The sequence below is a fragment of the Methylomonas sp. genome (assembly GCF_023228165.1).
Classification (GTDB): Bacteria; Pseudomonadota; Gammaproteobacteria; order Methylococcales; family Methylomonadaceae; genus Methylomonas.
In genome coordinates this window covers 57,672-115,342 of sequence record NZ_JALOBS010000008.1, presented here as the reverse complement: position 1 = coordinate 115,342, position 57,671 = coordinate 57,672, and the positions used below count along the sequence as shown (strand labels likewise).

The window sequence follows — 57,671 nt, the reverse complement described above, 5'->3', positions numbered from 1 at the left end:
TCGTCCGCGCCCATTTCCAGTCCCACCACCCGATCTACTTCGTCGCCGCGCGCTGAGACGATAATTACCGGCGGTCCGTGCTGTTCGCGCAGCCAGCGCAGTAACGTCAGGCCGTCTTCTCCCGGTAGCATCAGGTCCATTACCACCAAGTCCACGCTGTGTTCGTTTAAAACGGCGCGCATGGCTTGGCCGTCGCCGGCTGCATGGACCAAAAAACCGCTCATGCCCAGGTAATCCGTTACCAATTCCCGTAGAGCGTTATCGTCGTCCACGATGAGTATGCGTTGTTTGTCTACAGGTTTGTTCATTGACTTGTAATTTTTGGAATTATTGTGGGCGGCGGGGCAAACCGGGCGGACTGTAACAATTTGAAACGAATTGTTACAGCTTGGAAAACAGCTGGAAACATTCTCTTGCTAGTATATTATTGTAATCTAATATATTGGGCTTAATTATGAAAAACAGCATCTTACCGGGATTGTTCGTCCAACCGCAAAAATCCGCGCTGGCGGGCTTGACCTTTGCGTTAGCCCTGGCTGGCGTAAATGGAGCCGCATGGGCGGAGTCGGCCGACGGGCGGCAGGTTATCGAATTGACCGCGGCTCAGCGGGCGCACGTGTTAGGTGAGATGCGAGCATTATTGTCCGGCACGCAAGCCATACTTGCAGCGTTAGCCGTGGACGATATGGCGGCGGTCGCCGGCCAGGCGAGTGCTTTGGGCATGAACATGGGGCATAAGGCCGAAAATCATCTTCACGATGTATTGCCGCCGGCCTTTATGCAACTGGGTATGGCCATTCATCTGGATTTCGACCGCATCGCCGCCGATGCGGAGACCCGGAAAGACAGCAAGCATAGCTTGCAGCAACTCAGTACTGCTCTGAACACCTGTGCGGTCTGTCACGAGGCATATCAGATTCAGGTTTTAAAACACAGCAAAAAATAATCAATGACGCCAGTCATTTGTTAATTATATGAGGAAAAGGGTCATGAAAAAGTCATTAGTGAGTTTGGTTTTTATCTTGCTGGCAGCCGTGGCGCTGAATACCCAAGCCAAAGGTATGGGAGGCGGCGGTCGCATGCAAGGTCAGGGCATGGGTGGAGGTCAGGGTATGGGCATGGGGCAAAGTGGTGTCGGCGATACGGATCGCGAGCGGACCCGTCTTCGCCAACATCAGCAAACGCCGGGTCAATATCAGGACGGTAGTCAACAGCAGTTCCGTGAAATGAATCAGGAGCGGAATCGAATTCGGCAAACCAGCCCCAGTCAATATCAGGAGGGAGGCCAACAGCAATTTCGGGAAATGAACCAACAGCAGAAGCAAATGCAGCCGGGGCAATAGATATATTCGCCATACAGCAGTCGGGATTACGACTGCTGTATGGCGGGATGGCACCATGATTTTTCACTTGAAGAGGTAAACAAATATGAAAATGGCCATGAAACTAATCGGTCTTGTATTGGCCTTGTCCTGCGCCTTTCCTGTCATGGCGGGCGGCAAGCCCGCCATGACAAGACAGTCGTCGGCCACTCTCTTAACTGAAGCGGAAGAAGCCACTTTGCTTTGGATGCGGGAAGAGGAAAAACTCGCTCGCGATGTTTACCTGACCCTGTATAAGCTATGGAACAAGCCTGTATTCGCGGAAATTGCCGAATCGGAACAAGCGCATATGGATGCGCTGCTGAAGAAAATTGAGTTGTTTGGGTTGATTGACCCTGTCTTACCGGAAGTGGGGAGTTTCTCTAATCCCGATTTACAATCGCTGTATGATGAACTGATTGCGCGTGGGCAATTGTCTTATGTCGAGGCGCTGGCCGTGGGTGCAGCCATTGAGGATATGGATATTCGGGATATTGGCAACGCTATTGCGGAAACGGCTAATTTATCGCTGAAAACCACCTATGAGAGTTTACTGGAAGGTTCAAAAAACCATTTACGCGCTTTTGTTGATTTACTGGATCAACAAGGTGTTGAATATAGTCCGCAATTTATAGATCAAGCAGTGTTCGACGCCATTTTAGCGGTTTAATAGCCTGGTTTGGATGGGCTGCTTGCCTCGGCGGGCGATTGGTAGTCAGTTTGCAACATATCCGTGAGATAGTTTTCGGCGTATTTCTAAGGTGAGATTTGTAATGAGCATGAACCGGACCGTTGTAAACATCATTATCGACTTGATCGCCACAGTGCTATTTTTGGGCATGTTGGCTACCGGCTATTTGCTGCGGTTTCCGTTGCCGCCGGGCTCCAACAAAAGCCGGGTGTTGTGGGGGTTGAGCCGCCATGAATGGGGTGATGTGCATTTTTGGATCAGCGTTGGGCTTATGGTGGTGCTGGTTGTGCATCTGGCGCTGCATTGGAACTGGGTGGTGACGGTGATCGGCAAACGTTGCGGTTTGGTGAAAAGCCCTCATCCTTCGCTGATTCGCAGCGCGATTTGGGTGGTCGGTGTTTTCGCGGCGATGTGTATCGGTTTCGGCTGGCTGGCGGAACGGGATGTCATGCAAGTCGAGCGGCCCAGGCGAGGTTACCAGGCCGGCCGGCAAACTATCGAACAGCGGCAGCCGCCCCTGTCCAAAGCAACCGAAACCCCAACCGGCCATTTACTCTGGGACGATGTCTATCCGATTTTTCAGCAGCACTGTGTTGCCTGCCATGGTCCCGACAAGCAATGGGCGGAGTTTCGGGCCGACCAACGGCAGGATTTTTTCAAATCCGCGGCGCCTTTGATTTTGCCCGGGCAGAGCAGCAAAAGCCCACTGATGGCCATCATCTCGGGTACCCGAGATGACATGCCGATGGCGGAAAGTCATCGACTCGCGGATGCGGATGCGGCCGTTATCAAAGCCTGGATCGAGCAAGGCGCGCAATGAGCCTCTCCCTGCATTTACGCTAACCGACGCGGCATTAATGTTCGTGGCGTTGAGTGCCTTTTAGCCTCGGCAAAATGCTTTTGATGAAAGCGTCATTTTCCTTGTCCCCCAGATCGGCAAAATCGGTCGCTTGATAGTCGTCTGACTTGGGTCGTACCCAAGGGGCGTTAGCGAACGGATAAACGGCGATGAGGCGAGTCGTCACGATATCAGCATGTTGTTGGCGGCGCAGCAGTGCCGGTAATTGTTCCCGTTCCAACCAAGCCAATTCAGTGAAAGTGTCTTGGTTATTATCGGTGTAATAAATCACGGGGCGATCCACTAGCGTGTCCGTGTGTTGCGGTACGAAATTTTGCAGGTTATCCGTATCGATCAGCGTGGCCAGCCTAAGCCAGTTCGGCTGGCTGTCGATGGCTTTCAAATCGCCCGGCAGATAGTCGATCAGTTGTTTTTGGGTATGAAACAGCCTTTGATAACCGATGTTGCCGTCGGCTAGTTGAACCCAGCTTTCTCCGCTGTGGTCCGCCAAGCGATGAGTTTCTATCCGCTTGGCGGAACGATAAAAACGCCATCGATAGTATTGCGGTTCCTGGTCGCCAGTGTGCCTGTTCAAGCGCTCGATGCGGGTTTCGAATTCGGCGGCAATGTCGGGTAAGGGCAGGTCGATGCGTAAGGGTTTTAACGGTTGTGTCCCGCAGGCGCTCAAGCACAGCAACAGCGCTAGACCCGACCAGGTGGAATAATTTGTCACGCGGAATAGGGAAGAGAATTATCGGTAATCAGACAGCCTGGAACATTATTGGCCGGGTCTAAACTTAAGTGCTTTAGCCATGACTTGGTAAATGTAGCTTTGTTCTTGGATACCATGGAACAAATGGGCTTTGGGGCCTTGGGCAAAAATAGCCACGTCTTCGGCTGCATGGGTTTCGTCGTGCAACGGTATGGCCGCTTCTTGCAGAAAGTCCGGATGGGCAGTGTCGATGCCGGTTAAATCCGGGCGCGGGTTCGGGCCGCGGTAACCGGGTCCGTTAGTGTATCCCAGGGTAGTAAAAGGTAGGCCGTTGCTGTCTTCGGCATAGTCGGTGGCACCGGGATGTTTGACCAGACCCAGAATAGGATTACCGCGTTGCGGATAACCGGCAATGGTAAAAGTATGGCTGTGATCGGCGGTGACCACGATCAGGGTGTCTTTGGAATTGGTTTTTTCCACCGCTTTGCGTACCGCATTGGATAATTCCACTGTTTCAGTCAAGGCCCGAAAGGCATTCCCGGCGTGGTGGGCATGGTCGATGCGGCCCGCTTCCACCATTAATACATAGCCTTTTCTGTTTTTGGACAAAATCTCGATGGCTTTCGCTGTCATTTCGCTCAATGACGGTTCACCGCCGCTATCGCCGGGACGATCGTATTCGTATTCCATATGCGAGCGTTCGAATAAACCCAGCAAATGGTCGGTGTATTTGGGATCGACTGCATCGAAGCCGTTTTTATCGTACACGTATGCCGATTTTGCCGATTGGCCCAGCCACTGCCGGGTTAAATCCAGCCCATCCTTCCGGTTGCCGAATTTGCCGGCGTCTTCCGGGTCGGGCGTGGTATTGGGCAGAAACATGCCACGGCCACCACCCATGACGACCTCCAGACCATTGCCGTAAGGAAACTCCAGTAATTGTCTGGCAATATCATGCACCGTGGCGTCGGTCGGCAGATTGGCGTCGGACTCCCAATCGCGTTCGGAGGTATGTGCGTAACAAGCTGCCGGGGTGGCATGGGTGATACGGGCAGTGGTGACGATGCCGGTAGACAGCCCCTTTTCTTCAGCCTGTTCCAGTAAGGTTTTTACTTTATGGGCGTTAACGACGAAAGCATCTTTTTCCTGGCGGGCTACCTCTTTGCCTACAGACAGTTCGCCGTCATTGGTTTTAACACCGCTGATTATCGCGGTCATGGTAGGTGCCGAATCGGGTGTTTGTTGATTGACGCTATAGGTTTTGGACAGGGCCAGATAAGGAAATTGCTCGAAACTAAGCGAATTTTCTTCGCCGCCCCGGTTGTCCGGTTTGGTTTGGCCTTCCAGAATACGGGCGGCGGTGATGGTGGAAATACCCATGCCGTCGCCGACAAACAAAATCACGTTTTTGGCATAGCGCTGATTGCGATTGAGGTGTTCGGCGGCTTTCAGGTGTTCGGCGCCGCTTTCCAGCCAGAACGCGGGGGTTTCCGAAATGGTGTTGGCTTTGGTGTCGGTTGCCGCCAGTAGCATGGCGGCTAATATCACAGCACTGGAAGTCAATTTGAAATCATCGGAATACATAACAAGGTCCTCTATATGTCTATCGTGATCGCCGGCAAAAGTGCGATGCAGTACACAAATAGTAAAAAACTAATGTTTCAGTTGTGTGACAACTGATTCGCCGATTTCATATTACTGTCATATTTCTCGATTAGGCTTGAATCACCCGTTCTCGGTCGGGAACCAAGCAATTAATTGACCGCAAGGCAAAATACCGCCATAACTGCTTATTTTTCTGGTGGGACTCACGGCATGAAAAAAGATAAGAGCAAGAAGCATAAGCTGTTGTTGCGGCACTTAACGGCCGAGGACTACCCGCAAATCGCCGAGATCATGGATAGGGTCTATAACAATCTGGGTGGGGCATGGAAGCTGGAACAATATCTCGCGCAAGTCACCCGCTTTTCGGAAGGCCAGATAGGCATCGAAGACAACGGTGTGCTGGTGGCGGCGGCCTTGAGCATGATTGTCGATTACGCGCAGTTCGGCGACAACCACACCTACGCCCAAATTACCGGCGGCGGTTATTTAACCCACCATACCCTGGAAGGCGACACCCTGTACGGGGTGGATATTTTCGTTGATCCTAGATTCAGGGGGCTGAGGTTAGGCAGGCGTTTATATGACGCCCGCAAGGAATTATGCCGCAATTTTAATTTGCGCCGCTTCATTGCCGGCGGGCGTATTCCGGGTTATGCCAAATATGCCGATAGTCTCACGCCGGTGCGGTACATAGAACAGGTCAAAAGCCGGGAGATTTTCGATCCGGTACTGTCGTTTCAAATGGCCAATGGTTTCCACGTGCGCAAGCTGTTGACCGGCTATTTGCCTGTCGACGGCGATTCGCATGGTTATGCCACCTTGCTGGAATGGATCAATCTCGATTATGTGGATAAAACCCCTGAACTGGGCGATTTAAAAAGCCTGATCCGGCTGGGCGTGGTGCAATGGCAAATGCGACCCTTGGCCAGCGTGGAAGTGTTGCTGAAACACGCCGAATTTTTTATCGATGCGGTGGCCGGCTACAACGCCGACTTTGTGTTGTTTCCGGAATACATCAGCGCGCCGTTGATGGGCTTGTTCAACGATAAAAACCCGGCGGATGCGATCCGGGCCCTGGCCGGTTTCAGCCGGGATATTCGGGAAGGCTTGCTGGAAATGGCCATGTCCTACAATATCAATATCATCGCCGGCAGCATGCCGGAGTACAGTAATAAAGAACTCTACAACGTGTCCTGGCTATTGCGGCGGGACGGTACTTTCGAGGCGCAATATAAAATTCACATCAGTGTCGATGAAGTGGCGTATTGGGGGGTGCAAGGCGGCGATGCGCTAAAAGTGTTCGATACCGATTGCGGCAAAATCGCCATCTTGATCAGTTACGATGCGGAATTTCCGGAACTGGCCAGATTGGCCGCGCTGCAAGGCGCGCAGATGTTGTTTGTGCCGTTCTGGACCGACACCAAAAACGCTTATCAGCGGGTGCGGTATTGCTCCCAGGCCCGCGCCATCGAAAATGAATGTTTTGTCGCCATTGGCGGCAGTGTCGGTAATTTACCGCATGCTGAAAACATGGATATCCAATATTCGCAGGCGGCCATTTTCAGCCCCAGCGACTTTGCTTTTCCGCATGACGCCATTCTGGCCGAGGCTACCCCGAATACGGAAATGACTTTGCTTGCGGATGTCAACCTAGAACTGTTAAAGCAAGCCCGTACCCGGGGCGCTTCACAAAATCTGTCCAAACGCCGTGTCGATCTGTATCGCTTGGAGTGGCATTAGCTGCCCAGTATAACCATGCATCCGTTCAATATGGGCAATATGAAAATCATCGATAAACCGGCCCACCGCTTACCGGCCGCCGATACCGACTTAGCGCATTTACGCAGTCTGTTGATGGATATGCTGCAGCGGACAACACATCGGTTGCAAACAGCCGTGCAGGCACTCGAGCAGGCCGATATGGATTTGGCCCAAACCGCTAACCGCTTGGACGGCGATATTTCGCAGCATGAAATCGATCTGGAAGCCGTGACGTTTCTGGCCCGTTACAGTCCGGTGGCCGACGACTTGCGCACTGTTATCGCCAGTTAAAAATAGCGGCTGAACTGCAAAATATAGAAAACGAAATCGGCGGTTTTGCCCGGCTGGTGGCACAAGTGTTCGATCCCAGAACCAGCGATCCAAATCGCAAAATTTTGGCGGAACTGATCAATATGGGCTGCTTGGTGCGATTCATGTTATGTCAGATGGTCACCAGCCTGCAAAACCATAATACCCGGCCCTTATATGCGCTGCTGGCATCGGAGCCCGCATGCGAGGCGGCATTACAAGCAGGGATCACGCATCAATTGACCGTTGTGGTTCACGATACCCGGAACATGAAGAGCACCCTGGCCTTGCTGATCATGATGAAAGGCTTGGAACAATGTAGCGAGCGCTGTAAAAATCTGGCCGAATATCTGGTATGTGGTGTATATGCTGGATGGTGTCGAGATTCGGCAGGCAAGCGATGAAGCGGTAGCCGTCGACAGCCTGCCGGCAACGACATTGACAGGCTTAATCGATTAACCAGCGGTTTCGCAATTTATCTGCGTGTTCCACCAAATTATCCAGCGCCTTGGTGCAGTCTTCATGTTGCGGGTGTCGGCGGTTATGGATGGGATGTTGAAAGTCATTCAGTAGGTCGTCGATGAATTGCTCAATTTCCAATAATTCCGTCGGGGTTGTGGTTAGCGGTTCTTTCATAAGTGATAAGCGAATTTAAAAAATTAAAACCAACGTACAAAACGATTATGAAAGAATTATGACATCTTCGTTTAATAGTCTGCAAACCGCGCAATAAACAACAGAATCGTCCACGGGTTATACCTTTTTCATCGCAAATTTCCGTACCTCAATTCCTGCTACTGCTGGAGGGTGAGGGGGAGTAAAACCAAAAGTTGAAGTGCAATGGGTATAAAAGCAAATGCAAACGATGCCGGCAACAGCCGGTGGGTTGAATACACCGAGCTTTTTGGCCGGTCTGCCTTTAAACCACTGGGCCTATCGGATTTTGCCGAATTCGGGGAGGGTTTTTGAATATCAAGCGGATTGACTGAAGGTAATGCGTTTAACTCAACCTTAATAAAGGTGTAATTTGTATTTCTTGTGATGCGATTAACATTTTTGCCGATTGCTGGTAACAGCAGTTAAGGCAAAAAAATGACTAATCGACTCTGAGGATATTGATTCATGAAACAATTTAGATTAACGTTGTTGGCCGCGGCAATTACTGCGGCAATCTCGCCATTTTCGGCTCAAGCGGCCGATACCGAATTCGACAATTTTACCCCAATGACCGGCGATACCACGCCGCTGGATCCAGGTTCAGCCATGCCGTACAAGTTGTCGTCCGCAAATTTCAGCCAGGAAACCATTGCCGACCGTGCCACGCAAATTAATGTAGTGCCAGGCTCCAACTCAGGTAACTGGGACATGATTGCAGCCAACGAAACCGGTCCGGATGCCGGACGTTATTTGTTCATGCCGTTCGAAACCAACCAAGGCGGTGTACAACGCGTCGATTTGTGGGACAGCAACTACAGTTCCCGCACCACCACTATCGTGGCGCCCGGCACGCAAGGCTTTGTGTCCGGTGACGCATCGCGTTGGACACCATGGGGCGGTTATTTGACTGCCGAAGAATCCTGGGGTTCGGGCAGCAGTAAAGGTCGATTGTTTGAAATCGACAATGCAACCACCGCAACTGCCAACGGAGCAAATTTTGCATGGCAACAAATCATTCCGCGCGTATCGCACGAAGGATTAGCTTTCGATAGCAACAACTCGCTTTATTTTGTAGACGAATTGAACGGCGGCTCAATTTACAAATACGTTTCGGCCGATCCGTTTGCCACCAGCGGCGCCGATTATTTTACGGCCGGCCAAACATTTGCCTTGAAAGTGGGCAATGGCGGCCAGTTCGAAGGTAACAACGGAGCGGCTATCACAGGTTCAGCAACCTGGGAAGCGATTACCGATACGGATGGTAGCGGCTTGGTTGGTATTTCTACCGTGTTGGGCGATGGCACTATTGACGGTCGGGTGACTGCGGACACTGTTACGGCAACCGGTTATAACCGTCCCGAAGACTTGGAAATTCAAACGCTGTCCGGCGGCGATCAGTTTCTGTATTTTGCCACCACCGATTCCGACGATAACGGCGACAGCAGCGATGGCCGCGGCCGTGTTTATTCATTTAACTTGACGTCGCTGGAAGTTAAATTGTTTGCCGACAGCAACACCATCGATGCGGCAACCGGCCTGGCGGCGGGCGGTGCCTTTAAAAACCCGGATAATCTGGCTATCGATGCCGAAGGCAACATTTATATTGTCGAAGATCAAAATGGCGGTGTGGAAGATATCTGGTTTGCAATGGATGCCGACCGTGACGGCGTTGCTGAATCGGTCTCCAAATGGATTAGCCTGACGACTGCGGGTGCGGAAAGTACCGGTTTATATTTCGATAAATTCGACCCCAATAAAGCGTATATCAATGTGCAGCATCCGTCCGACGGTGTTGACCGTACAATCGAGCTGACCGCAACGGCGCCTGTTCCGGTGCCGGGCGCGGCTTGGCTGTTCGGTAGCGTCATTTTGGGCGGTTTGGGCGTCACCCGCCGCAAGCGTGCTTAATGTTGCTTTAGCCGGCAATAAGGCGGTTCCGTATCTTGCGGGGCCGCCTTTTTTGGCGATCGCCGCCAGGCGATAGCCGGGCGGGGTAGCGTCCTTAAAGGTAATGCGCTTTGTCGAGATTTCAGGTCCCTAACAATGTTTTAGTCGAATGACTATAGCAAGTTCTAACGCCGTTACCCGATTGATGCATGGTTCCGATGGCCGTCTAAGCACCGGAGGATGGGGTTTTCAAAACGCGGCAGCACGCTACCGGGCCTAGCGCGGCGCGCGCTTAAAGCTCGGATTCGGCTGCTTGTTTTTGCAGGGATATGTCGATCACTTGTTTGCCAAGCGCTTCGTCCTGCAGCATCAGATCAACCAGCGTATCGACGGTGCAACGCAGTTTCAGGCCGTTAAACCGGGTAAACGTTTTGAGTTTTTCATAGGTATCCTGATCCAAAGCTACTTTCTTCCGGTCCTTCTTGATTTTTTGAGATGTCATATTTATCCTACAAACGTAAATTGATTAGCTCACATCGGTATATCTTCTATACTGCGAGAATTTAGCAGATTTAAATTTTTTTTGTCACCGTGTCTTAGCGTATTTAAGCGTATGTTATGCGCTATAACCACTGGCCGGATAGCGTATATAAAGGTAAGCAGGGCTTAAAATAAGTCGATAGAACCGGCGGACGCTGCTTTTAGGATGCCTTGTTTGACCAGTGTATCGTAATCAAAGACACGATTACGGCCTGCATCTTTAGCGGCATAAAGTGCGCTATCGGCACGGTGGATGACTTCCTGCGGTAACACGCTTGGGTCTGCGTTGCTAAAGCCGCCGCTGATGGTGACGTGGCCTACTTGCGGGAAGTGGAATTCTTCGATGCTGACTCGGGTCCGCGCAAAGGCTTCCTTGGCCGACTCAAAGTCATTTGCGGCAATAATGGCCACAAATTCCTCACCGCCGTACCGGTATAACAGGTCGGATTGACGTAAGGAGTTTTGCAGTAAGCGGGTCACCATGATCAATACCTCGTCACCTATCATATGGCCGAAAGTATCATTGATTTTTTTGAAGTGGTCGACGTCCAGTACGCACAACCAATAGGTCTCCGGCTGATTTACACGGGCATTATCGTTTTGGTCGCTGGAATGCAGTTTTGCCGATAGCAGGTTCCATAAACGGTCGAGATTGGCTTCCAGGGAGTAGCGGTTTAGCAAACCGGTCAGCTGGTCGCGCTGACTGCTGTCGAGTAAGGCGAAATAATTGGTAAAAACTTCCAGCACACCATGAATGATGGCATCTTCCACGGGCGTGACTTCCCGGTCGCGCCGAAATACAAAATATCCCAGTACTTGATTTTCGCCGAAGATAGGGTAGCAGATCAGCAAGTCCAGTCCCAGTTTTCGGCAACAAGATTTGCGCAGTAAACGCACGCTTTCGAACAAATTGCGAAGCTCGGGGGAGACATGCTGTTCATTGGTAACTTCTTCGATATTGTCGACAATGCGTTTGCTGCCATGGTCTTCAACCACTTTTCGAGAGTGATAAAGTGCCCGAATGATATTGTTGTTGTCGTCAACCCGGTAAAAGGCGGTTTCCAGTATGCCCAGCAAGGGCCCCAGTGTTCGTAATAAGCTTTGCTCCACCATGGAAGTGTCGCGGATGGCTGTCATTGCGCCCAGTTTTTTTAATACGCTGGGCAGCCCGGAATCGGAACTCTTGTTAATCATTTAAAATCCTGAATTGACGGGCGGTTATGGCACCAAAATAACCGTAAGTTTCCAAAAGCTTAGTTTATCATCAAAAGCTTACACTAACTTATGGTGTTGTGGGTCACGCCTGTCTGGAATGGGGTCGTTTTAGGTCAGTAGAAACATTAATCCGCTCGCCAAAAACAGCAACTGCAACAATACGAATTTGATTCGTTGCCATGCGCTGGAGGCAAACCAGGTTTCGCTAATGAGTTTCCTAATTCGTAAACCAAACAAAGCTAATTGGGTTTTCAGGCTTTGAATCAGATAGGGTAGCCGGCCTAAAAACCGCGCGAACAAGATAATTCCCAGCATCCAGAAAAAATAAAACACCGCCATTTGAGCGTAATATTTTTGCATGCCTAAACCATGTATCAGGCTTTCCTCCAACGCGAACGATACAACTTCGTAGAACACATGCAAAATAAAGCTGAATTTATGCCAAAGTAACTCCGGCATGAACAGGCAGACGGCTATCAGGGCGGATAGGGAGATTTTTTTTAGCCATTGGGTATGCTGATTCGAAGGCCGTTTCATGGTGCTAGCTCTACTATTGAGTTAATGTTTCGGTCAGTTGGATAGGTGTGCCCAGGGCAGCTTGATATTCAGCGTGGGCTTTAAATAGTTGGCTTTGCGCTTCGGCTGCCATCAGGGCGGCATCACCATTGGCGATTTCGCGTAAATTAACAAAGAGCAAAGTACTTTCGCCCAGTTCGAAGCGGCTTTGCTCGCCTTGTTGCAGTTTTTCAGCGGCCCGCCATTGTTGCCGGCTGAGCATTACGCGTTGTCGGGCGGCATGAATGGCGGATATTGCATCTTTTATTTCATTGTTGATGCGGTCCTCCTGGAGTTGCAGGTCCCATTTCAGGCGCTGCAGGTTTGCGGCGGCGGATTGAGCCCGACCGCCGGCTACGCGCTGCTGCAATGGGATATCGACATTCAGTCCCAGATATAATTCATCGCGATTGATTTTTTGGTTGCTGTAACCCATATCTTTGGCCCCCATTACCGAGACATCCACGCCGGGTGCACGTTGATTGTTTTGCAGCGCCAGTTCGGTTTCGGTCTGGCGTTTTTGCAGCGTCAGGCGTTTCAATTCCGGGCGCTGGTTTTGCGCAGTCTGCAGGGCTTGTGGCAGATTGATATCCAAGGCCGGCTCCTGAGCCGGAAAGTCATCCGGTAACAACTCCAGGCCGGGTAATTGCGGTTGACCATCGGTATCGCGCCAATACAGGGAAAGCTGAATGGCGCTTTGCTCCAGCAAACGTTGCGCAGCCACCCGTCGTTCGCGGCGTTCCAAAATCGCCCGCTGGTTGTCCAGCGCTTCAAAATCGGCAATGTCGCCGGCCGCAGCGCGTTCGCGAATACCCGCATCGCGTTGTTCGGCGATTTGCAGCAAGCGGTCTGCCACTTTCAAACGCTGGCCGGCCAGTACCCAGTCCCAATAACGCAGACTGGCCAGGCGACGCAGTTCCAATAAAGCCTGATCGTATTCATGGCTGGCGATGAGTTTGCCCAGCTCGGCCTGTTGTAACTTGGCCCGGCGACTATCGATTTCGCGGTTACGCCATAACGGAATATTCACGCCTAGTCGAACCTCGCCGTCATTTGCGGTTTGGCTCTTGCCTTCGTAGACCGGATAATCGCCGTCGCCACGGCGCCAGCCGCCAAAAAAAGTGGTGCCCCACAAAGCGGTAGGTTGTTCGATACTGACATCATTCATCTGATTTTCGTAAATACCGGCCACCGACCAGCGGTTTTTCGTTTTAAGCTGGGTATCGAAACCACCTTCGGCGGACTGGTATTCGCCTTCGGCAACTTGTTTGCGTTGCTCTGTGGACAGCAAGCCCGGAAAAGCCCTAAGCGCTGCCGGCAAAACCTGATCGAGCGTCAGTGGAGCAAGGGGCTCGGCCGAAGTGGGCTGGCTAAAGCACCACAACACGAATAAGCTCATGGCGATTTTATTCATAAGTCTTTTTTTCTGTGCTGCTAAGGTTTTTACTATCGTCTTTGGCTTTTTGCATTAACTCGGGTTCCGGCAATACCAAAGGCGGAAAGCCGTTAAAGATTCGCCATAATTCATAACCCAGCGTCACTTGCCCCAGCAACACCCAGCCATTAACCCGCACACCTTGTCTTAAAAAACGCGGATCAGGCCAGGGTATATCGTCGTCAGCGGGTATTACCAACACCCGAAAATGTCCTTTGCCATCGTCGCTGGCGTCGATTAAAGCCACTTGTCCCCCAAACGAGCCCACGGAAAACTCCGGCCAGCCGCCGAACTGAACGGCAGGATAACCTTCGAATTGCAAGCGCACATGGCTACCGGTGACGATCAGGGGCAAGTCGTTACCATCCACCCACAGTTCCACCGCTCTAGCCTGGGTATTTGGCACCAAAAGCGCCACGGCTTGGCCGGGTTTTAACAACTCAGCGCCAGGGTTGGCCAGCAAGCGCAGTATCGTGCCATCCTGCGAGGCTGTGATAGTTTGGGTTTGTTGCCGTGCCAGGCGGGTTTGCAGTTTTAATAGATCCGCTTGCAGATAATTTTGATCTTCGATGGCTTTGTTCAGATCGGCCCGGGTTTTTTCGATTAGCGCTTGGGTGTCGGCAGACAGTTTTTGCCAATCGGCCTGCAGGGCGGCAATTTCGCTGTCAGCCGCGGATAAGCCGGCCTGAGCGCGATTACGTTCCGCATCGCGCTGGGCGCTGTCCAGTTGCGCCAGTTCCAGCGTGCGTTGCGAAGACAAGCCTTTGTCGCGTAATTGTTGTTGACGGTTTAAATTCAAGTTGGCGGTTTTGTGCGCTGCTTTGGCAGCATCCAGGCTTTGCAGGGCCGCACTGCGTCGCTGCTTGGCCATGGCAATACGGGATTCGGCGGCACTCAAAGCTTGCGGGCGGGCTTGCTCCGCCATGCGTAATTGGCTGCGGAAGGTCTCGACCCTACTTCCGACCGCAACTTGACGTGCCAGTACAGCCTCTTGTTCACTCGCCAGGCGTTGTAACAACAGGGGATCATTGTCCAGTAATTCGGCAATCACCTGGCCTTGTTTGACCTGGCTACCTTCTCTAACCAGCCAGCGGCTGACCCTGCCTTCTACCGGTGCGCTGATTACCTGTTGGCGTTCGGCCGGGCTGTATGCCACCACCCGGCCGATACCGCGCACGTTTTGTTGCCAGGGGGTCAGGCCCAGCAGGATTAACAAGATCAGCAATATCAGCAGTAAGGAGCGGGCAATACGGCCTGCCAGCGGCAGGGTTTTGGCATGGGCCAGGGCGCGGATCGAAACGGTGGTAAATACACTGGATTGGTCGGTACGCATTACAAGCCCTCCAGTGGCGAGCTGGTCTCAACTATCGCGCCCTGTTCAATGCGACAATGCCTTGAGCAGGCTTTGATGACCCGGTCTTGCTGGCTGCAGACAATCAAGGTCCAGGGCGAGTCATCAGCCACTAAATAATCCAGTAACGTGGGTAGGTAAGTGCTGTCGATATGATCCAACACCTGATCCAGCATCAACAAACGGGGGCTTTGAGACAGGGCGCGGGCCAGACTTAGACGCAGACACTGCTCCCGACTGAGCGGTGCTCCCTGTAAACCCAGTGGCGTGTTCAGTCCCATCGGTAAATCGGTGATAAATTCCAGTAGCCCAACCTGTTGCAGAGCCTGTTGTATGGCGTGAAGATCCAGCGGTCGGCCCATGTGCACATTTTCGGCAATCGTGCCCGGGAGGGTTTCCGGTTCGCGCACCAGGGCAATGGTATCGCGCAGCAAACCCAAATTAAGGTCGCGTAAATCCTGATTATCCAGACTGACCGAGCCGCTGGCGGGGCTGCGCAGACCAAACAGCAAGTCAAGCAAACTACCGCGTTGGGCGCCACTGCTGATGACAAGCCGTTCGCCGGGCGCAATCTGCAGATTCAGATGGCGTAAGGTGTCGAGTTGCGGACTTTGCGGCAGGCTGACGTTATTCAGCGCCACGCGGTAGGCCGAGGTTTTGACCGCGGGTGAGGTGCCAAGCTCTTGTTCTTGCGGCAAGTCTAATAAATGGCCGATTTTGTCGATGCTGGTCAACAGTTCGTAAAAGTTATCCAAAATTTTGCCCAGCCGGGTCAGGCCATAAATCATGGTGTTCACCACCAGTTCGGCGGCAATCAGTTGTCCCAGACTCAATTGCCGTTCGATGACCATCCAGCCGCCCAAGCCCAGCAACAATGTGTTGGCGACCGCATGCAAAGCCAACGCAGCAATGTTTTGCCTGGCCAGAATGCGAAAATGCTGGGTGCAGGCATAGAGATAATCCAGAGCAAGTCGATCGGTGCGTTGCCGGAAAAAACTTTGGGTATGCGCTGCCTTACCCAGCAAGGCATTGCCGGCAATATTTTCCAGCCAGGCTGCGGCGGCATATTTGGCTTTGGATTGTTCGATGGCGGTACTGACACCGTGTTTGCCCATCACGAATAAAATTACAATCAGCATGGCGACTAGGAATAAGTCGAACGCCAGTAATATCGGATGATAAAAAGCCAGCAGCAGCATGCCGATCAAGGTTTGTAAGACATAACCCAGGCTTTCCAGTAGCATCACCGCTGCTGTTTTTTGCAAGGTCACCACATCGAAAAACCGATTGCTTAATTCGGGTAGATACTGGCTGTCCCGTGTAGCAAAATCCGCTTGTTGCAAGCCGGTAGCCGCCGTGCCGAACAGGCGGACAAACAAACGTCGCTGCAACATTTCCACCACATAAAACTGCCAGGCCGCCAGTATGTTGCTGAAAGCCATCAGCACTAACAGGATTAAGCTCAATACCAGCAAGGGCTGAAACAAGGCGCCAAAGGCTATGGTGTTGACCAGTGACTGCACCGCAATCGGCGTGGACAGCGACATCAAGCCAATACCCAAGCCGTATATCAGCAGTGTGGTAATGTCCTCGCGCTCAAGCTGTACCAGCTGATATAGGCGCTGCAAGGGCGTCGGATGGCTAGACATGTAAAATCACTCCTGGTACTTATCGAAGGCTAGGGCAAGGTTCTCAATGTTTCACGCTGTCTGTTGTATATAAAGCCTTCATATCGTCAGGTTTGGCGAAATCGACACCTACGCTGATCACAAAACTGGAGACTTCTTCGATATCCATGGTCGAGCGTACTACTTTGGATTTATGCACCATGACGGTAAAACCGGAGGTCGGATTCGGTGAGGTCGGTACATATAATATGTAGCAATCGCTTATGCGATTCGTCACATAAGCCGGTACCCACATGCCGTCTTTCGGGTATTCGACATAGACTACTTCTCTGACTTCTGATTCCTCGGTAGTCAGAAACAGTTTTAATAGCTTGCGCGTCACACGATAAATGCTACCCAAGACCGGAACACGTTGAATAAACGTTTCCAGGTAATACAACAAATGCGCCCGGTCTTGTTTGAGCAATTTACCGAAATAGGCCAGCAAGGCTATGGCGGAAATGAATAATATTATTGTAACTAACGGATTTTCGTATCTACCGTGTACCAGCAGCACAAAGTCCTTTAGAAAGCGTTCCACATACACGATGATCTGAAATATCAAGGCAATAGGCAGAAAACCGATCACACCGATAAGTACATAATTTATTATTTCTTTGAGTGTGTTTTTCATATAAATGTCCTCGCGATATTTTGATTAAAACGGTCGAGCCTGGTAATTAGAGGACCGTTCCGCCTGCTAATAAACCTTAGCCAACCACTTAACGGGCATCCAAAACTTCGGTTTCGGCCTTGGTCAGTAACAAACCGGAGGCGCGCAAGGCTTCGAGTTCGGCTTCGATTTCCGCTTGCATCAGATCCAGATGGGTCAAACGGGTTTCGGTACGCGAGCGCGAAGCATCGAGTAGTTCCAACAAACTACCCTTTCCAAAGCGGTAGCTGGCTTCGCCCATGGCCTTTAAGTCGCTTAGTCTTTCGACCACGTTGCGTTCGAAATTGGCGCGGGTTTCGCGTCGACTGCTTAACAGTTTGGCGGCCCGTTCGAGACTGCTGCGAATACTGGCAGCGGTTAGCTCACGTGCCAGGATGGCTGACTGCTTTTCGCTGGCGGCACGCGCCATGCTGCCTTGACCGCGATCGAAAATGGGCAGATCGACGGAAACCCCGGCAAAGCTGGTATTACCGTAAGGCTTATCGGTGAATACCGAGCCGACCTGAAACGATGGCACCGGCCAACGTTCGCGGCCGGCACGTTCCAGGTCGGCACCGGCGGCGACTTCGCCTAGGCGTGCCGCCTCGAGTTCGGGGTTTAGGCGTTCGGCTTCAGCCCACAGCTTCTCCACGTCGGCCGGTACACCCAGATAAGTCAGCTTACCCGAAGCTAGTGGATTCCAGTCTGATAACCCCAGCAAAATCCCTAATTCCCCGGACGTTGCCGATACATTGTTGCGCAGCGTATCCAGGCGGGTTTGCACGCTTTTAGTCTCAATTTCGATACGCAGCAAGTCGTAAGGACTGGCGCTGCCCGCCTGTTCCCTGCCCGATACAATCTCGCCCAGATGCTGCATATAGCTGACAGTCTCTTCCAGAATGGCGATTCGTTGCTGATCCGCCAGCTGCTTAACAAACAATAACCAGACATTATGCAGCAGACCGGCAAAATCGGCCTCGATACCGGCCGCGGTGGCAGCCAGTTTTTTTTCCGCTGCATCGACGCGGACGCCGCGCTGTCCTGCAATCAAAACCGGTACCTCCAGCGTGACCTGCTGTTGTACGTTGCCATCATACATCGTGTTGTTCTGTGTCAGTAGGTCATAACGGCCGTAACTGAATTTTGGGTTGGGCAACACGCCTGCGGCCACCACTTCGGCGTTGGCCGCTTCTATACGTTGGCGCATGGCGGCGAATCGGGGGCTATTGTTCCGGGCAATCTGCAATAATTGCGGCATGGTCACTGTTTCGGGGAGTGGGCCGGTTTCATCGGCTGTCGCCAGTGCGGACCCGGCCATGCTCAACAGGACAATGTGCGCCGCCAGCCTTGCGTTACGTAGGTTCCAATGTTTGTTTGTCATGTAATGTTCTCCAGCAATTCATCGGCTTGTTCCGGGCTAAGCAGATGTTTGGGGGTGATATAGGCATAAATCACCGGCAGCACCAGCATCGCCACAAAAAAAGTGGTGAACATACCGCCGACAATCACCACGGCAAAGGGTTGCTGAGTCTCGCTGCCGATACCGCTGGAAACGGCCATCGGTAGCAGGCCGAGCAACGCCAGCATGGATGCCATCAATACCGGGCGCAGGCGTTCGGTGGCGCCGCTCAGAATCGCATCGCTCAGCATGAGTCCCTGGTGGCGGCGGGCTTCGATCGCACTTAACACCAACAAGCCCATCAGGGATACCTGTCCCAATAAGGCAATGAAGCCGATAGCGGCGCTCACCGACAGGGAAATCCCGGAAAACAACAGCAAAAACAGTCCACCCGTCATGGCGAAGGGTGCGCAGAGTAAAATTGCAATTGCGCTGCGTGCCGATTGCAGGGCGCCATACAGCAAGCCGAGCACAATCAATACCGCAACCGGCACCACGACACCGAGTCTGGTCATGGCGCGCTGCTGGTTCTCGAACTCGCCGCCCCAGAGCAAAAAGTGGCCTTCCGGCACCTCGATGCGGCCTTCGATCGCAGCCATGGCATCCTGTACCACGGACCCCAGATCGCGCCCCTCGACGTTGAATTTCAGTGCCATAAAGCGGCGGTTGGCTTCCCGTTCGATGGAGGTCCTGCCGCGTTCTATCGGCATATCGGCTACTTCCCGCAACGGGATACGGGCACCCGTTGGGGTAGGCAGCATCAAGCCGGCAATCTGATCCGTATCGCTGCGTTCGGTAAGCGGCAAAATCACCCGCACCGGTGCCGGCCGCTCGTCTTGCCAAAGTTCGGTGACCACTTTGCCGGCCAATCCGGTTTCTATGGTGTCCTGAGCGGTATCGACCATAATACCCTGGCGGGCCAGTGCCGTTCGATCCAGTCTGATCTGCAACTGCGGCACGATAGACTCGCGATACAGATCGAGATCGATGACGCCGGGGAGGTCTTTCAGTATACTTTTTGCCTGTTCCAGCGTGCCGCGCATGAGCTCCAGGTCGGTGCCGTAAATCTTTAATACCACCTTGCCGCGTACCCCGCTGACGGCTTCCTCGACATTGTCCTTGATCGGTTGCGAGAAATTGAAGCGAACGCCGGGTATTGCGAGTAAAGATTCCCGCATCGCATCTACCAAGGCTTCTTTGTGCCAACCGGGCCGCCATTGCTCGTGCGGTTTGAGATGCACGAAGGTCTCGCTCATGTTGACACCTTCGTTATCGGTGCCGTCCTCGGAGCGTCCCTGTTGACTGAGTATGCCTTTGACTTCCGGAAAGCGCAGCAAGCGTTCGCGCATGTCCAGCAAAATATCCTGTCCTTTTGCCAGGGAGATACTGGCCGGCATTTCGACGAATACATGTACGTCGCCTTCATCCAGCTCGGGCAGAAACTCGCTGCCCAATCTTGCTGCCGCACCCGCTCCGACCAGCAGCAGGATGGCGGCCGCCGTCAGTGTGGCGCGGCGGCGCTGCAATACCCCTCGCAGCAGCCTGGCATAAGCATTTCGCAAAAGAACCAGAAAACCTGGCTCCGCCAGCATGGCGTGTTTGGGGCGAATCCAGGCCGCGCACAGCGCCGGCACCAAGGTTAGCGCAAAGGCCAGGCCGCCTACCAGGGCAAAACTGTAAGTCAAAGCCAGGGGGCGAAAAATGCGGCCTTCCACCCGCTCCAGGGTGAATACCGGCAACAGTGCGGCGATAATGATTAACATTGCAAAAAATGTCGGTTTAGCCACATCGAAGGCGGCATTGACTATCAATTGCACCATTTGTCTATGGTTCCTGGGCTTTTGATGATTGGCCTGATGAATGACGTTTTCGACTAGTACCACTGCGCCGTCCAGAATGATGCCGAAGTCGATGGCGCCCATCGATATCAGATTGGCGGGTAGCCCCAACTGGTAAAGTCCGCTAAAGGCAATCAATAGCGACAAGGGGATGATGCAGGCCACGATCAACGAACAGCGGATGCTACGCAGGAACAGCCACACCACACCGACGACCAATACGAAACCGTGCAACAAGTTTTCATAGACCGTGTGTAAGGTCTTATCGACCAATTCGGTGCGATCCAGAAACGGTACCAGCTGCATGCCGGCCGGCAGAATACGGGTGTTGAGCTCCTCGATCTTTTCATGTACGGCCGCCAACACGCGTGTAGGGTTTTGTCCGCGACGCAACAGCACGATGCCTTCCACGGCTTCCTTCTGATCATTCAGGCCAACCGCGCCCTGGCGTGGCGTGTACGCTTGCACCAGCCTTGATACATCGCCGACTGTGACCGGGGTGCCGCCGACACTTTTCAGGACAATTTTTTTCAGGTCTTCAGGGGTGGTCAAATTACCCAGGCTACGGATCACGATTTGCTGATCGCCGTGCCGCAAAAAGCCCGCGCCGACGTTGCGATTCGAGCTGGCGATAGCCTGGTTGACTTCTTCCAGGGTCAGTCCGAATGAATCCAGGCGGATGGGATCGATTTCGACATGAATTTCCTTGTAGTAACCGCCGAACGTCAGCACATCGGCCACACCCTGCACTTGGCGCAGTACGCGGGAGATGTTCCACTCCATTTCGGAACGCAGTGCGTACAGCGAATGGCGGTCGCTGGTGACGGTGAATTTGTAGATTTCTCCGAGCGGGGTGTAATCCGGGGCCAGTACCGGCTGGACCGATTCCGGCAGATCGGCGCCGGACATGCGTTCGGAAATCAGGGTGCGGGAATGAAAGCTATCGACGTCATCCTGGAAAGTAATGGTCACCAGCGATAAGCCGAACAAGCTTTGGCTGCGCATCTGTAACATGCCCGGCGTGCCGTTAAGCACTCTTTCCAGAGGAACCGTTACCTGCCGCTCCACCTCCTCCGGCGCATAACCCGGCATCAGACTGATAACGGTGACCTGGGTATTGGTGACATCGGGATAGGCTTCGATCGGAGTTTCCAGATAGGCGTGGATACCGAACAAGGCAATAACGCAGGTCAGTACCATGACGGCAACCCGGCGGTGCACGCAATATTCAATTATTATCCTCAGCATGGCCGTGTCTCCTACAGCAACAACGCGGCTTCGCTATCGATCAGCAGCGCTCCGCTGATCACCACGCGTTCTCCGCCGGCCAAGCCCTTGAGTATCGGTGTCATGCCTTCCCGAGCCGCGCCTATCTGTACCGGACGCATTTGGAAACGACCGGGCGCGACTTCCAGATACACCACGGTTTCCCGGCCATCCTTGATTAACACCGCTGTGGTAGGCAGGATGATGCGATTCGGGGTCGAGGCTTCGATGCTTACCCGGGCATACATGCCGGGCCGTAACGGTATTTTCGGATCGTCCGGTTCGATGAACACCGAGGCTCGCCGCAGTTCGGTCTGGATGGCCGCGCTTTCGGCGACCACATGCCCCAGTATCGGCTCGGGCAGCGAAGCCAGTTCGATGATGGCCTTGGCGCCTATTTCCACCAACAGCAAATCTTTTTCGAACACGTCGGCGATGATCCAGGCGGCGGAAGGTTCGCCTAAATCGAATAACGGCGAACCGCCAGCTACCGCAGCCCCGGTCGATACGTGCGCCTTCAACACCATGCTATCCATCGGGGCGCGTACGATCACTTCGGTAGCTTTGCCATCGCCCAACAGGTTTAGAAAATCCTGGCTGCGCGCCAGCTCGGTACGGGCCTGTTTGAGCTGGGTTTCGGCTTCCACCCGTTCGATTTCCAGCCCCACGCCGGTTCGCTGCATTTCCAGTTGCCGCCGCAGATGATCTTCGGCGCGTGCCAATTCGGCTGCGGCCCTGTCGTAATCGGAACGCATTTGCGCCGCTTCCACGCTGGCCAAGGTTGCCAGCGGCGCATCCGCCTTGATGCGGTCGCCGATCTGCACATGAATCTTGCTGACCCGCCCGGCCACGACGGTGCCGGCGGTTGAGACTGCCTGCGCCCGAAAATCCACCCGCGCCGGTGCCGAAATGGCGCCGGCGAATGCTTCGGGCTGGATTTCCTGGATTTTTATATAAGGTAACGATTCGGGGCGAAGCATGACAGTGTGCTTTAAATTGTCATTTTCTGCTTCCGCTAGTCTAGGTTGAACCGCTGACACCGGCTTATCTTGTTCGCAGCCGGCAAGCATTAAAAAACAGCAAAAACTGAACCAATAAATTAATCGCATAGAAATTCGCCCGAAATACCGTATTCAGTCATAAGTGATGTAATTGACCCGATATCCTAACAATCCAACCTTTCATGAACCTTACAGATTGATGATCATGGTGGCCTGCATCGGTATTTGAGGTGTGCAGGGGGGGGGCTGGTTTTTATCGCCCGGTTGTTTTTAATGCCTCTTGGTTTAGCTCTGTTTTAAGGCGGCATGGTTAAATAAAATACTAACGCGAGTACCACGACCAGTAGGGGAGGCGCCTATTTTTGCCCGGGCCTGGTGAAGGTCGGCAATTTCCTTGACTATGGCCAGCCCAAGGCCGCAGCCTTCTCCCGGGCTGCCGGGAACGCGATAAAAACGCTCAAAAACCTTTTCCATTTCTCCGGGGGCGATGCCCGGTCCATTGTCTTCAACAATCAGCAGGGTTTGGGGCTGGGTTTCAACTTCGACCTTGATTCGGCTGCCGGATTGTCCATAACGCACGGCGTTATCCAGCAAATTATTGAGCAATTCGCGTAGCAAGGTGGGGTCTCCGATGACAAAGGCGGCGGTCGGCGGTGCATCAAACTCCAGCTCAATATCGCTTTCAAGTGACCGTGGCACCCAGTCCATGCAACATTCGCGCGCCAGGTCGGTTAAATCGAGTCGGCTAAACTCCGGTCCACCCATTGAAACCGACTCTGAGCGTGCCAGGACCAGTAATTGCGTGCTGAGGTGGGCCACCCGGTCGGCGGCGTTTTTAATGTGTTGTAATGCCGGTTCCATGCTGTTTACATCCTTGGCCAGAAGGGCGCGTTCTGCCTGTACTTTGAGCCCGGCCAGAGGTGTGCGTAGTTGATGGGCGGCATTTTCAATGAAGCGTTGCTGACTGAGCACGGTTGCCGCCAGTTTTTGCAATAAGCTATTGATGGTGTGGGTTAGCAAATGCACCTCAAACGGCAGGTCGGAATCCGGAATGGGCTTTAAGTCACGGGCCGATCTTTGCGAAAGGCGTTTTACCAGCTCATGTAGGGGTTTGAGTCCGCGATTGATGCCCGTCCAGACATGTAAGCCGGTAATAAACAACAGCAGCACTTGAGGCATTACAACGGCTAAAAATAGTTCACTCATCATGCTGCGCCGTTTATTCAATGTCTCGGCTACTGAAATGATTACAGTCTCCGTGCTTTGCCGCGGTGTTGTGAGGATGGCGACGATTCTGACCGGCTTATCCTGGTATGTGCCATCGAAAAATAAGGGTTCATGTTGTTTCAATAATGAGAATGTCGGACTGGGGAGGGCCTTGTCACCGGCAATGAAGCCGGATGTTTGCGACTCTACCTTAAAAAAAGTTTTATCAATCTCGTCCCAGCGAAACACTTCGATAGCACTAGGCGATAGTTCCAGAGTCAGTTTATTTTTTTGGGTTTTGATTTGCTGGACCAGGGAATTTGCCGAATCCAGCAGCCAGCGGTCATAGGCAAGGTCTGCATAATGCAGTGCCACAAAATAGGATACCGAAGCATCCAGGATAACCACCAAGAGTAATGGCAATGTGAGGCGCGATAGTAGCTGTGCTCTCAGGCTCCGAGGTTTAGGCATCTTTGTTTTGCTCTAGCAGATAGCCGAGCCCTCTTATTGTTCTGATATTAATGCCAACAGGTATCAGGCGTTTACGTAGGCGGTGGATATAGACTTCGATGGCGTTGTCGGCCAACTCGTCCGCGTGCACGGCCAGTCGTTGGGCAATGCTATCCTTGCTGACGACACGGCCCATTTGTAACAACAAGGCCTCCAATACGCCGAATTCACGGGAGGGCAATAATATGGGTATGTCATCAACCTTGATTTGTTGCTTGAGGGTGTCAAAAATCAGCCTGCCAACCACAATGTCATGATTAAAACCGCCGTGGCTGCGGCGCAGCAGGGCTCGAACCCGTGCTTCCAGTTCCTGAAGTTCAAACGGTTTGGTCATGTAATCGTCCGCACCGAGTCCCAGGCCCTTCACCCTATCATTGAGTCCATCCCGAGCGGTTAGAATCAGGACCGGAACTGCCGATTTTCGTGCCCTTAGCTGGCGCAATAGTTCCAGGCCGTCGCTATCCGGCAAGCCTAGATCGAGCATAACCAAGTCATAAGGTTGTGTGCGTAACGCCGTATCGGCATAGGCTCCGGTTGTTGCCAGCGTGACATCGAATCCCCAATCGATGAAGCTGCGAGAAAGCCCATCGGCCAAAGCCCGATCATCTTCGACAAGTAAAACTCTCATAGACTCAAGGTATATGTAATTGAAAAAGGCCTAAAGTCAGGTAATTAACGACGGCTATCATGGGCGGATTCGTTTTGCTTTGCTGGGTAATCAAGAATGGATTTCGAAATCTTAATTCAGGGGCGGTAGCGGAAAAATATGTCGACGCCTTTGGCTTAAGCGACGAGCGTTAGCCATCATTTGAAGTTTTTTTCATAAAAAATCACTTCACCGGTACTAATGTCATGCATGCCGCCGATAATGCCGCAAGCCCCTGTCTCAATAAGTTGTTTTAAAATCGGGCTACGTTCCTGGATGGATTTGACGGTACGCTTGACATTGATTTCGGCGACGTTTTGCACAAAAGTGTCGTTGCTGGAGCTGCGATTAGATTGTTCGGTTTTTTCATCGTAAATCGCAGGCTGAATTTTGCTGAGCAGGGCGGTTAAATTGCCCATTTCCACATGATCGCAAGCGCCTTTGATAGCGCCACAATTGCTATGGCCCAACACCACGATGATTTTGGCACCCGCTACCTGGCAGCCAAATTCCATACTGCCCAGTATGTCTTCATTGATGATGTTGCCGGCTATGCGTATGCTGAATACGTCGCCCAAGCCTTGGTCGAAGATCAGTTCCACCGAGGTGCGGGAATCGATGCAGCTTAGAATTACCGCAAACGGGTGTTGACCGTCGGAGGTTTCGTTGGCCTGTTGCAGTAAATTGCGATTGATTTTTAAATTGTTGAGAAAGCGCTGATTGCCGGTTTTTAATAAGGACAAAGCCATGTTGGGCGTGATGGCAGCTTGCATTTCTTGAGTTAACGTTTTCATGAGTGCCCTTGGAATGTCAATAAATCAATTCAGCATAGTCAGCCGGATAACTAAACCTTATCCGACTGACTATCCCCTTTAACCGGTGTTGCGCATGCCTGCCGCGATGGCATTGATAGTGCGCAGCAAAGGATTCATCCAGCGGCTTTGGCCGTTGGCATCCTCGTCTTCGTTAAGCGCGCGCAGCAAACCGGCCTGCATGTAATTTAAAGGCCCCAGGTAGTCGTTACGGCGGCGCAAGGAGGCAGCCAGTTCCGGATTTTCCGCCAGCAATTGGTCGCACTCGGCGATTTCCAATACCCAATCCACGCAGCGGCGGTGTTCGCTGGCAATCAGGCTGTGCACGCGTTTGCCTACTTCCGGGTCGCTGCACAGGCTGCTGTACTCTTCGGCAATAGTCATATCGGACTTGCTGAGGGCCATTTGGGCATTGCTGAGCAGGTTGCGGAAAAACGGCCAGTTTTTGTATAACTCGCGCAAGGCGTTCAAACGTTCCGGGTTGCCTGCACAGTAGCTTTCCAGGCTGGAACCGATACCGTACCAGGCCGGAAAGGTTTGCCGGGACTGGGCCCAGGCGAACACCCAGGCAATGGCCCGCACCGAGTATTTGGAACGGTCCTGTTTCTTGCGGTGGGAAGGTCGGGAGCCAATGTTTAATTGACCGATTTCCTGTACCGGTGTGGCTTCGTAAAAATAATCCAGAAAACCTGGGGTATGTTCAGTCAGCTGCCGGTAACTGCGTTCGCCCAATTGCGCCAGTTCGCCCATCAAGGCCAGGTTATCGGCTTGATCGGGCTCGACCGGCTGGATCAAACTGATGCTGGCTTTCATCAGGCCGGTAGCGCCCATGGTCAACTCATAAATAGCGGTTTCCATGTTGTTGTAGCGGTAAAACAGCACTTCGCCCTGCTCGGTAAATTTGATCTGTCCGCGCACGGTGGCCGGCGGTTGGGCCAGAATCGCTTCGTGAGTAGGGCCGCCGCCGCGGCCGATGGTGCCGCCGCGGCCATGGAACAAACGGCAGGGAATCCCTACATCGTCTGAAATAGCGGTTACCTGTTGCTGAGCGCGGTACAGTCCCCAGGCCGAAGCCAAAATGCCGCCGTCCTTGCAGGAATCCGAATAGCCCAGCATCACTTCCTGGCGCAGCCCGGAGGCCGTCAGCAAGGCCCGGTATACCGGTTGCGACAGCAGGCCGCGCAAGACGCTATCGATGTGGTTGAGGTCTTCGATGGTCTCGAATAATGGGCTGACGCCGATATGGCAATACCATTGACCGCTAATACGTCCGGCCAAACCGTTTTGGGCGGCCAGCAGCAGCACTTCCATGATATGGCTGGCCGAATGGGTCATGGAAATGACATAGCGGCTAAAGCAGTCGTTGCCGATTTCGCGGCGCATTTGCGCCATCACCTGAAACACGTCCAGGGTTTCCACGGTAGCCGGGCTGAGCGTGCTGGCGTCGTATCCCAGTCCGCCGGGAATGGCGATGGCTTCGCTCAGTACTTGCATGCGCTGGTCTTCGTCCATGTTCAAATAGTCTATGCCCAGGCCGGCCGATAGGATTTCCGCGACAGCCTGACTGTGCCGGGTGGATTCCTGGCGCACATCCAATTGCATCAGGTGGAAACCGAAAATGTCCACCAGGCGAATCAAGTCCTGCAAGTCGCGATCGGCAATGGCCTGGTCGCCATGGCTGATCAAAGATTCGCGGATCAGGTATAAGTCGGCGTGGAAGGCCTGAATATTGTTATAGGCCTGATCATCGGATTGCGAACTGTCGCCGGCAAGACGTTGTTCGATCAACTCCAGGCGCCGGTGCATGCGGAATTTCATTAAAGACAGTTTATGTCGGTAGGGCTCTTGCAGACAGTTGCGTTCCAGTGCTATGGCGGTGTCGCCGAGCAGTTCCCGGTCGTTTTGCAGGCTTTGCAAAAATGCTTCGGTGGGTTGGCACATGCCGTGGGAATAAGCCAGCTGTTCAAGCAAAATGTCGATACGGCGCAGATATTCCCTGGCGATGGTGCGGGCTTGCAGACGCAATGCCAGCGCGGTGGTATGCGGTTTGACGTTGGGGTTGCCGTCGCGGTCGCCGCCTATCCAGGAGCCGAAGTTTAAAAAACTGGGGATATTGACTTTCGTCGCTGCATCGCTGCCGTAGACGTCGACCAAGGCCCGCTGAAAGTTGCGGTATACCTGCGCGGTGGCTTCGAACAGCGATAGCGGGAAATAAAACAGCCCCGAGTCGATTTCATCGATTACGCCCATGCTGTGCGCACGTACTTCATCGGTTTTCCACAATAACTGAATTTGGCTCTGCAGTCGTTCCAGGGCGACATCGCGAAAATAACCCTTGATACCGCTATTTTGTAATTTTTCGTGACTGACAAACACGCTACGCAAGGCGCCTCGCACGGTGCGGCGTTTGGCTTCCGTCGGATGCGCGGTCATGACAGGCAGATAATGCAAGTCGTCCAGCAGGGGTTGCAGTTGTTCGGCACTGACGCCGGCGTTTTTGAAGGCCAGCAGGGTGTCGTGAAAAGAGCCGCGCCAGTAGTGTTTATTTTTTTCGATCTGGTGGCGGCGGAGCTGCAATTGCGTGGATTCTTCGGCGATATTCAACAAACTGAAGTACAAACTAAAGGCCCGGATTACTTCGCTCAAGGTTTCCGCCGGTAAATGTTGCAGCGTTTTGAGTATTTGCTGACGCTTGGCTGGGTTGTTGTCCCGTTGCAGAACGGTAAATTGGCGCTGCAACTGTTCGACAATTTCCGCCACTTTGTGATTGGCCTGGTTTTTCATAACGTTATCCAGCATGCCTTTTAACAAGCGAATGTTGGCGCGTAGGGTTTTGTCGTCGTAATCGGGTATGCGGGACATAAAAAATCCTTGAGGTTGGCGGGTAATGAATAAAGTACAGCAGTAATTAAAAATAGCAAAATAGAATAAATAAATATTTAATATAGGTTTTATCGATTATTAAAGAGCTATGGAGCGTATTAACTATCAGCATTTATATTATTTCTGGATGGTAGCCAAGCAGGGCAGCGTAACGGCCGCTTGCGAAATTTTGCATTTGGCGCAGCCAACCATCAGCGGGCAATTGGCGGTATTCGAGCAAGCGGTCGGTGCAAAGTTGTTACGCAGGGCTGGGCGTCGATTAGTATTGACGGAAACCGGGCGGGCGGTTTTTCATTATGCCGAGGAAATCTTCGCGTTGGGCCGGGAAATGAAGCACATGCTGAAAGGCCACACCACCGAACGCGGCCTGCGTTTGAATATCGGCGTCAGCGATGCGATGCCCAAACTGATTGCCTACCGATTGATGGCGCCCATACTGAAAATGTCCGAACCCGCGCAGATTTATTGCGTGGAGGACAAAACCGAGCGTTTGTTAACGGAAATCGGTTTGCACAGCATAGACATGATGTTGTCGGACGTGCCGGCCACGCCCGCCAGCGGCACGCGGATTTTCAATCATTTTTTGGGTGAATCGGCGGTGGCTATCTTCGCCTCGCCGGCAATGGCGGCCCGGTATCAGGATGATTTTCCACGCTGCCTGAACGGTGCGCCGTTTTTTCTGCCCACCATCAACACCGCGTTGCGGCGCTCGCTGGACCAGTGGTTCGACAGCCAGCAAATCAGCCCGGTGATTCAGGCGGAGGTGGAAGACAGTGCTTTGCTGAAAACCTTTGGCGCGGCGGGGGGCGGCTTGTTTTTTTCACCCTACGCCGTCGCAAGCGAAATTCAACGCCAGTACGGTACCCGGATGTTGGGTCTGGCCGAGGGTGTTTACGAGCGTTTTTATGCCATCACGGCACAGCGGCGGCTTAAGCATCCATTGGTGGCCGCCATTCTGGAGCACGCTCAGCAGGGTCTGTTCGATTTGCTCGACAGGTCGGTCCTGGCTGAATAGCGGATTTATCAGGTGATGCTGATGCCCACCGGACAATGATCCGATCCCACGATCTCGGGCAAAATAAAGCTGTCTTCGATATTGGCCAGCAACGCCTGGCTGGCCAAGACATAATCGATCCTCCAACCGATATTTTTGGCTCGGGCGCCGGCACGGTAACTCCACCAGCTATAGGCCACGGTTTCCGGGTGGAAATACCGGAAACTATCGATGAACCCGGCTTCTGTGAAGCGGCTGAAACCGTCGATTTCGACTTGGGTATAGCCGGCGGACTTGTTGTAATTGGCTTTGGGGCGAGCTATATCGATGGCTTGATGGGCAACATTGAAATCACCGCAGGCTATCACGGGTTTATGGGATTGCAGCTGCCGCAGGTAAGCCAGCAAAGCTGCATCCCAGGTTTGCCGGTAATCCAGTCGCACCAGCTTTTCGCCGGAATTGGGCACGTAAACGTTCAATAGATAAAATTGCTCGAATTCCGCTACCAGCACTCGGCCCTCCTGATCGTGCTCGGCTATGCCTATGTCGTGCAAGACTCGCAACGGCTGTTGCCGAGTCAGCAGCGCCACGCCGGAATAGCCCTTGCGCTCGGCGGAATTGCAATACACATGGTAATGGTCGATGTTTTCCAAGGCTTTATGCACTTGATCGTCCTGAGCCTTGGTTTCCTGCAACAAAATGCAGTCGGCATCGAAATGCTGCAAACTGTCCTTAAAACCTTTTTCTTGCACGGCTCTGATGCCGTTGACATTCCAGGAGATGATTTTCATGCGCTATTCCGTTCATCAAATGAGTGGGACTGTTGTAATTGCCGGAGCATTGAACAGTTTACCGATTGGCCAATCTATCAGTCAAAGTTGGCATATTAGGATGCCGGTTCAGTTCGGTGGATGCGGTTAAGCAGCGGGTTATCAATAACGTCCCGCTATCCAAAGCCGATCTGTCGACGTTCCCTGCCGGAACGGCGATATTTTGAATCAGGATTCCGATTTGGGAGGTTATTGCAAAACCTATCCTAGGCTTACACCATGGGACCATGGCGATTAACCCCGGAAACGCGGCTTTTTATGGTATTGCTAGGCTCAAACCTATCCGATGGTTGTAATGTTAGATTATGCTACTAAGAAGTCTTTGGAAAAACCGCCGAGCGATAGTGAGCTAAGACAATTGCCATGATCATTTCCCAAGCCATCACGCGGCGTCGATTCGTGACTTACTTAGCCGGTCTGGCGTTCACATACGGTCTATCCGGCTGCACTTGGCTGAAGGATCGGCCGGTCACCATTGCCCTTAATAGTTGGCTGGGCTATGAACCGTTGTTTCTGGCCCGGCGAGAAGGTTGGTTGCAAGACCGGCAAGTGGGCCTGCTGCAGACCGCTTCGGCCACCGAATCCATGCAGGTATTGCGGGAAGGGCGTGCGGATGGGGCCGCTCTGACACTGGATGAAGCGCTAAAAGTCAGGGCGGCCGGCACGCCGGTTTCGGTGGTGATGGTATTTGATATTTCGGCGGGTGCCGATATGCTGGTGGTCGGCCCCGATATTCGACAACTTTCCGATTTAAAGGGGCGTGTTGTCGGTTTCGAAACGAGCGCTTTAGGGGCTTTGATGTTGGCGGAGGTCTTGTATGCGGCGGGCTTGAGTAGAACCGACATTAAACCCTTTGCCGTTAATATCGATAAACATCAACAGGCCTGGAAACATCGCCAGGTAGATGCCATGGTGACCTATGAGCCAGTGGCCGGTCAATTGTTGTCCGATGGCGGCGTTAAACTATTTGATAGCGGACAAATCCCCAATACAATTGTGGATGTGTTGGTCATGCGCGGCGATGTACTGGATTTTAGCCATGCACGAGCCATTCGGCACGCGGTAGCGGCGCATTTTATGGCGGTGAATCATTTTAACAGCAACCCGTATGATGCGGCTTATCGGATGGCTGATCATTTAGGTTTAAGCGCGGCTGACGTTTTACCGGCTTTCAAAGGCATCATTCTGCCGGATGAGCGCAATAATTACCGTTTGTTGGACGGTGTCGCCCCGGAGCTTTTGCGCAGTGCCGGCAGATTGTCAAAGTTGATGAGGGAAAACCGGTTGTTGGCGGAGGAAGATAGTCTGGTTGATCTGCTCAATCCCGCTTATTTGCCCAAGGACTTTTAAATGGCGTTGACGAAATCAGGATTTTTTGGCCGAGTGCTATTCGAATTTCTGTTGATGCAACTGTGTTGCGTGCTGGTGGGTGCGCCTGGCGCGGCCAATGCCAGGGAAACAGTTAAGATCGGCATCCTGGCGTATCGGTCCAAACCCTACACGTTGGCGCAATGGCAGCCCTTGGTCGGAGTATTGAAACAGGCCGTACCGGATAGGGAGTTTGCCATTGAGGCATTTGATTTCGATGAGCTGGCGTTGTCGGTGGCAAGTCGGCAGGTGGATTTTGTGTTGACCAACCCGGGTCATTATATTCAGTTATCCAAACGCAACGGATTGTCGGCCCCTTTAGCAACCTTGGCGCTAAACGACCGCAACCCCGAGCAGGCGATCACGGCATTTGGCGGGGTTATTTTTAGCCGTGCCGATAATACCGACATCGAGACCCTTCAAGATATAAAAGGCAAAACCGTTGCCGTAGTCAGCACTGAAGCACTGGGCGGTTACCAACTTCAGGCTTACGAGTTCCAAAAGTTAAACGGTAGTCTGGCGCAACAAGCCAAACTGCTGCCGACCGGCCTGCCGCAGGATAAGGTCGTTCAGGCCGTTGTAAACGGTCAGGCCGCGGTAGGTTTCGTGCGCACAGGGGTTTTGGAACAGATGGAGCGAGAAGGCAAGTTGGATATGCTGCGGATCAAGCTTATAAATCGGCAGAATTTGCCGGGCTATCCGCTACTGCTGTCCACCCGTTTGTATCCCGAGTGGCCGTTTGCAGCCATGCCGCAAATTGACGAGAATCTAGCCCGGCATGTGGCGGCGGCGCTATTCATGCTGGAAGAAAATAAGCCGGTCACCCAAGCCATCGGGATTCACGGCTTCGGGGTGCCGGCCGACTACACGGTTATTTCTGATTTGCTCAGAGACATGCGGATGCCTCCCTACGACGTAGTACCCAGTTTTACCGTGAGGGACATTTGGCTGCGCTATCAATGGCCGCTGCTGGCGGCCTTGTTGGTGAGTGCTTCGTTTCTGTTGTTGACGCTGAAGTTGTTGATAGTGAAGCGAAAATTAGTGGTGCAGCAAAATATGTTGCTTAAGCAACAGCAGCAGTTGCTGGAAAGCGAAACGTTTTTACGTACACTGATCCACACCTTACCCGACCTGATTTGGCTCAAAAATGCCGACGGGGTGTATCTGGCTTGTAACCCGCGCTTCGAGCGTTTTTTTGGCGCGGAAGAACACGTTATCGTAGGCAAGACGGATTACGATTTCGTCGATAGCGAGTTGGCGGACGCGTTTCGGGAACAGGACTTGTTGACCATGCAGACGGACGCGCCCAGCCTAACCGAAAAATGGGTTACCTTTTTAGACGACGGGCACCGCGAACTGTTGGAGACCCGTAAAATTCCCATGCGCGATGCAGCGGGGGAATTCGTTGGTGTATTAGGCATCGGCCACGATATTACCGAGCACAAGCAAGCAGAAGAAAAACTCTTGCTAGCGGCAAGCGTATTCACTCACGCTCGGGAAGGCATCCTGATTACCGATGTGGACGGCAGGATCATTGATATTAACGACACGTTTACCGCGATTACCGGCTATAGCCGGGAAGACGTTTTGCACCGGAATCCCCGTATATTGAAATCCGACCGGCAAAGCAAGGGCTTTTATGCCCAGATGTGGGCGCATTTAAAGGAAAACGGCGAATGGTCCGGCGAACTTTGGAATCGGCGTAAAAACGGCCAGTTATATGCGGAGATCCTGACGATTAGCGCGGTATGTGATGCCCAAGGTAACACCCTGCATTACGTAGCATTATTTTCGGACATTACCCCGTTTAAGGAATACGAACAGCAGTTGCAGCGTATCGCTCATTACGATGCCTTGACCAGTTTGCCCAATCGCATCCTATTGGCCGACCGCTTGCGGCTGGCGATGACGCAAGCGCAACGGCGCGGCCTGCAAGTGGCGGTGGTTTTTCTGGATTTGGACGGCTTTAAAAAGGTCAACGATTCCTACGGCCATGATATGGGCGATGAGTTGTTGATGACCCTGTCCAGCCGGATGAAGCAGGCCCTGCGGGAGAGCGATACGCTGGCGCGTTTGGGCGGAGACGAGTTTGTGGCTGTGCTGGTGGATTTGCCGGATACGGACGCCTGTTTGCCGTTATTGTCGCGCTTGTTGAATGCGGCCTCGCAACCAGTGACTTACGGCGCATTGACGATGCGGGTGTCAGCCAGTTTGGGGGTCAGCTTTTATCCGCAAGCCGAGGATATCGAAGCCGACCAATTGTTGCGTCAAGCCGACCAAGCCATGTATCAAGCCAAAATGAAGGGTAAAAATCAATACCACTTGTTTGATGCGGAGTAGGACTGGTTTGTTCTTGACAGCCGGTAGCCCGGACTGTATTGCTAATTACTCGGGTTTCCACGCGTCGCGTGGAAACCCGAGTAACCAGAGTAAAACTATCCAGGGGTTTACATGACTGCATTAAAAATCAATCGAACGGACTTCATCCTCGCCTTGAACTCGAACGACGAGAATTGGGATGAGGCTTGGTTCCTTGATAAGGAAACCGGCGTGTTATGGCTCAATAACGATGGCGTCGATGAAGTGCCGGACGATCTGGAAGACAACCCGCGTTATCTGCCGATCGAGGCTATGGCTTCCTATGAAAAATACCAAATCATGGAAGACTTTGTAGATGAACTGGCCGATAGCCCGGCCGCCGAGGCGTTGCGGGCTGCGCTCGACGGTCGCAAGCCGTTCCGGCGCTTCAAGGATGTGCTGCTGGATTACCCGCAGCTGCGCGATCGCTGGTTCGCCTTCGAGGAAAACCGTTTGAACCGTCTTGCCGAAGCGTGGTGCGACGAGCTGGGACTAGACGTGGCGTGGATTTGAAGTAGCGGGAACGATGCGCTTCACTGCGTTCAGTACATTCTACCCAGCTATATCTGTTTGTATTTGAGTAAACGCCTGCCGTTTCAGGTTATTGTTAATTGCGTCGGTTCGCGTTCGGCCGCCTGCAACCATTATAATGCTGGGTTTTTATTCGTCTTTTTGCCCCATGTCCGCTCACGACACCGTTAAACAACTCGCCAAAAACCTGAACCACTGCATGAACATCGATCGCCATGCCTTGAAGCGGCAGTTGGATAGGTTGCGCAGTGAATTGAGCAAGGGCAAGGATGTTGTCGGCCCGTTGCAGCAAGTAGCCGAGAAAATAGAAGGCTCGATCAGCCGATGCAACCAACGTAAAGCGTCCGTGCCGGCGATTAACTATCCGGATTTGCCGGTCAGCGGCAAGAAAGATGACATCGCCGAGCTGATTAAAAACAACCAAGTGACCATCGTCTGCGGCGAAACCGGATCCGGTAAGACCACCCAGTTGCCGAAAATCTGTCTGGAACTGGGGCGCGGCGTGAAAGGGTTGATCGGCCATACCCAGCCGAGGCGGATAGCCGCCCGCACCGTGGCCGATCGGATTGCCGAAGAACTGGGCCAGTCCATCGGTCAGGCGGTCGGTTATAAGGTACGGTTTCATGACCAGACTCATCCCAATTCGCTGGTCAAACTGATGACCGACGGTATTTTGCTGGCCGAGTCGCAAAACGATCCTTACTTAAATCAATACGACACCATCATCATCGACGAGGCGCATGAACGCAGCCTGAATATCGATTTTCTGATGGGTTATCTGCGCTGGCTGCTTCCCAAGCGGAGCGATCTGAAAGTCGTCATCACCTCGGCAACCATCGATCCGGAGCGGTTTGCCAAGCATTTCAATAATGCCCCCATCGTCAATGTCTCCGGCCGCACCTATCCGGTGGATGTGCGTTATCGGCCTATCGAACTGATCGAGGAAGACGACGAGACTTCGGCCGATTTGCAGCAGGCGATCTTGGCTGCGGTGGACGAGTTGTACCGGGATTTGCGCGGCGATATTTTGATCTTCTTGAGCGGCGAGCATGAGATTCGCGAAACAACCGAATCCCTGCGTAAGTCGCACAATAACGGCCGCTACGAGGTGTTGCCGCTGTATTCCAAACTCAGCGTGGCCGAGCAGGAGAGGGTATTCAAACCCAGCGGTAATAAACCGCGCATTGTACTGGCTACTAACGTGGCGGAAACATCGCTGACCGTGCCCGGTATTCGCTGCGTGATCGATTCCGGTCACGCCCGCATTAGCCGCTACAGCCACCGCAGCAAAATTCAACGCCTGCCGATCGAACGCATCTCACAAGCCAGCGCCAATCAAAGGTCGGGGCGCTGCGGACGGGTGGCGGAAGGTATCTGCATTCGGCTGTATTCCAAGGAAGATTATCTGGCCAGACCGGAATTTACCGAACCGGAAATTCTGCGCACCAATTTGTCGTCGGTGATTTTGCAGATGGCGGCGTTAAAGTTGGGTGATATCGAGGATTTTCCGTTCGTCGAGCCGCCGGAAGACAAGATGATCCGCGACGGCAAGAATGCCTTGTTCGAAGTGGATGCGCTGGACAAGCAAGGCCAGCTTACCGATACCGGCCGTCAGCTGGCCAAGATACCCACCGACCCCAAGCTGGCGCGTATGTTGTTGGCCGCCGCCGATTTGGGGTCCTTGCACGAGGTGGCGATTATCGTTTCGGCTTTGAGCGTGCAAGACCCGCGCGACAAGCCGGCCGATAAACTGCATCTGGCGGAAGCCAAGCATGCGCAGTTCAAGGCCGAGGATTCGGATTTTTTGACTCTGTTGAATCTTTGGAATGCCATTGAAGAACAGAAAAAACACCTCACCAACAACAAACTGCGCAAATATTGTCAGGACAACTTTTTATCCTATATCCGTATACGCGAATGGCATGATATTCATACTCAGATCATGCAGGTAGCGCGCGGCGATTTACGCTTAAAAACCAGCGGCAATCCGGCCAATTACCAGCAGATTCACATGGCGCTGCTGCCGGGTTTACTATCCAATATCGGCTTTCGCCACGAGCAATATGAATATCTCGGTGCGCGCGGCCTGAAGTTCTTCATCTTCCCTGGCTCCGGGCAGCATAAAGCGCGACCGAAATGGATTATGGCCGCCGAACAGGTGGAAACCAGTAAAGTCTACGCCCGCACCGTGGCCAAGATCGAGCCGGAATGGATAGAGGCCTGCGCTCAACATTTGCTCAAACGCAATTACTACGATCCGCATTGGGAGAAAAGCGCCGGCCGCTGCGGCGTCTACGAGCGCACATTGTTGTACGGCTTGACCTTGCAGGCCAAACGTAAAGTGCCTTACGAAAATGTGGACGCCAAAGCCGCGCGCGACATGTTTATCCGCCATGCATTGGTCAATCAGGATTATCACACCAATGCGCCGTTCTTTAAGGCCAACGAAAAACTGCTGGAAGAAGTCGGTTATATTCAGCACAAAGGCCGCCGGGTGGATTTGGTGGAAGACGAGGAATGGCTGTATCAGTTTTACGATAAGAAACTGCCGGCGGAAATCGTCAGCGGCATTGCGCTGGATCAATGGCGTAAGCAGGTCGAACGAGATCAACCCAGGATTTTGTTTTTAACCAAGGAAGATCTGACCCGTCTCGACGACAATCAAATCAACGATTGGGATTTTCCGGACAGCAAAAAAATCGGCGATTTAACGATTGAGTTGCATTACCGTTTCGAGCCCGGTCACGACGAAGACGGCGTTACCGCCATCGTGCCGGTGCATCAGCTCAATCAGATTCGCCAGATACCGTTCGATTGGTTGGTGCCGGGCATGTTGGAAGAAAAAGTCATGGCTTTGATCAAGTCGCTGCCCAAACATCTGCGCAAGCATTTCGTGCCGGTGCCGAACACGGCCAAGGCCTGTCTGGAAATCGAACCGGACTTTAAAGGTTCGTTATACGAATGGTTGAGCAATCGGTTGCGTAAATTGACCGGCGAGGCCATTCCGCTGAATGAATGGCAACCCGACAGTCTGCCGAATCATCTGAAAATGAATTTCCGGGTAGTGGACGATCAGGGTAGGGCGCTCGGCTATGGCCGCAATCTGAGCAAATTGCAGGCTGAACATGCCAGCAAGGCCGGCGACAGTTTCGACAAGCTGGCGCTGGAAGAGTTGAATCATACCGGCTGCATTGCCTGGGTATTCGATGACCTGCCGGATACCTGGCAATTCACGCAAAAAGGCCAGACCTTCATCGGTTATCCGGCCATCGTCGACGAAGGCGAAACGGTCGGCGTGCGGATATTGGAAACCCCGTTGAAAGCCGAGCGGGCGCATTTTGAAGGCTTGACCAAGCTGTTTCAGTTGCAATGTCGCAAAGACGCGCAATACTTGTTAAAAAATAGCGGCGTGACGGCAGCTTTGCAGCTGGCTTATAACCAGTTACCCAAACATCCGATTTTAAAGACCCGCGGCGTTGGTGAATTTAAAAACGATCTGTTATTTTTGATTTTCAGCGGCGTGTTTGTGGAAGGGGACGAAATCCGCGGTCAGCAGGCTTTTGCAGCGCGGCTGGCAGAAAAGAAAGCTACTTTGGTGACCGTTAGTAATCAAGCTGGCAAGCAGATCAGTGAAATCATGGCAGACTACCAGCACATCAGGCACCTGTTGAAACAGCCCGGCGTTGGCCCCGCGTTGAAGCAGGATGTTGAAAATCAATTAAGTTTGTTGCTGTATAGCGGGTTTATTCGCTACACCCCGCTGCAACAGCTGCAGGCCATGCCGCGTTATTTAAAAGCCGTTGCTTTCCGGTTGGACAAACAAAAGCCGGATTCGGCCGATGTACAAGGTTTGCAACGTTTGTGGCAGCGCTATTGGCGGCACGTCGAAAAGCAGCAGAAAACCGTCCAGCCCATGCCCGAGCGGGAAGCGTTCCGCTGGAGCCTGGAAGAATTACGAGTCTCGGTGTTTGCCCAGCAACTGAAAACCGCTTACCCGGTGTCGGTGCAACGCTTGGAAAAACAATGGAACGAAACGTTTTGAAAAGGCTCTTAAAGATGTATTAACCCCACAGGAAGCTCAAATGATACCGATTAGAGATTCGATACCATGTAACACGACCCCCTATGTCACGTGGGGCATCATGGTGATTTGCATTGGGGTCTATATACTGATGCTGCTGATGCCGGATTCGGTGGCGCAGCATTTTCTGTATATGTACGGCATGGTGCCGTTGCGCTACACCAACCCGACTTGGTCGCAACACTTCGGTTTACCGCCGGATTATTATTTTTCATTTTTAAGCAGCTTGTTTTTGCACGGCGGTTGGTTGCATTTGCTGGTGAATATGATGTTCTTATGGATCTTCGCCGATAATATCGAAGATTTGATGGGGCATAAGCGATTTATCGCCTTTTACCTGATATGCGGCTTGTTGGCAACCTATACCCAATGGTATTTCTCGCAAAACCTGATAGTGCCCGTGGTGGGGGCTTCGGGGGCGATAGCCGGGGTTTTGGGTGCGTATTTTTTCCGCTTTCCCTACGCCCGCGTGGTCATCATGGTGCCGATCTTGATTTTCCCGTTTTTTTTCGAAATTCCCGCCATTGCCTTTTTAGGGGTATGGGTCATATTGCAACTGCAGGAGCTGACCACGGGGTCAATGATACCCGGTATGGCCAGTGGATCAGCTCTGTGGGCGCATTTGGGGGGGTTTGCGGTAGGAGCCTTGATTCATTCCTTGTTTATCGATAAACCCACGGTTTATCACGTCGATGTCGAACCCAGCGAAGAAGCGGACGGGTAAGCAAAACGTCAAAAAATTGAGTAAGCTCGGGGCTTTTATTTTATAATGTCGGTCAGTTTGCGACTGAAATTGTTTGCTCGGCAAACCCGCCACCGCACAAAGATTACTTAATTGACCCCGAGAAAAATAAACCATGAAAAACCTAAACGTTGCTTTGGTAAGGTTGCTGCAGTTTGTAGTATTCGTCCTGTTTACTTTCATCGTGCTGGTATATTTCGGCACCATGATTCTGTTACCGCTGGATATGGTGGTATTAATGGCTAAATTCCTGAACGTATTTGGTATCGGTACTCTGTTTGGCGCTATTGTTGCCGTGCCCGTGGTGGCTTTCCTGGGTAAAATCGTTTATAGCACTCCAGGCCTGATCCAAATGATCATCGACAACGGTATTGACTTGGTGAACACCGGTAAACAACGGGTGGAAGCATTTAACAAATTCGCCGAAGCTGCCAAATAAGCGTTTTCAGATAGTGTCGAAAAGGGGCTTACACAGCCCCTTTTTTTTGCCTGCCGTTTTTCTTACATGCTTGCGATGTGTTCCCCAAAGGCTTTAACCTGCTCCCAGTCGGTAAATTCAACCACGGCCAGGGGGTCGGTCGGGCCCTGCGTCATCCACATGATCAATCGGATCGTAAAACGATCGAAACATCCGTAACTGGGATAATCGAGCTTGCCGGCAAACACAGCCAGATTTTTGGGTTTCCAGCTAATGCGCTTGAGAAATTTTTGCAGGTAGGGGTTGCTGGCCGGGCTGCTTTTTTCCGGCTTGCGCGCTACCAGGTTCACCGAGAAAAACGCATTGGGCATGCTGTCTATAATGGCCTGGTTTTGCGTGATGAAGGCCGTGATCTCCGGATTATGCTTGCCGTAGCGGATGGCGGCGCCAATCACGATTTTGTCGAAACCCGCCGGATCGACTTGCGCCGCCTGGTCTATCGCCAGCAAGGTTGTCTGTTGACCGGTTTCTTGAATGACGCCTTGCAAGGTTCTGCAGATTTTTTCGGTTTGGCCGTCATGGCTGGCATAAACAATCAGAATGTGCGGCATGTTTGACCCTGTTTTTTTAATTGAGAGTTAGCGCCTTATTGCATCAAACGCATGGTATGCTTGGCATAGCCTATTTTAAGGGGTAAAGCCATGGGACGTTACGATTATACAGACGATAAAAAACCCACCGGTGCCATTTTGGGCACGATTTTACTGATAGCGGCCGCGGGTGGCGGCTGGTTTTATTGGCAATATTCGCAGGAGCCGCCCGCCACGCCGGGTACGCAAACCCTCAACCTGCCCGTAGTTGAAAATATCGAGCAGAATATCGTTAGCGAACATACCGCCGACGGGATGGCTTTGGATGAAGTCGAGTTGCCGGAACAACCTTTTTCATTGCCGGCGCTTGCCAGCAGCGATCAGCCGTTTCGCGACGCCATGCTGGGCGTGTCCGCAACCCTTTCGCCCTGGTTGCAAACCAAGCAGTTGATCAGAAAATATCTGCTGGTTACCAACGATTTCTCGCAAGGGTTATGGCTGGAAAAGCACATGCGCTTTTTAAAGCAGACGAAACCCTTTCCCGTGGAAAAAGCCGCTAACGGCTTATTCATGAGCAAGCTAAGCTACCAACGTTACGATCAGTTGGCCGCCGCCATCGATGCCATTGATGTACAGGCCGCCGGAAAGGTTTACCGGCAATTTAAACCCCTGTTGCAGGAAGTGTTTGCCCAATTCGGCTATCCGGCCGAACGCCCCTTGGACGACCTGTTTTTAAAAGCCGCCGCGCAGATTTTGGCCGCGCCGACCATCGAAGAACCGATAGCCTTAAAAAAACACGTAGTATTTTATAAATACGCCGATGCCAAGCTGGAAGCCTTGAGCCCCGTCAGCAGACAGATGCTGCGTATGGGGCCGGATAACACCCTGATCATCCAAAATAAAGTTCGGCAACTGGTGGAAATGCTGGTGAATAGCAAGGAGTGATTGGCCGGGCTTGAAATCCAGGCTGCACAGTGTTTTCAGGGCATGCAATTACCGGTACGCTCGATATGATATGGCCACGATACCAAAAATGAAAGTGCTGTTCGTACACGGCTTGGGGCGTTCGCCGCTGTCCGGCTGGCCTCTGTTGCGGCAACTTAACACAGCTGGGTTCGAGGTCGGCAGTTTCGGTTACCTGACTAGCGTAGAAAGTTTTTCAGTCATCGCCAAGCGGCTTGCCGAACGTATTTCCAATATTGCTTCGCAAGGCGAGTACGTATTGATTGGGCATTCGCTGGGCGGCGTGTTGATCCGTGTAGCCGTCAACTCGCTTCCCGCTAAGGTGCGCCGACCGACGCAGGTATTTCTGCTCGGCTCTCCCTGTCGCGCATCTCGGCTCGCACAACGTTTCGGCGGGAATCCTGTTTTTCGTTGGTTGAGCGGCGATTGCGGCGTGCTACTCGGTTCGGAGCAATGGATGTCGCGGCTAGGATCCATCGACTCGCCCACCACCGGTATTGCCGGGGTTAAAGGCGTGACTTGGAGGCGCGGACCGTTCGGGGGCGAGCCCAATGACGGCATCGTTACACTGTCCGAGGTCAGTGCGGAATGGCTGGTCGATCAGGTGAAACTTCCGGTCGTGCACACACTGCTTCCGGCCAGTAAACAAGTGGCCGGTATTATCATCGAACGTTTGCGACAAGCGCACGCGCATAGTGAAGACGCTTAGCTTTGCCGACATACTCATTTCATTTCAAATTTCGGCTTTAAATTCGCTTCGCCCTAAGCCCCTCCAGCAGGCGAGGGGATTGGCGCGCTTATAGACCGGTTCCCGTTCGTCAGTTCGACTATAACTGCTGATTGCCGGCCCGACACCAACTTTCGTGCATTTCAAGCAATAGATTGTCGACTACGGAAAGCGTATCAATCGTCGGTCTTCTAAATGCCTTAGCCGGGCGGGTTATTCAATCCGCGCATCAGCTTTGCCGTTGCTTTGCAAGAGGTTGAAACGTTCGCGAGGCCCTATTGGTTTACAGCGGATTTTGGCAAAAAGCAGCTAATGCTATGGGTCTTTTGGATTATCGACAGCTAACCGGCAACCGATTATTGGGCGTTATCAGCGCTATTGCCGCCAAGCTTATACCGCATGTAGGGCGTGGAGTAGCGCTATCCGACTTGTTATCGATTTCATGCCGTGCCGAACCTCGGAACATAAATTGTCGGTTGACAAAGCTGTGCGAGTCACGTAGGGTCCAACGACGGTTTTGTGAAGTCCGTCACAGTTATGGGTCGGGCTGTTAGAGGAGGTCTTGCTCATGATATCGCAACGCAGATGCAGTACATTTTATCTCTGCCTCATAATGCTCTCGCTTTGGTCGCTGCTGCCGGTAGCTGTAGAGGCGGCAAAGGCAAACGACAACAAGACCGGCCCTAAGCATGGCCGAAATTTAGCTTCTGCCGGGCGCGCTTGGCAAACCGTTTACCATGAACACGAATTCAAACGTGCACGGCATCTAACGGCAAAGCCGGATAGTCTTGTCGTGATCGATTTGGAACCCCGTAGGCGGGGAAATCCCGCGCCGGCCGATTCCGGTCGCCCCGGTGTCGACAGCATTCCGCTGGAATTCACCGAGAAGATGGAGCGGCAGTTTTGTTGGGAAGGCAGCGCGCTGCTGGACGCGCATCCCGGTGCCATGCCCCATCAATTCGAACTCCGCGATTCACGCAAGCGGAAGGTCGTGAGTTTGCGCGAAGGAGGCAACTGCGTGACCGCCAAAATCAAGCCAGGTCGCTACTTGGCGACATTCCGCGCCGGCAGCGGAAGAGGCGACGAACCAAGCAAGATCTTCATGCGGCCCGCGGCGATGTTCGCCGGTGCGGCGGACGGCCCTCCCGAGGACATCGACCCCAGCATGGGTCCCGGCGATCTGGACAGCAGCAGTAGTTGCGCCCTTCCTTTAACCACCCCAGTATCTTCAAATGATGCAGCTGGGATCAGTGCCAGCCTAAAACAGGGCGAGATTGCACTCTTCTTCGACTCATCGGACTCATCGAACTACAATCAGCATTACTACCTGACTTTACCGTCATCATGTTCTTACCTGTCTTTTCTGGAATCAATCAACCTCCAGCAGGTCAAGACACCCTTAGGGCTTAGGTATCGGCTGAGTATCTTTCCCGCTCAAGGACATACCGTCGCCCTTTACTACACGAGAGAGAATTTTCTCGGACCTCGGATTCAAGTGCCTGATAGTTGTATCTGTCGGCAGTCGAATTGCAGTGATTGCTCTGCTTCGTCTCCTACCTTTCTCGATCCGCTCCACGTCTTCTTCGAATGTGCCAGACGGCTTCAGGACGGGTTCGAATGCAACCTTCCGCCCGAGGTGACGCTTAAATCTTCGCTCAGTCTTCTCGATCCGAATGCCCAAAACGGTAATATTCTGATTAGCACCAACAAATGCGAAAATTGTGACTTTCGCCACTCTTCAGCACTAAGCGGCCAGAATTTAAGTGGTGTAGATGTCCGCAGCTCCGACTTCAGTAATGCCGATCTGAGCGGCACCATCTTGGATGGGGCGGATGCCAGAAATGCCATATTCGACAGCGTGCTGACCACTAAGCCAGTGAGTATGGTCGGAGCCAAGCTGTCCGGCGCACGCTTCGGCTACGAGAGAACCCTGATTCCGGACACACTGGAGGCTGTGTTTAACCATGCCGCCCAGCTCAGAGGCGCGGATTTTAGCAACAGCGACTTGACTGCGGCAACCTTCCCGCGGGCACGCCTGTCGGGGGCGAAGTTTGTCGGAGCCAACCTGACCGATGTGAAGATGAGATTGGCGGGGCTGTCGTCTTTATTGCCGCCCGCCGAAGAAATCACCTATTGCGAGCCAGCCGCTACCAGCGCTTGCGATGATCTCGATCCGTCTACCAACTGCGCTGCTAATATGGATGGGGTCACCGGGGTCAGGCTGGACTTGCGCGGCGCTCAAATGGCGGGCGTCTCACTGCGTAGCGCCAACCTGTCCGACGCCTTGATCGAGGGCGTAGAAGCCTATGGGGCCGATTTCGGTCGAAATACTAGTAATGTGAGCACACGCCTCGACGGTACACAGTTCGACGGCTCCGGTCTGCGCTGCGCGAATTTCGATCATGCCGCCGGGACCTCGACTGACTTCACCAAGGCTAGGATGAACTATGCCTACCTCGGCAATGCCGCGCTACCGCGGGCCATTCTGACCGAGACCCAGCTCGCGCCGGCCAATCTCGGCAATGCCAATCTTTCCGATGCCTTTTTGGCCGGCAGCGCAGACGGCAGCCTGTCCGCAGCGAACCTGGACAATGCCTATATGTTCAACGCAGTTCTCGACGGCGCGGTTCTGTCCGGAGCCACTTTGAGCAATGTCTCCTGGTATTCCTACGCGAGTTGCACAGGCAGCTGTGCCAGCGCCCAGGGGGCCGTGCTGTCCGGGACCGACCTTACCTGCGCGCGACTGCCGCATCTGAACTTCAGCGATGCAGCGAGCATGCGCGGCGTGACTCTGACCGCCGCCTCCTTGGGCGGCGCCAACATTTCCGCCGGCTCGAACGTAGTAGACCTGGGGCCGGATGGCGACAACAAAAGCATGCTTAACGGGGCCGACCTGCGTGCCGCCAATCTATCCGGTGCAGCGCTAATTGCTGCCAATTTGCGTGGCGCCTTGGTGCTGTCGTCGACACGCTCACCTTTCGGCGTATGGGCCGCGGCCGACCCGGGACATTACCAATCGGCCTTAGTGCCTCCCGCTTCCGGAGCGTGCGGCGCCGCCGCCGACATCCGTTGGCAGTGTCAACAAAACTGCGTCTCCGTGACCGGCAGTCTCACCAGCACACCTATCGTAACAACCGGCGGCACGACCTGTCCGGACAATAGCCAGACCACACAGACCGTGGGTTGCGGGCAGATCGTGCCCGAAAACCCCAGCTGGAATCCTGTGCCGACGCCACAACCGCCGATAGCCGATTGTTCATTGCAAGCTGACCCCGATTGTTCAGGGCTTTGAGGAGAGCAGCCATGAAAAATAAGCCAGAATCCACAGTATTAAACGAGTCTGAACACAATGAGTCCTCGGCGCAAGAAGCCGGGTGCTTGCAAAAAGATGTCAACGACCAGGGCGGTATCACCCGCCGCGACTTCGGCAAGGGCCTATTGACATCTGCTGTGGCGATGGCGGCGGGTCTTTTCGCTTGGAATAACCTAGCCAGCGCGAAATCGCGTTCTAAGCATCCAGGCACTCCGCGCGATCGCGAGTTTTTAACCCTGCATTTCGATCTTGGTCATGCCCATGCAGAAGATCGGTATCACCACAATCACCGGGGCCAACGCCGCCACCATGAGCAACATTATCTGCATGTGCTGGGTAAACGCATTCATCTGAAGGCCCACACGCAACGCTCGCTCGACCGCGCGATCAAAAAGCAGCCCGAACTTGCGCGTATTCCTCGTAATCGGATCACGCATTACGCAGCCAACGTACCGCTGAGCAGCAGCGGTGTCCATCGCCTCTACGTGTCGACCCGCAGCAAGACCCGCGGCTACGGTATTCTAGTGGTGGGCATGCATATTCCCCGGGCCGTGCGCGCTGCTGCAGGCCTGCTCGAGCCGCGCGCTGAGCCGGTGATCGTACACCGGGGTTTCGAGATCGTGCTCGAAGACGCGGGTGGCATCTATTTCGGGTCTGATTATCCGACCGCGAAGTCCACCGTACAACACCACCCCGAGATCGTCACCATCGACCCCGATGTCGCAGCCGCGATCGAACCTTACTTCGACGCTGCAACGGTCTACGACCTGGCGGCGAGCATTAGCGCACAGGGTCCTGCCTATGAGCTGAATTCCTACGATGGCCAAAGCTGTATCCCAGACGATCAGGCACAGGGTTGGGCTGCCCTGCTGCCGATTACTGATCTGACGGACGGCGACAACCACGACATGGTTTATTCGTGCACGACTGAGCAGGGTCTGGAAGCTGCTGTCCGAGAGGTCCAGTCCCAGATTCTGGACGACCCCACCCTAAAGGGCATTCTTTACGACTTCCAATACCACGACGACCAGCCGGACGCTTCGCAGTTCGGACTCGGCGATGATAATGCCGGGCTCACCTCAACCATAACCGGCTATCACCATAATCTCGGTTGGTCGAATTTCTCGGTCGACAGCAGCGACGGCACCAAATTCAGTTTCCTGATGTGGAACGTCAACCTGCTCTGGTATGGCGTTTACGTGACCTGGCTCGACCTGGCCGGCAATCCCATGTCGGACAGTTCAAGGGCCGGGGAGGATACCTTGGCGGGACTCCTGCGGGCGGGAAACGAGGTGCTGCTCAACGGGATAGACATGGAGACCGACGAACGCAAATGGGTCCGCCTGCTGCAGGCGCCCGTGACCTTCTTCGGTATCCCCGCCGGGGCCGTAATCCCCACGGATATCGAGCTGCAGTTCCCGTCGGGAGCTAGCGGTGCCAGAATCGAGATCATGGGACTCGGTTCCCACGGCGACGTTAAGCACGCCTGGTCCCTCTTTCCGGGTGCAGCGATTTCCGCGGTAGCCAACTTCATGGTGCCGATGTGGTTTCTCAGCAAGGGCGTGGGAGAGACGGAAAGTGGCTCCCTGAACGCACTGATCGCAAACAACCCCGTCGGGGTACAGCTTCCGATGGCGGCGACTGCGCTCGCCCTTATAGAAGCCGAGGGTAATGCCGATCCCGAATCCGATCTGCTGGTCGCCGGCTCCTTCGCCAGCGTGTTCTCGGGCATCGTGAACGCGATGGTCGCAGACGGCGCTAAAGCCTTCGATAGCGAGCTATTCTCCGACTGGCTATTAGGTGAGCTATCGGCAGAGGAAATCGCCGACAGCATTCCCTTCGTAGGTTGGGGGCTACGCGCCCTTCAGGTGGGCGGCACCCTTGCCGCAATGGCGGAAAGCACAGCCGAGATACTGACAAACCCCTTGGTGATCACTAATACGATTACGCAAACGCACACGCTTCGAATCACTGTTAAGCCCGATCCCCAAGACTCCGGCTTCCCTGCGACCTGGTCTCAGGGCCAGATCGTTGTGAGCACCGGCGATAAGAAAGTCATAAAGGAATTTAGCAAAGCCGATGTCAGCATCGTGACCGGCAGCGATGGACGGCCGGTCTTTACGTACGATGCCACCGGCATGCCATCGAGCGGCAGCGATGCCGTTGCCGAGATTGTTCTATTGAGCGCAAGCGGTTGGGCTACCTGCAGTGGCGCGATAGACTTTCTAAATAGCCGCGACAAAAGCATCGAGCTTGAGATCACTATCAAGGAAAACCCGGTTCCAATCACTAAAGATACCGTTTACACGCATAATCGCGTCTTGGCTTTCGATGAAAGCCAGTATGTTTGGAAACAAACCAGCGCGATCCCGTGGCCGGCTCCGGATCTGGTGCCAAATGGTATCGGCATCAGTCTTCCCGGTAACACCGCGCTTTGGGTGCCGGGCGGTGTGATGGGTTACAGTTGGCAGGGCAATTCCAGCGGTATCACTGACTGCGAAACTGGTCAGCCCGCCATGACCACCGTCTACCGCTTCCAGACCGTCAGTGTTGTTCGCGATACCGGCACGCCGAACGACGTGTTGAAGCGCATCTCCTGCGGCTATACCAAGCCGATGCCGGTGGCGTTCGACCGCCGCCTGATTAACGATTCTGCCGCCGCGGCCTCGAGCAACCATTTTTATCTAACCCCGCTGTCCAACGTGATCGACCCCACTGACCCGAGCGTTCTGCCGGCCGAGTTTCACGCCCGCAAGCTGGTGCTGGATGCCGGCACGCCCGTCAACCCCCATGACGATCTCAGCTGGGGCCGGTTCCGAATTCCGTCAATCGACCGACTGGAATATTACGAGTCGGGCAGCGCTGCTTATCTTTTCGGCCTCTCGGCAACCCACAATAAGATCGGCAGACTGCGACTGTCCGACCAGCCCGTTGCGACCGCCGATGTCAGCAACAACGCGACTCTGCTCATCGGTAAGGGTATTAACGATTCCAGGTTAATCAATGCCACTGCCATGGCCATCAGCAAAGAAGGGGCGTTGCTGGTGCTGCAAAACACCCCGAAGGAGCCCACCATTAAGGCCTTCGATATCGATGGCAAGCCATGGCGGCTTTTTGATCTTGGTGCAGGACCGACGTCGGTAATGCCGTTAGCGACGGAACGGACCAAGAACATCGTCTACCAAGACATCGCGATGGCGGACTCCAAGCTGATCTGGGTACTCTCCTACGAGGTGAGTGGGGCGACCTCCATTCCTAGCGATCCCAAGTCGTTCCGGCTCGACATCTACGACTACATGGGCAACCAGGTGATGCGTCAGACGAATGTACCTGTAGCGAGAATTGCCGTGGACACCTTCCATAACCTGTATACGATGAACTATCAGTATGTACTTAGCCCGAGCGGTCAGCCGGTTTCACGCACCGAACCTTCCGTGAGCGATTGGCTGCCGTCAACCCCATAGATCTCGCGCAGTGCGGGATCCGGGCGGCGATAGGATTTCAAGGGCGGATGTTCGGCACCAACGGTTTTGACGCGGGATCATGTCAGGGTTGGTTCTTGAAAGACATTCGTTTTGTGGATGATCGATCTTTAACTCCGCCCACCGTTAATTTTAGAATGTTGGCTAATCAATCCCTTTATCGAAGCAACAACAGGGGTTTGTGGCTATGCGTCAGCATTTTCACGGTAAAGCTGCCCAGTAACCAATCGTGCACGCGGGTATGGCTAAAAGCGCCCATGACCGTCATGTCGATGCCTTTTTGATCTTGATATTCACTTAACACCTGTTCGGGTTTGCCGATTAGTTTTTTAGCGATAACCTCGATACCGCCGGCCAGTTGCAATTTGTTGGCGGCGACTTCCAGTAGTTGACCCTTGCCGTCATCCTTGCTGACGCAAACCAGGTGACAAATCAGACCTTTATATAGAGGACTGGTGGCCACCATCTCCAAGGCTTTTTCGGCGGCCTGGCTGCCGTCATACGCAATCATGATGCGTTCGGGCGTTTTAAATTCGGCGTTAACCACCAGAATCGGCTTGTGCAACGAGCGGATAATAGCCTCCAGCTTGGCGCCGATCTTGTCGGGCTGATTTTCGTGCACCTTGCCGCGCACGCCGATTACCAACACCCGCAAGTCATTTTCCAGCTCGATCAACGATTCAATCAGGCTGCCGTGGCGTTGATTGGTGATGGGGTCTAGGATGCCGGCTTGTACGACCCGTTCCCTGGCAGCTTGTAATAACTGTTTACCTTGTTGCAGTCGTAGTTTGCTGCGCTGCTGATCGAGTTGAATGATTTCATCCATTAAATGATCGCGGCTATCGACACCGATATTGCCTGTCAAATCGGTGTGATCGGCTACTTCAGGGTGATGGTCGATGGTGTGTAATAGTTTTAAAGGCGCATCCACTTTTTGCGCGACCCAGGCGGCATAATCGCAGACTGCCCCGGTTAAAACGGAGCCGTCGATGCCAGCCAGTACTAGATTTTGTGTGGTGTTCATTAATGGCCTCCCATAACTTTTTCGATTTCTTCGGGGTTATCGTGTATCGCAAAGCGGTCGACGATGGTGGCGGTGGCTTCGTTCATGCCGATCAATTCCACATCCGCGCCTTCACGGCGCAGCTTGATCACTACTTTATCCATGGCGTTGACCGAGGTAATGTCCCAAAAATGGGCGCGTTTTAAGTCGATGACCACTTTCTCCACCGCTTCCTTGAAATCGAAGCTGGCGACGAACTTGTCGGCCGAGTTAAAAAATACCTGACCGATGACCTTGTAAGTGCGGGTGTTGCTGTCTTGGTCCAATTTCGATTCGACATACATGAAATGGCTGATCTTGTTGGCGAAGAACAGCGATGCCAGCAATACACCGACGAACACGCCCATGGCCAAGTTGTGGCTCCATACCACGACGGTCACCGTAGAGAGCATGACGATGTTGGTCGACAGTGGATGTTGCTTGAGATTGACTATCGAACGCCAGCTAAAAGTACCGATAGATACCATGATCATCACCGCCACCAAGGCCGCCATCGGAATCATGGATAACCATTTATCCAGAAACACCACCATGATCAACAAAAAAACACCCGCGCATAGGGTAGACAAGCGACCACGACCGCCGGATTTGATATTAATAATGGATTGGCCAATCATCGCGCAACCCGCCATGCCGCCCAGTAAGCCCGCGCCGATATTGGCCAGGCCCTGGCCTTTACATTCACGATTTTTGTCGCTGCCGGTGTCGGTTAAGTCATCCACGATAGTCGCGGTCATCATCGACTCCAATAAGCCCACCACCGCTAAAGGCAGCGAATACGGCAGGACGATTTGCAATGTCTCAAGGTTCAGCGGTACTTCGGGCCATAAAAATATCGGCAGGGTGTCCGGCAATTGCCCCATGTCGCCGACAGTGCGAATATCCAATTTCAGATAAACGGCAATGACGGTCAGGGCGATGATGCAAATCAAGGGTGATGGCAGAACCTTGCCAATAACAGGCAGATATGGAAACAGATAAATAATCGCCAGTCCGCCGGCGGTCATTGCGTAAACATGCCAGGTGACGTTAGTCAGTTCCGGCAATTGCGCCATGAAGATCAGAATGGCCAAGGCATTGACGAAACCCGTCACCACTGAACGCGACACGAAGCTCATCAAACTGCCGAGCTTCAAATAACCGGCGATGATTTGGAAGACGCCGGTCAACAAGGTCGCGGCCAGCAGATATTGCAAGCCGTGATCCTTGACCAGCGTTACCATCAGTAAGGCCATTGCGCCGGTGGCCGCCGAGATCATGCCGGGCCGGCCACCGACAAATGCGGTAATCACCGCAATGCAGAATGAAGCGTACAACCCGACTTTGGGGTCGACGCCTGCGATGATGGAAAAAGCGATAGCTTCCGGGATGAGCGCTAAGGCGACGACGACGCCGGCCAGTACATCCCCCCGGATGTTACCGAGCCAGTCGTATTTTTTCGATAAAAAGAGCATGTGTATCCTAATTGCAAAAAAAGGCTATGACAGGCATAGCCAAGGCAGGAGCTGAGGTAAAAGGTATTCGTTGATGGCTAGGTTAAGGTGGGCTGAGTCTGTTAAACATATGTACTCAAATTTAAGTGGTTAAAAATTCGTCAAACCTTTATCACAGTGTCAGTAAAAACAGTATTAAAATTACACCGGTTGCGTAAGCCCCCGTCACGATAAGTTTGTGTCGGCGCGGCAAGCGTTGCCATGCGCCTACTTTTTGCATCTTATAATTTTGCCAGCCTGTCTGCGCACGTGTCCGCCAGCTGAGCGATAGCTCCGGCCAGCGTTGGAACAAGTGAAATATCCCAAACACGGCCAGCAGCATCACGGTATTGAAAATGATGGTTTCGCTTTGATGGTGGCTAGTGTGTAACAGGTGCTCCAGTAACTCTTCGGCCAGATGTTCCATGACCTCGATCAGCAGGTGCAGCAGTTCGAGGATGAGATGGAAACCTTCAACCAGCCATTCAATGAGGTGGTCAAACAAAACAATGACTATGAATAACAGCGCAAACTGTCTGCCGATACGACTCAATAATTCACGAGCAGATTTTTCGCCAACTCTTGGCGGTTTTTTCGGCATATTTAACGAAGCGCTTGGCAGGTGATAAGGCGAATTATCAATACTATAAGCATAAGGGATTATATCTCTAATATTGTAATCTTGTCACACCCATTCTGTGTGGTCCGGCGCGAAGGCTTAATTCTTCAACCTTGTTCGCATTGCCGGCAACACTGGCTGCAAATAATGGTTAGCACTATGCCGATAGACAACAGCAAACCCATGCTGGCTGTACCTTGATGGTTGTTGAAGGCAAGGCTGGTAAAGCTGCATAGGGTGGTCAAGGCACTGAAAAACACCCCGCGTGCCGAACTTGAATGCAGTAAATTATCGATGTCGTTCGGCCGATGCCGCAAGCGTTGGACAATGTGAATGCCGCTGTCCACCCCCATGCCGAGTAGTAACGGCAGCACAATGATGTTGGCGAAATTGAACGGGTTGTTTAGCCATACATTACAAGCTCCGGTCAAAAGTGCGGCCAACAATAAAGGTGCCACCACCAGTAATGTCGATTTTACGCTACGCGTCATCAATAGCAGCAGCAGCACAATCAGAATCAGCGCGCTTGAAAACGCCTGAATGAACGCATCGACTACTGCCTGCCCCGAGGTAACGTCGCCAATCGGCAACCCAAACACCGATGCATGTGTATCCATGACTTGATTGACGAATTGTTGCAGGTGCTCGCGATGATTCAGATCTTCGGCAGGCGTGACCAATACGCGATATTTCCCCTCGCCGCTGACCCAGTGTCGACGAAGACTGTCGGGTATGCCGTCTAAAGTGACCGGACTCGCCGCAAAACTATCGCGTAGCAGTGATAAGGTATGCGGCAACAGTGTCAGCAAACGATCTTCCAGATTCTTATACACCGCATCGGGCCGCGGGGCGCTGTCCGCCCTCTGTATAAATTCAGCAATATGAGTATGCAACGCGTTGATTCGCGATTCCGACAGAGGTGCTGCTGCATTGGTAGCGGACTTTTGCAGCGCGCGCTGTAATGTCAACAAGGCGGCACGTACATCGGAGGCTTGATGAACGTCCGCAAAGTGGCTGAGTTGCGTCGGCATCATTAGGTTTAAGTTGTCGATAATTTCCAGCTTCCGCGCTTGGTCCATCGGCAGCAAATCGCTGAAGGTGATAGCCTGATGCACGCTAGGCAGCGCCGCAAACCGTTCAGCCAGACGATTAGCCTGATCCAGATTATCGGCCAGTGCCGAAATAGCAAAAGGCGATTCGGCTTGGTTTTCTAACAAGCGCTTAAAGGCGATGACCGATGGTGAATGGGGGTCGCGCAGGTTGATCGATGCGGAGTCAAAGCTAACGCCCCCAAGACTCAATGTGGCAATAAAGGCTAATGATACGGCTGCGATGCGAATGGCGAGGGCACGCCGAAAAGGGAAGCTGTAAAAGCGTGGCGGCAACCCTGCCGAGTGTCGGACGGGCCGGGCCCGTGACGATAATATTTTCAACAAGGCCGGCAGCAAGCTGAGCGAAACGGCTAGGCCGATAAACATGCCTGCCCCGGAAATAATGCCTAATTCGGCGACACCTTTGAAGTCGGTCGGGATAAAAGCAAAAAAGCCGATGGCAGTGGTTAGCGCGCACTGCAGTAGCGACGGTCCGACCGCTGTCATGCTGTCAATGATCGCGTCGTCGGCAGTCATGTTTTGACTTCGGCATTCTTGGTAATGCAAGCAAAGGTGCGTGGCAAAGTCCACGCCCAAGCCGATATACAACACCGCAAATGCCACCGAAATCAGATTGAGGTGGCCGATGGCCACGGCAGCGAAACCGGCCGTCAACAACAAGCCGATGATCAGTACTATCAGTGTTGCCAGCAATAAGCGAGCCGACCGCAGCCCCAGCCATAGCGCCCCGCATACCAACACAAAGGAGATGATTCCGGAGATCAACATATCGTGATTCACCGTTTCCATTTCCTCGTGCTCCAATGCGACTTCGCCGGTGATGGCCATTTTCACGCCTGGATGCAGTGCCGACATTTCCGCTACCAACTCCCGCAAATAGCGCATAGGTTGTTCCGCCGGCATCAATTGGTCAAAATCTAGGTACGGTTTGGCAATTACCAGACGACGCGTGCGGTTCTGAGTTTGTCCTGTGCCTGTCAGCAATTGTTGCCAGGACAAAAGATGAGACCGACCCTGGTTGGCCGCGACCACGGTTTGGTCGATGGCAGCCAATAGCGTATCCAGCGTTGCAGCCGAATCAGTTTCCCGATTCTCCAGCGCGTGCACAACGATATCGACCAAGCCGGCAAAATGAAAATGTTGGGATAAATAGCCTATGAAGGGTTGGGCTTCGATCAGTTTACCGGACAATGCTTCAAGCTGTTCCGTGTCCAGGTACAAAAAACCTTGTCGGCGGAAAAACGCATCGTCGCCGGCAATGTAAGTCGATTCGAATAAACTTGATTCCGCCGCCAAGCGGCGATTAATCACATCGGCAGCCAGCGCGGTTTGTTCCGGCGTTTCCGACTCCACCACCACAATCAGGGTCGAGGCATCTTGTGGAAAAGCCCGCTCCAATTCCAAGCGTACCTTTTGAAACGGTAAATCCTGATCCAATAACTGAGCCGTATTGTTTTGTATCCCCAGATGGCGGCTGGTATAACCGATGCTAAGGGCACAGAGTATCAAGAACAGCAGCAATACTTGCCAAGGGTAACGTAGGATTAACCGGCTAAAACGGCTTAGTGCGTGATCAATCATCGGCTGATTTTAAAAAGGGCCGGCAGTGATAACCCGCTTCGGCTACGGTCGGGGGTGAGCGTACTATTGGCCATTAACCTTTCATTCAGGCGATAGGGCGGTGTAACGACTATGATCGGATAGTAAATCAAGCCTTATTCGCCGCCGCAAAGGTGGGTCTTTACCCGCTCTAACAATGAAGTCATCATGCGGCGTTCCTCTGGACTCAAAGCCGCCAAAACCTCGGCTTCTACTGCGTCGGCAATCGTCCAGAGTTCCAGCATGATAAGTCGTGCCTTATCGGTGATTTCCAGTCGGTAGGCGCGTCGGTCATCGACATCCTTGTTACGCCGCACTAGGCCGGATTCTTCGAGTAAATCGATTTGCCTGGCTAGCGTGATCGGCTTGATCTCCAAAATTTCGGCCAGATCGACTTGGCGGCAGTTTTCGTTTTCGGATAAGTGCACCAGCGCCCGCCATTGCGAATGGGTGAAGCCAATATGTTCGGCCTCCTTATTGAAACGCTGGCGGATGATGTGGCTAATTTCGTAACTGAGAAAACCAAATTTAGAGTGCATGAGGCCGAATTAAGCTAGAAATCATATAATAAGTATTGGTCATTATATCGCTCTATACGTTTCTGACAAGCCACTTGCAGCTGTCGGCAGACTAAACCAAGGGCAATAGCGAGATGCAGTTACCAATAGCGGCCTGTTTTAATCGCTGTCAGGGCCTCATCCGGCGGTTTCGGGCTGCCGATCAATTCGCCCTGACATTCCCGGCAACCGGCATTACGCAGCCACTCCAATTGCTTCATCCATCCAACACCTTCGGCGCCGACGGCAAAGCCATGGCGTTTGGCGGCGGCGATGATCGCTGTAGCGGTAAACATGGCGTCGGCGCTGTCGGGTAAGCCGCTGACCAAAAATTCGTCCAGCTTGATAATGGTAATGGGTATCTCCGCCAGTACCGTGTTGACGACATCGGCGCAGGTAATGTGGTCAGCAGCAACTTCAAAGCCTTTTTCAACCAGCCCTACCACGAGCTCCGCCATCTGCGCGGGGTACAGTACGAAGGCTTTTTCCGGAATGTCGAAACGAAACCGTTTGCAGGGTAGTTGCCGGGAATCGACATACAGGCATAGTCGCTGTAAGAAATCCTGATTCAGACAGGTTGCCGCGGATAAATTGACCGCAATGCGTAGCGCCGGCAGACGGCTAGCACATTGTTTGAGTTGGGTAAGAATCGCCAGCGCTTGCTCCAGCATCAGAAAATCCAGGGTTTCTTCCCGGTTTGCTTGCGAGACATGATTCAACACTTCTTTTGCGGTCAGTAAGCCGCGCTGCGCCTGCCAACGAACGCGCGTTTCAATGGCCGTCACCCTACCGGTCTGTATATCGACGATGGGTTGAGCAAAGGCACTGAACTCATGGTTGCTTAACGCATTGTCAATTTCAGTTCGCCAAGCCTCCGTCGGTGGCTTACGCTCGTGTTGCACCATTGCGCCGCTTTGCAGCTTATAGCCGTGTCCACCCTGTTTTTTGATTTGATACATAGTCTGATCGGCGCGCCTTAACAACTCGCTGGCATGGGTATGGGCATATTGATCGTGGTAAATGCCGATACTGGCCGATACGCGGAACATACGCTTGCCCACGGTTATCGGTTGCTCGATGTCAGTCAGCACGGCTGCCGCCACATTCTGGGCCTGGTCGGCGTCCGTATCCATCAATAGCAAGGCAAATTCATCACCGCCCATGCGGGCGACAAAACCGTGGTGCTGTTTGGCGCTATGCCGTAAACGTTGAGCGACGATCATGAGCACGTAATCGCCGCTTTCGTGGCCCGTCCGGTCATTGATCAGTTTAAAGCCATCCAGGTCGATAAACATCACGGCGACAGTGCGCTGCGATTGCTGGTGCACTTGAAACGCGCCATTGATTTCCGAGCGGAAGTAGCTACGATTGGGTAAGCCGCTGAGCGGATCGTGCAAGGCTTGCGATTCCAGCTGCTTGATATAGCCGAGATAACTATCGATTTCAAAGAAATGCTCCAACAACCAGTTCCGCCCGCCTTGAGGGTTCGGGATGTGGCTTAAACTGACCAGCAAAGCTAGTGGCTGGCCTTTTTCAGTAATGCCAATCGCCTCGCCCTGCCAATTGCCGGACACCTCCAGTTGAAATTTGGCCCGGCACAACAACCTGGCATGATCAACTATGTGCGGCGGTGCCTGGCCGATATGCGCTTGCCGACAAAAACCGGTGATTTGTGCATAGGCACGATTGCACCAGACCAAGCATCCTTCCGTGTCCAGTATTGCCATACCTTGCCCAAGGTGATCCAATACCTGCTGGAACCAATGCGCGCTGAAGTCCGTTATCATTCGATAATTCCTTACAGAAGTTAGCGTGGCCGCTTGTTTTCGATTTCATCCTGGCAATCGGCACAAAACGGCGCGGCCGGCTCGGTTTCCAAGCGAACCGCTTCCAGTTCGTCCTCGCAGCGGCAGCATAAACCGAAACTGCCATTACGAACCCTCTCCAGCGCTGCCTCGAGCCGTCGGCGGTTGCGCAGCAGTCGCTCTCTTAAAGACTGACTCATGGCTTGCTGCTGCATGGCGTCCATTCTGGACAATCTGCCGACACGGCTTT

46 protein-coding genes (2 of these 46 cut by a window edge) are annotated in these 57,671 nt (G+C 53.1%); 19 read left to right on the top strand and 27 right to left on the bottom strand.

Features of this window, described 5'->3' with window-relative positions; genetic code table 11:
* On the bottom strand, nucleotides 1-308 hold the 5' portion of the coding sequence (locus tag M0R33_RS07835; RefSeq protein ID WP_292567525.1) for a response regulator. 412 nt of this gene lie to the left of the window's left edge; only the first 308 of its 720 coding nucleotides appear in the window; it begins with the start codon at nucleotides 306-308; the stop codon falls past the left edge of the window.
* Between the two features lie 146 nt (nucleotides 309-454).
* On the opposite strand from M0R33_RS07835, the gene M0R33_RS07830 reads away from it, so the two are divergent.
* From M0R33_RS07830 to M0R33_RS07815, 4 genes are all read left to right on the top strand, one after another.
* Nucleotides 455-946: a hypothetical protein gene (locus M0R33_RS07830; protein WP_292567522.1), complete on the top strand. Its 492-nt coding sequence runs from the start codon at nucleotides 455-457 to the stop codon at nucleotides 944-946.
* A gap of 43 nt (nucleotides 947-989) precedes the next feature.
* Nucleotides 990-1,343, top strand: a complete 354-nt coding sequence (locus M0R33_RS07825) for a hypothetical protein (protein ID WP_292567520.1) — start codon at nucleotides 990-992, stop codon at nucleotides 1,341-1,343.
* A gap of 85 nt (nucleotides 1,344-1,428) precedes the next feature.
* On the top strand, nucleotides 1,429-2,031 hold the full coding sequence (locus M0R33_RS07820) for a DUF2202 domain-containing protein (RefSeq protein WP_292567517.1): 603 nt from the start codon (nucleotides 1,429-1,431) through the stop codon (nucleotides 2,029-2,031).
* A 103-nt stretch (nucleotides 2,032-2,134) separates the two neighbouring features.
* On the top strand, nucleotides 2,135-2,872 hold the full coding sequence (locus tag M0R33_RS07815; protein WP_292567514.1) for a DUF4405 domain-containing protein: 738 nt from the start codon (nucleotides 2,135-2,137) through the stop codon (nucleotides 2,870-2,872).
* A 34-nt stretch (nucleotides 2,873-2,906) separates the two neighbouring features.
* On the opposite strand, the gene M0R33_RS07810 is transcribed toward M0R33_RS07815, so the two are convergent.
* Nucleotides 2,907-3,623 carry a hypothetical protein gene (locus tag M0R33_RS07810; RefSeq protein WP_292567511.1) on the bottom strand — a complete coding sequence of 239 codons (717 nt, stop codon included), beginning with the start codon at nucleotides 3,621-3,623 and terminating at the stop codon, nucleotides 2,907-2,909.
* A 45-nt stretch (nucleotides 3,624-3,668) separates the two neighbouring features.
* On the bottom strand, nucleotides 3,669-5,186 hold the full coding sequence (locus M0R33_RS07805; protein ID WP_292567508.1) for an alkaline phosphatase: 1,518 nt from the start codon (nucleotides 5,184-5,186) through the stop codon (nucleotides 3,669-3,671).
* A gap of 231 nt (nucleotides 5,187-5,417) precedes the next feature.
* Here M0R33_RS07805 and M0R33_RS07800 point away from each other — a divergent pair, with 231 nt between their 5' ends.
* From M0R33_RS07800 to M0R33_RS07790, 3 genes are all read left to right on the top strand, one after another.
* Nucleotides 5,418-6,947, top strand: a complete 1,530-nt coding sequence (locus M0R33_RS07800) for a carbon-nitrogen hydrolase family protein (protein ID WP_292567505.1) — start codon at nucleotides 5,418-5,420, stop codon at nucleotides 6,945-6,947.
* A 15-nt stretch (nucleotides 6,948-6,962) separates the two neighbouring features.
* Entirely contained in the window at nucleotides 6,963-7,259 is a 297-nt protein-coding gene (locus M0R33_RS07795; protein ID WP_292567502.1) for a PhoU domain-containing protein, read from the top strand.
* 65 nt (nucleotides 7,260-7,324) lie between these two features.
* Nucleotides 7,325-7,681: a hypothetical protein gene (locus M0R33_RS07790; RefSeq protein WP_292567500.1), complete on the top strand. Its 357-nt coding sequence runs from the start codon at nucleotides 7,325-7,327 to the stop codon at nucleotides 7,679-7,681.
* A 43-nt stretch (nucleotides 7,682-7,724) separates the two neighbouring features.
* Here M0R33_RS07790 and M0R33_RS07785 read toward each other — a convergent pair whose 3' ends face one another.
* Nucleotides 7,725-7,913 (bottom strand): hypothetical protein, encoded by a 189-nt coding sequence (locus tag M0R33_RS07785; protein WP_292567498.1) that lies wholly within the window; start codon nucleotides 7,911-7,913, stop codon nucleotides 7,725-7,727.
* A gap of 486 nt (nucleotides 7,914-8,399) precedes the next feature.
* Between M0R33_RS07785 and M0R33_RS07780 the strand changes: the two genes are divergently transcribed.
* Entirely contained in the window at nucleotides 8,400-9,842 is a 1,443-nt protein-coding gene (locus M0R33_RS07780; RefSeq protein ID WP_292567496.1) for an alkaline phosphatase PhoX, read from the top strand.
* Nucleotides 9,843-10,113: 271 nt separating this feature from the next.
* Here the strand turns inward: M0R33_RS07780 and M0R33_RS07775 are convergent, their stop codons facing one another.
* The 14 genes from M0R33_RS07775 to ppc form a co-directional block, all read right to left on the bottom strand.
* Nucleotides 10,114-10,323, bottom strand: a complete 210-nt coding sequence (locus tag M0R33_RS07775) for a hypothetical protein (RefSeq protein ID WP_292567493.1) — start codon at nucleotides 10,321-10,323, stop codon at nucleotides 10,114-10,116.
* 164 nt (nucleotides 10,324-10,487) lie between these two features.
* Nucleotides 10,488-11,555, bottom strand: a complete 1,068-nt coding sequence (locus M0R33_RS07770; protein WP_292567491.1) for a GGDEF domain-containing protein — start codon at nucleotides 11,553-11,555, stop codon at nucleotides 10,488-10,490.
* Nucleotides 11,556-11,684: 129 nt separating this feature from the next.
* Nucleotides 11,685-12,113, bottom strand: coding sequence for a hypothetical protein (locus M0R33_RS07765; RefSeq protein ID WP_292567489.1), 429 nt, complete (start codon nucleotides 12,111-12,113; stop codon nucleotides 11,685-11,687).
* A gap of 13 nt (nucleotides 12,114-12,126) precedes the next feature.
* Nucleotides 12,127-13,545 (bottom strand): TolC family protein, encoded by a 1,419-nt coding sequence (locus tag M0R33_RS07760; protein WP_292567486.1) that lies wholly within the window; start codon nucleotides 13,543-13,545, stop codon nucleotides 12,127-12,129.
* Complete coding sequence (locus M0R33_RS07755) at nucleotides 13,538-14,899, bottom strand: HlyD family efflux transporter periplasmic adaptor subunit (protein WP_292567483.1); 1,362 nt, start codon at nucleotides 14,897-14,899, stop codon at nucleotides 13,538-13,540. The genes M0R33_RS07760 and M0R33_RS07755 overlap by 8 nt, the downstream gene beginning before the upstream one ends.
* The gene (locus tag M0R33_RS07750) at nucleotides 14,899-16,566 is read right to left on the bottom strand and encodes an ABC transporter ATP-binding protein (RefSeq protein WP_292567481.1); all 1,668 of its coding nucleotides are present in this window, start codon (nucleotides 16,564-16,566) and stop codon (nucleotides 14,899-14,901) included. The genes M0R33_RS07755 and M0R33_RS07750 overlap by 1 nt, the downstream gene beginning before the upstream one ends.
* 43 nt (nucleotides 16,567-16,609) lie before the next feature.
* Entirely contained in the window at nucleotides 16,610-17,218 is a 609-nt protein-coding gene (locus tag M0R33_RS07745) for a DUF502 domain-containing protein (protein ID WP_292567478.1), read from the bottom strand.
* A gap of 88 nt (nucleotides 17,219-17,306) precedes the next feature.
* On the bottom strand, nucleotides 17,307-18,617 hold the full coding sequence (locus M0R33_RS07740; protein ID WP_292567476.1) for a TolC family protein: 1,311 nt from the start codon (nucleotides 18,615-18,617) through the stop codon (nucleotides 17,307-17,309).
* Complete coding sequence (locus M0R33_RS07735) at nucleotides 18,614-21,721, bottom strand: CusA/CzcA family heavy metal efflux RND transporter (protein WP_292567473.1); 3,108 nt, start codon at nucleotides 21,719-21,721, stop codon at nucleotides 18,614-18,616. Before M0R33_RS07735 ends, M0R33_RS07740 begins: the two co-directional genes overlap by 4 nt.
* Before the next feature lie 11 nt (nucleotides 21,722-21,732).
* Nucleotides 21,733-22,719, bottom strand: coding sequence for an efflux RND transporter periplasmic adaptor subunit (locus tag M0R33_RS07730; RefSeq protein ID WP_292567471.1), 987 nt, complete (start codon nucleotides 22,717-22,719; stop codon nucleotides 21,733-21,735).
* A gap of 306 nt (nucleotides 22,720-23,025) precedes the next feature.
* Complete coding sequence (locus M0R33_RS07725) at nucleotides 23,026-24,417, bottom strand: sensor histidine kinase (RefSeq protein ID WP_292567468.1); 1,392 nt, start codon at nucleotides 24,415-24,417, stop codon at nucleotides 23,026-23,028.
* Nucleotides 24,410-25,084, bottom strand: coding sequence for a response regulator transcription factor (locus tag M0R33_RS07720; protein WP_292567465.1), 675 nt, complete (start codon nucleotides 25,082-25,084; stop codon nucleotides 24,410-24,412). Before M0R33_RS07720 ends, M0R33_RS07725 begins: the two co-directional genes overlap by 8 nt.
* 176 nt (nucleotides 25,085-25,260) lie before the next feature.
* Nucleotides 25,261-25,896 (bottom strand): carbonic anhydrase family protein, encoded by a 636-nt coding sequence (locus M0R33_RS07715; RefSeq protein ID WP_292567463.1) that lies wholly within the window; start codon nucleotides 25,894-25,896, stop codon nucleotides 25,261-25,263.
* 78 nt (nucleotides 25,897-25,974) lie between these two features.
* Nucleotides 25,975-28,776: a phosphoenolpyruvate carboxylase gene (gene ppc, locus M0R33_RS07710; RefSeq protein WP_292567460.1), complete on the bottom strand. Its 2,802-nt coding sequence runs from the start codon at nucleotides 28,774-28,776 to the stop codon at nucleotides 25,975-25,977.
* A 109-nt stretch (nucleotides 28,777-28,885) separates the two neighbouring features.
* Here ppc and nhaR point away from each other — a divergent pair, with 109 nt between their 5' ends.
* Complete coding sequence (gene nhaR / locus M0R33_RS07705) at nucleotides 28,886-29,812, top strand: transcriptional activator NhaR (protein WP_292567457.1); 927 nt, start codon at nucleotides 28,886-28,888, stop codon at nucleotides 29,810-29,812.
* An 8-nt stretch (nucleotides 29,813-29,820) separates the two neighbouring features.
* Here nhaR and M0R33_RS07700 read toward each other — a convergent pair whose 3' ends face one another.
* Complete coding sequence (locus tag M0R33_RS07700; RefSeq protein ID WP_292567454.1) at nucleotides 29,821-30,582, bottom strand: exodeoxyribonuclease III; 762 nt, start codon at nucleotides 30,580-30,582, stop codon at nucleotides 29,821-29,823.
* A 402-nt stretch (nucleotides 30,583-30,984) separates the two neighbouring features.
* Here M0R33_RS07700 and M0R33_RS07695 point away from each other — a divergent pair, with 402 nt between their 5' ends.
* From M0R33_RS07695 to M0R33_RS07670, 6 genes are all read left to right on the top strand, one after another.
* Nucleotides 30,985-31,971 carry an ABC transporter substrate-binding protein gene (locus tag M0R33_RS07695; RefSeq protein ID WP_292567451.1) on the top strand — a complete coding sequence of 329 codons (987 nt, stop codon included), beginning with the start codon at nucleotides 30,985-30,987 and terminating at the stop codon, nucleotides 31,969-31,971.
* On the top strand, nucleotides 31,972-34,329 hold the full coding sequence (locus M0R33_RS07690; protein ID WP_292567448.1) for a diguanylate cyclase: 2,358 nt from the start codon (nucleotides 31,972-31,974) through the stop codon (nucleotides 34,327-34,329). It begins immediately after the preceding gene.
* A gap of 111 nt (nucleotides 34,330-34,440) precedes the next feature.
* Nucleotides 34,441-34,860, top strand: a complete 420-nt coding sequence (locus tag M0R33_RS07685; protein WP_292567445.1) for a UPF0158 family protein — start codon at nucleotides 34,441-34,443, stop codon at nucleotides 34,858-34,860.
* Between the two features lie 166 nt (nucleotides 34,861-35,026).
* Nucleotides 35,027-38,920, top strand: a complete 3,894-nt coding sequence (gene hrpA / locus M0R33_RS07680) for an ATP-dependent RNA helicase HrpA (protein WP_292567645.1) — start codon at nucleotides 35,027-35,029, stop codon at nucleotides 38,918-38,920.
* A gap of 40 nt (nucleotides 38,921-38,960) precedes the next feature.
* A complete protein-coding gene (locus M0R33_RS07675; RefSeq protein WP_292567443.1) occupies nucleotides 38,961-39,683 on the top strand; it encodes a rhomboid family intramembrane serine protease in 723 nt (240 codons plus the stop codon).
* A 133-nt stretch (nucleotides 39,684-39,816) separates the two neighbouring features.
* Nucleotides 39,817-40,140, top strand: a complete 324-nt coding sequence (locus tag M0R33_RS07670) for a hypothetical protein (RefSeq protein ID WP_292567441.1) — start codon at nucleotides 39,817-39,819, stop codon at nucleotides 40,138-40,140.
* A gap of 62 nt (nucleotides 40,141-40,202) precedes the next feature.
* On the opposite strand, the gene hemG is transcribed toward M0R33_RS07670, so the two are convergent.
* A complete protein-coding gene (hemG, locus tag M0R33_RS07665) occupies nucleotides 40,203-40,730 on the bottom strand; it encodes a menaquinone-dependent protoporphyrinogen IX dehydrogenase (RefSeq protein ID WP_292567439.1) in 528 nt (175 codons plus the stop codon).
* Between the two features lie 90 nt (nucleotides 40,731-40,820).
* Between hemG and M0R33_RS07660 the strand changes: the two genes are divergently transcribed.
* The 4 genes from M0R33_RS07660 (at nucleotide 40,821) to M0R33_RS07645 (ending at nucleotide 49,176) form a co-directional block, all read left to right on the top strand.
* Nucleotides 40,821-41,654, top strand: coding sequence for a DUF3014 domain-containing protein (locus M0R33_RS07660; RefSeq protein ID WP_292567436.1), 834 nt, complete (start codon nucleotides 40,821-40,823; stop codon nucleotides 41,652-41,654).
* A 70-nt stretch (nucleotides 41,655-41,724) separates the two neighbouring features.
* Complete coding sequence (locus tag M0R33_RS07655; RefSeq protein WP_292567433.1) at nucleotides 41,725-42,381, top strand: hypothetical protein; 657 nt, start codon at nucleotides 41,725-41,727, stop codon at nucleotides 42,379-42,381.
* Between the two features lie 586 nt (nucleotides 42,382-42,967).
* Entirely contained in the window at nucleotides 42,968-45,691 is a 2,724-nt protein-coding gene (locus M0R33_RS07650; RefSeq protein ID WP_292567430.1) for a pentapeptide repeat-containing protein, read from the top strand.
* Between the two features lie 11 nt (nucleotides 45,692-45,702).
* Nucleotides 45,703-49,176: a hypothetical protein gene (locus M0R33_RS07645; protein WP_292567427.1), complete on the top strand. Its 3,474-nt coding sequence runs from the start codon at nucleotides 45,703-45,705 to the stop codon at nucleotides 49,174-49,176.
* Between the two features lie 175 nt (nucleotides 49,177-49,351).
* Here the strand turns inward: M0R33_RS07645 and M0R33_RS07640 are convergent, their stop codons facing one another.
* The 7 genes from M0R33_RS07640 to M0R33_RS07610 all read right to left on the bottom strand — a co-directional run.
* Nucleotides 49,352-50,218, bottom strand: coding sequence for a universal stress protein (locus M0R33_RS07640; RefSeq protein WP_292567424.1), 867 nt, complete (start codon nucleotides 50,216-50,218; stop codon nucleotides 49,352-49,354).
* Nucleotides 50,218-51,711: a SulP family inorganic anion transporter gene (locus M0R33_RS07635; RefSeq protein WP_292567421.1), complete on the bottom strand. Its 1,494-nt coding sequence runs from the start codon at nucleotides 51,709-51,711 to the stop codon at nucleotides 50,218-50,220. Before M0R33_RS07635 ends, M0R33_RS07640 begins: the two co-directional genes overlap by 1 nt.
* A gap of 151 nt (nucleotides 51,712-51,862) precedes the next feature.
* A complete protein-coding gene (locus M0R33_RS07630) occupies nucleotides 51,863-52,330 on the bottom strand; it encodes a hypothetical protein (RefSeq protein WP_292567419.1) in 468 nt (155 codons plus the stop codon).
* Nucleotides 52,331-52,455: 125 nt separating this feature from the next.
* Entirely contained in the window at nucleotides 52,456-55,041 is a 2,586-nt protein-coding gene (locus tag M0R33_RS07625; protein WP_292567416.1) for an MMPL family transporter, read from the bottom strand.
* Between the two features lie 134 nt (nucleotides 55,042-55,175).
* Nucleotides 55,176-55,598 (bottom strand): MarR family transcriptional regulator, encoded by a 423-nt coding sequence (locus M0R33_RS07620; RefSeq protein WP_292567413.1) that lies wholly within the window; start codon nucleotides 55,596-55,598, stop codon nucleotides 55,176-55,178.
* 119 nt (nucleotides 55,599-55,717) lie between these two features.
* Nucleotides 55,718-57,403: an EAL domain-containing protein gene (locus tag M0R33_RS07615; RefSeq protein ID WP_292567410.1), complete on the bottom strand. Its 1,686-nt coding sequence runs from the start codon at nucleotides 57,401-57,403 to the stop codon at nucleotides 55,718-55,720.
* 20 nt (nucleotides 57,404-57,423) lie between these two features.
* A protein-coding gene (locus M0R33_RS07610; RefSeq protein ID WP_292567406.1) for a TraR/DksA C4-type zinc finger protein crosses the window boundary here: on the bottom strand, nucleotides 57,424-57,671 show its 3' portion. Its footprint extends 118 nt past the window's final position; the window shows 248 of its 366 coding nt (coding positions 119-366); the start codon falls outside the window, past its right edge; it ends in the stop codon at nucleotides 57,424-57,426.

What these genes read in the sequence shown, in the direction of transcription:
- M0R33_RS07715 (WP_292567463.1), bottom strand. Translation starts at nt 25,896, where the DNA reads ATGAAAACGTTAACTCAAGAAATGCAAGCTGCCATCACGCCCAACATG.
- hrpA (WP_292567645.1), top strand. Translation starts at nt 35,027, where the DNA reads ATGTCCGCTCACGACACCGTTAAACAACTCGCCAAAAACCTGAACCAC.
- M0R33_RS07660 (WP_292567436.1), top strand. Translation starts at nt 40,821, where the DNA reads ATGGGACGTTACGATTATACAGACGATAAAAAACCCACCGGTGCCATT.
- M0R33_RS07800 (WP_292567505.1), top strand. Translation starts at nt 5,418, where the DNA reads ATGAAAAAAGATAAGAGCAAGAAGCATAAGCTGTTGTTGCGGCACTTA.
- M0R33_RS07775 (WP_292567493.1), bottom strand. Translation starts at nt 10,323, where the DNA reads ATGACATCTCAAAAAATCAAGAAGGACCGGAAGAAAGTAGCTTTGGAT.
- M0R33_RS07645 (WP_292567427.1), top strand. Translation starts at nt 45,703, where the DNA reads ATGAAAAATAAGCCAGAATCCACAGTATTAAACGAGTCTGAACACAAT.
- M0R33_RS07825 (WP_292567520.1), top strand. Translation starts at nt 990, where the DNA reads ATGAAAAAGTCATTAGTGAGTTTGGTTTTTATCTTGCTGGCAGCCGTG.
- ppc (WP_292567460.1), bottom strand. Translation starts at nt 28,776, where the DNA reads ATGTCCCGCATACCCGATTACGACGACAAAACCCTACGCGCCAACATT.
- M0R33_RS07820 (WP_292567517.1), top strand. Translation starts at nt 1,429, where the DNA reads ATGAAAATGGCCATGAAACTAATCGGTCTTGTATTGGCCTTGTCCTGC.
- M0R33_RS07730 (WP_292567471.1), bottom strand. Translation starts at nt 22,719, where the DNA reads ATGCTTCGCCCCGAATCGTTACCTTATATAAAAATCCAGGAAATCCAG.
- M0R33_RS07700 (WP_292567454.1), bottom strand. Translation starts at nt 30,582, where the DNA reads ATGAAAATCATCTCCTGGAATGTCAACGGCATCAGAGCCGTGCAAGAA.
- M0R33_RS07750 (WP_292567481.1), bottom strand. Translation starts at nt 16,566, where the DNA reads ATGTCTAGCCATCCGACGCCCTTGCAGCGCCTATATCAGCTGGTACAG.
- M0R33_RS07690 (WP_292567448.1), top strand. Translation starts at nt 31,972, where the DNA reads ATGGCGTTGACGAAATCAGGATTTTTTGGCCGAGTGCTATTCGAATTT.
- M0R33_RS07635 (WP_292567421.1), bottom strand. Translation starts at nt 51,711, where the DNA reads ATGCTCTTTTTATCGAAAAAATACGACTGGCTCGGTAACATCCGGGGG.
- M0R33_RS07830 (WP_292567522.1), top strand. Translation starts at nt 455, where the DNA reads ATGAAAAACAGCATCTTACCGGGATTGTTCGTCCAACCGCAAAAATCC.
- M0R33_RS07650 (WP_292567430.1), top strand. Translation starts at nt 42,968, where the DNA reads ATGATATCGCAACGCAGATGCAGTACATTTTATCTCTGCCTCATAATG.
- M0R33_RS07620 (WP_292567413.1), bottom strand. Translation starts at nt 55,598, where the DNA reads ATGCACTCTAAATTTGGTTTTCTCAGTTACGAAATTAGCCACATCATC.
- M0R33_RS07780 (WP_292567496.1), top strand. Translation starts at nt 8,400, where the DNA reads ATGAAACAATTTAGATTAACGTTGTTGGCCGCGGCAATTACTGCGGCA.
- M0R33_RS07745 (WP_292567478.1), bottom strand. Translation starts at nt 17,218, where the DNA reads ATGAAAAACACACTCAAAGAAATAATAAATTATGTACTTATCGGTGTG.
- M0R33_RS07655 (WP_292567433.1), top strand. Translation starts at nt 41,725, where the DNA reads ATGGCCACGATACCAAAAATGAAAGTGCTGTTCGTACACGGCTTGGGG.
- M0R33_RS07740 (WP_292567476.1), bottom strand. Translation starts at nt 18,617, where the DNA reads ATGACAAACAAACATTGGAACCTACGTAACGCAAGGCTGGCGGCGCAC.
- M0R33_RS07685 (WP_292567445.1), top strand. Translation starts at nt 34,441, where the DNA reads ATGACTGCATTAAAAATCAATCGAACGGACTTCATCCTCGCCTTGAAC.
- M0R33_RS07695 (WP_292567451.1), top strand. Translation starts at nt 30,985, where the DNA reads ATGATCATTTCCCAAGCCATCACGCGGCGTCGATTCGTGACTTACTTA.
- hemG (WP_292567439.1), bottom strand. Translation starts at nt 40,730, where the DNA reads ATGCCGCACATTCTGATTGTTTATGCCAGCCATGACGGCCAAACCGAA.
- nhaR (WP_292567457.1), top strand. Translation starts at nt 28,886, where the DNA reads ATGGAGCGTATTAACTATCAGCATTTATATTATTTCTGGATGGTAGCC.
- M0R33_RS07735 (WP_292567473.1), bottom strand. Translation starts at nt 21,721, where the DNA reads ATGCTGAGGATAATAATTGAATATTGCGTGCACCGCCGGGTTGCCGTC.
- M0R33_RS07625 (WP_292567416.1), bottom strand. Translation starts at nt 55,041, where the DNA reads ATGATTGATCACGCACTAAGCCGTTTTAGCCGGTTAATCCTACGTTAC.
- M0R33_RS07670 (WP_292567441.1), top strand. Translation starts at nt 39,817, where the DNA reads ATGAAAAACCTAAACGTTGCTTTGGTAAGGTTGCTGCAGTTTGTAGTA.
- M0R33_RS07630 (WP_292567419.1), bottom strand. Translation starts at nt 52,330, where the DNA reads ATGCCGAAAAAACCGCCAAGAGTTGGCGAAAAATCTGCTCGTGAATTA.
- M0R33_RS07760 (WP_292567486.1), bottom strand. Translation starts at nt 13,545, where the DNA reads ATGAATAAAATCGCCATGAGCTTATTCGTGTTGTGGTGCTTTAGCCAG.
- M0R33_RS07725 (WP_292567468.1), bottom strand. Translation starts at nt 24,417, where the DNA reads ATGCCTAAACCTCGGAGCCTGAGAGCACAGCTACTATCGCGCCTCACA.
- M0R33_RS07795 (WP_292567502.1), top strand. Translation starts at nt 6,963, where the DNA reads ATGCATCCGTTCAATATGGGCAATATGAAAATCATCGATAAACCGGCC.
- M0R33_RS07675 (WP_292567443.1), top strand. Translation starts at nt 38,961, where the DNA reads ATGATACCGATTAGAGATTCGATACCATGTAACACGACCCCCTATGTC.
- M0R33_RS07640 (WP_292567424.1), bottom strand. Translation starts at nt 50,218, where the DNA reads ATGAACACCACACAAAATCTAGTACTGGCTGGCATCGACGGCTCCGTT.
- M0R33_RS07765 (WP_292567489.1), bottom strand. Translation starts at nt 12,113, where the DNA reads ATGAAACGGCCTTCGAATCAGCATACCCAATGGCTAAAAAAAATCTCC.
- M0R33_RS07720 (WP_292567465.1), bottom strand. Translation starts at nt 25,084, where the DNA reads ATGAGAGTTTTACTTGTCGAAGATGATCGGGCTTTGGCCGATGGGCTT.
- M0R33_RS07805 (WP_292567508.1), bottom strand. Translation starts at nt 5,186, where the DNA reads ATGTATTCCGATGATTTCAAATTGACTTCCAGTGCTGTGATATTAGCC.
- M0R33_RS07755 (WP_292567483.1), bottom strand. Translation starts at nt 14,899, where the DNA reads ATGCGTACCGACCAATCCAGTGTATTTACCACCGTTTCGATCCGCGCC.
- M0R33_RS07785 (WP_292567498.1), bottom strand. Translation starts at nt 7,913, where the DNA reads ATGAAAGAACCGCTAACCACAACCCCGACGGAATTATTGGAAATTGAG.
- M0R33_RS07815 (WP_292567514.1), top strand. Translation starts at nt 2,135, where the DNA reads ATGAGCATGAACCGGACCGTTGTAAACATCATTATCGACTTGATCGCC.
- M0R33_RS07770 (WP_292567491.1), bottom strand. Translation starts at nt 11,555, where the DNA reads ATGATTAACAAGAGTTCCGATTCCGGGCTGCCCAGCGTATTAAAAAAA.
- M0R33_RS07615 (WP_292567410.1), bottom strand. Translation starts at nt 57,403, where the DNA reads ATGATAACGGACTTCAGCGCGCATTGGTTCCAGCAGGTATTGGATCAC.